This window comes from Kosakonia sp. N21 (genome assembly GCF_050587465.1).
In the GTDB taxonomy this organism is placed as follows: Bacteria; Pseudomonadota; Gammaproteobacteria; order Enterobacterales; family Enterobacteriaceae.
Genome location: NZ_JBOBHR010000008.1, coordinates 114,315 through 171,016, shown reverse-complemented (window position 1 = coordinate 171,016; position 56,702 = coordinate 114,315). Strand labels below are relative to the sequence as shown.

General features: G+C 55.2%; 55 protein-coding genes and 2 pseudogenes (2 of these 57 cut by a window edge). 20 read left to right on the top strand and 37 right to left on the bottom strand.

Annotation, left to right across the window (positions count from 1 at the left end; all coding sequences use genetic code 11):
* The 3 genes in view from ACQ3G7_RS19130 to glpE are tightly spaced (at most 44 nt apart) and all read right to left on the bottom strand, a layout consistent with a single transcriptional unit that may run on beyond the window.
* Positions 1-641: the 5' portion of a DeoR/GlpR family transcriptional regulator gene (locus ACQ3G7_RS19130; RefSeq protein WP_263099018.1), read on the bottom strand. Its footprint begins 118 nt before the window's first position; 641 of the gene's 759 nt are visible here — the first part of the coding sequence; it begins with the start codon at positions 639-641; its stop codon lies off the left edge, out of view.
* Between the two features lie 17 nt (positions 642-658).
* Positions 659-1,489 carry a rhomboid family intramembrane serine protease GlpG gene (gene glpG / locus ACQ3G7_RS19125; RefSeq protein WP_430891249.1) on the bottom strand — a complete coding sequence of 277 codons (831 nt, stop codon included), beginning with the start codon at positions 1,487-1,489 and terminating at the stop codon, positions 659-661.
* A 44-nt stretch (positions 1,490-1,533) separates the two neighbouring features.
* On the bottom strand, positions 1,534-1,863 hold the full coding sequence (gene glpE / locus ACQ3G7_RS19120) for a thiosulfate sulfurtransferase GlpE (protein ID WP_263099016.1): 330 nt from the start codon (positions 1,861-1,863) through the stop codon (positions 1,534-1,536).
* Positions 1,864-2,052: 189 nt separating this feature from the next.
* Here glpE and glpD point away from each other — a divergent pair, with 189 nt between their 5' ends.
* Positions 2,053-3,558: a glycerol-3-phosphate dehydrogenase gene (gene glpD / locus ACQ3G7_RS19115; protein WP_430891247.1), complete on the top strand. Its 1,506-nt coding sequence runs from the start codon at positions 2,053-2,055 to the stop codon at positions 3,556-3,558.
* Between the two features lie 76 nt (positions 3,559-3,634).
* Here glpD and glgP read toward each other — a convergent pair whose 3' ends face one another.
* The 6 genes from glgP to asd all read right to left on the bottom strand — a co-directional run bounded on the left by glgP (position 3,635) and on the right by asd (position 14,462).
* The gene (glgP, locus tag ACQ3G7_RS19110) at positions 3,635-6,082 is read right to left on the bottom strand and encodes a glycogen phosphorylase (RefSeq protein ID WP_263099014.1); all 2,448 of its coding nucleotides are present in this window, start codon (positions 6,080-6,082) and stop codon (positions 3,635-3,637) included.
* 19 nt (positions 6,083-6,101) lie between these two features.
* Positions 6,102-7,535, bottom strand: a complete 1,434-nt coding sequence (gene glgA, locus ACQ3G7_RS19105) for a glycogen synthase GlgA (RefSeq protein WP_263099013.1) — start codon at positions 7,533-7,535, stop codon at positions 6,102-6,104.
* A gap of 92 nt (positions 7,536-7,627) precedes the next feature.
* Positions 7,628-8,911 carry a glucose-1-phosphate adenylyltransferase gene (gene glgC / locus ACQ3G7_RS19100; protein WP_430891244.1) on the bottom strand — a complete coding sequence of 428 codons (1,284 nt, stop codon included), beginning with the start codon at positions 8,909-8,911 and terminating at the stop codon, positions 7,628-7,630.
* 14 nt (positions 8,912-8,925) lie between these two features.
* On the bottom strand, positions 8,926-10,902 hold the full coding sequence (glgX, locus tag ACQ3G7_RS19095) for a glycogen debranching protein GlgX (protein ID WP_430891242.1): 1,977 nt from the start codon (positions 10,900-10,902) through the stop codon (positions 8,926-8,928).
* On the bottom strand, positions 10,899-13,085 hold the full coding sequence (gene glgB / locus ACQ3G7_RS19090) for a 1,4-alpha-glucan branching enzyme (RefSeq protein ID WP_430891240.1): 2,187 nt from the start codon (positions 13,083-13,085) through the stop codon (positions 10,899-10,901). Before glgB ends, glgX begins: the two co-directional genes overlap by 4 nt.
* Before the next feature lie 270 nt (positions 13,086-13,355).
* A complete protein-coding gene (gene asd / locus ACQ3G7_RS19085; RefSeq protein WP_430891238.1) occupies positions 13,356-14,462 on the bottom strand; it encodes an aspartate-semialdehyde dehydrogenase in 1,107 nt (368 codons plus the stop codon).
* A 172-nt stretch (positions 14,463-14,634) separates the two neighbouring features.
* Here asd and ACQ3G7_RS19080 point away from each other — a divergent pair, with 172 nt between their 5' ends.
* Positions 14,635-15,228: a YhgN family NAAT transporter gene (locus tag ACQ3G7_RS19080; protein WP_061492841.1), complete on the top strand. Its 594-nt coding sequence runs from the start codon at positions 14,635-14,637 to the stop codon at positions 15,226-15,228.
* Positions 15,229-15,387: 159 nt separating this feature from the next.
* Here ACQ3G7_RS19080 and gntU read toward each other — a convergent pair whose 3' ends face one another.
* The 5 genes from gntU to ACQ3G7_RS19055 all read right to left on the bottom strand — a co-directional run bounded on the left by gntU (position 15,388) and on the right by ACQ3G7_RS19055 (position 20,349).
* Entirely contained in the window at positions 15,388-16,728 is a 1,341-nt protein-coding gene (gntU, locus tag ACQ3G7_RS19075; protein ID WP_263099005.1) for a gluconate transporter, read from the bottom strand.
* The gene (gene gntK / locus ACQ3G7_RS19070) at positions 16,725-17,258 is read right to left on the bottom strand and encodes a gluconokinase (protein WP_430891235.1); all 534 of its coding nucleotides are present in this window, start codon (positions 17,256-17,258) and stop codon (positions 16,725-16,727) included. Before gntK ends, gntU begins: the two co-directional genes overlap by 4 nt.
* Positions 17,259-17,395: 137 nt before the next feature.
* Positions 17,396-18,391 (bottom strand): gluconate operon transcriptional repressor GntR, encoded by a 996-nt coding sequence (gntR, locus tag ACQ3G7_RS19065; RefSeq protein ID WP_061492838.1) that lies wholly within the window; start codon positions 18,389-18,391, stop codon positions 17,396-17,398.
* A 102-nt stretch (positions 18,392-18,493) separates the two neighbouring features.
* The gene (locus tag ACQ3G7_RS19060) at positions 18,494-19,189 is read right to left on the bottom strand and encodes a pirin family protein (protein WP_430891233.1); all 696 of its coding nucleotides are present in this window, start codon (positions 19,187-19,189) and stop codon (positions 18,494-18,496) included.
* Positions 19,190-19,311: 122 nt separating this feature from the next.
* Positions 19,312-20,349 carry an oxidoreductase gene (locus ACQ3G7_RS19055; protein WP_430891231.1) on the bottom strand — a complete coding sequence of 346 codons (1,038 nt, stop codon included), beginning with the start codon at positions 20,347-20,349 and terminating at the stop codon, positions 19,312-19,314.
* Positions 20,350-20,659: 310 nt separating this feature from the next.
* On the opposite strand from ACQ3G7_RS19055, the gene yhhY reads away from it, so the two are divergent.
* Positions 20,660-21,151 carry an N-acetyltransferase gene (gene yhhY / locus ACQ3G7_RS19050; protein WP_430891229.1) on the top strand — a complete coding sequence of 164 codons (492 nt, stop codon included), beginning with the start codon at positions 20,660-20,662 and terminating at the stop codon, positions 21,149-21,151.
* A gap of 35 nt (positions 21,152-21,186) precedes the next feature.
* Here the strand turns inward: yhhY and ggt are convergent, their stop codons facing one another.
* On the bottom strand, positions 21,187-22,941 hold the full coding sequence (ggt, locus tag ACQ3G7_RS19045) for a gamma-glutamyltransferase (RefSeq protein WP_430891227.1): 1,755 nt from the start codon (positions 22,939-22,941) through the stop codon (positions 21,187-21,189).
* A gap of 121 nt (positions 22,942-23,062) precedes the next feature.
* Here ggt and ACQ3G7_RS19040 point away from each other — a divergent pair, with 121 nt between their 5' ends.
* A complete protein-coding gene (locus ACQ3G7_RS19040; RefSeq protein WP_430891225.1) occupies positions 23,063-23,560 on the top strand; it encodes a DUF2756 family protein in 498 nt (165 codons plus the stop codon).
* Here ACQ3G7_RS19040 and ugpQ read toward each other — a convergent pair.
* The 12 genes and pseudogenes from ugpQ to livK form a co-directional block, all read right to left on the bottom strand.
* Complete coding sequence (ugpQ, locus tag ACQ3G7_RS19035) at positions 23,557-24,297, bottom strand: glycerophosphodiester phosphodiesterase (protein ID WP_430891223.1); 741 nt, start codon at positions 24,295-24,297, stop codon at positions 23,557-23,559. The two genes, ACQ3G7_RS19040 and ugpQ, sit on opposite strands and share 4 nt — an antisense overlap.
* Positions 24,294-25,367 carry a sn-glycerol-3-phosphate import ATP-binding protein UgpC gene (locus ACQ3G7_RS19030; RefSeq protein WP_430891221.1) on the bottom strand — a complete coding sequence of 358 codons (1,074 nt, stop codon included), beginning with the start codon at positions 25,365-25,367 and terminating at the stop codon, positions 24,294-24,296. The genes ugpQ and ACQ3G7_RS19030 overlap by 4 nt, the downstream gene beginning before the upstream one ends.
* A 1-nt stretch (position 25,368) precedes the next feature.
* Positions 25,369-26,214: a sn-glycerol-3-phosphate ABC transporter permease UgpE gene (gene ugpE / locus ACQ3G7_RS19025; RefSeq protein ID WP_263098996.1), complete on the bottom strand. Its 846-nt coding sequence runs from the start codon at positions 26,212-26,214 to the stop codon at positions 25,369-25,371.
* Positions 26,211-27,098, bottom strand: coding sequence for a sn-glycerol-3-phosphate ABC transporter permease UgpA (gene ugpA / locus ACQ3G7_RS19020; protein WP_430891219.1), 888 nt, complete (start codon positions 27,096-27,098; stop codon positions 26,211-26,213). Before ugpA ends, ugpE begins: the two co-directional genes overlap by 4 nt.
* A gap of 107 nt (positions 27,099-27,205) precedes the next feature.
* Complete coding sequence (gene ugpB, locus ACQ3G7_RS19015) at positions 27,206-28,522, bottom strand: sn-glycerol-3-phosphate ABC transporter substrate-binding protein UgpB (RefSeq protein WP_263098994.1); 1,317 nt, start codon at positions 28,520-28,522, stop codon at positions 27,206-27,208.
* Positions 28,523-28,814: 292 nt separating this feature from the next.
* A complete protein-coding gene (locus tag ACQ3G7_RS19010; protein WP_061492827.1) occupies positions 28,815-28,973 on the bottom strand; it encodes a type I toxin-antitoxin system Hok/Gef family toxin in 159 nt (52 codons plus the stop codon).
* Positions 28,924-29,031: pseudogene (locus tag ACQ3G7_RS19005) on the bottom strand (DUF5431 family protein); the annotation flags it as partial. The pseudogene ACQ3G7_RS19005 and the gene ACQ3G7_RS19010, both read right to left, overlap by 50 nt.
* A gap of 210 nt (positions 29,032-29,241) precedes the next feature.
* Positions 29,242-29,955 (bottom strand): high-affinity branched-chain amino acid ABC transporter ATP-binding protein LivF, encoded by a 714-nt coding sequence (livF, locus tag ACQ3G7_RS19000; RefSeq protein WP_430891216.1) that lies wholly within the window; start codon positions 29,953-29,955, stop codon positions 29,242-29,244.
* Between the two features lie 16 nt (positions 29,956-29,971).
* The gene (livG, locus tag ACQ3G7_RS18995; protein ID WP_061492825.1) at positions 29,972-30,739 is read right to left on the bottom strand and encodes a high-affinity branched-chain amino acid ABC transporter ATP-binding protein LivG; all 768 of its coding nucleotides are present in this window, start codon (positions 30,737-30,739) and stop codon (positions 29,972-29,974) included.
* Positions 30,736-32,013 (bottom strand): high-affinity branched-chain amino acid ABC transporter permease LivM, encoded by a 1,278-nt coding sequence (locus ACQ3G7_RS18990; protein WP_263098992.1) that lies wholly within the window; start codon positions 32,011-32,013, stop codon positions 30,736-30,738. The genes livG and ACQ3G7_RS18990 overlap by 4 nt, the downstream gene beginning before the upstream one ends.
* Positions 32,010-32,936, bottom strand: coding sequence for a high-affinity branched-chain amino acid ABC transporter permease LivH (gene livH / locus ACQ3G7_RS18985; RefSeq protein ID WP_061492823.1), 927 nt, complete (start codon positions 32,934-32,936; stop codon positions 32,010-32,012). The genes ACQ3G7_RS18990 and livH overlap by 4 nt, the downstream gene beginning before the upstream one ends.
* A 54-nt stretch (positions 32,937-32,990) precedes the next feature.
* Positions 32,991-34,100: a high-affinity branched-chain amino acid ABC transporter substrate-binding protein LivK gene (gene livK, locus ACQ3G7_RS18980; RefSeq protein ID WP_430891213.1), complete on the bottom strand. Its 1,110-nt coding sequence runs from the start codon at positions 34,098-34,100 to the stop codon at positions 32,991-32,993.
* A gap of 430 nt (positions 34,101-34,530) precedes the next feature.
* On the opposite strand from livK, the gene panM reads away from it, so the two are divergent.
* Entirely contained in the window at positions 34,531-34,914 is a 384-nt protein-coding gene (panM, locus tag ACQ3G7_RS18975; protein ID WP_263098990.1) for an aspartate 1-decarboxylase autocleavage activator PanM, read from the top strand.
* A 169-nt stretch (positions 34,915-35,083) separates the two neighbouring features.
* On the opposite strand, the gene ACQ3G7_RS18970 is transcribed toward panM, so the two are convergent.
* The 6 genes from ACQ3G7_RS18970 to ftsY form a co-directional block, all read right to left on the bottom strand.
* Positions 35,084-36,187 carry a branched-chain amino acid ABC transporter substrate-binding protein gene (locus ACQ3G7_RS18970; RefSeq protein ID WP_263098989.1) on the bottom strand — a complete coding sequence of 368 codons (1,104 nt, stop codon included), beginning with the start codon at positions 36,185-36,187 and terminating at the stop codon, positions 35,084-35,086.
* Positions 36,188-36,429: 242 nt separating this feature from the next.
* A complete protein-coding gene (locus ACQ3G7_RS18965; protein WP_430891210.1) occupies positions 36,430-37,695 on the bottom strand; it encodes a 4-aminobutyrate--2-oxoglutarate transaminase in 1,266 nt (421 codons plus the stop codon).
* Positions 37,696-37,952: 257 nt separating this feature from the next.
* Positions 37,953-38,810, bottom strand: coding sequence for an RNA polymerase sigma factor RpoH (gene rpoH / locus ACQ3G7_RS18960; protein WP_430891208.1), 858 nt, complete (start codon positions 38,808-38,810; stop codon positions 37,953-37,955).
* A 264-nt stretch (positions 38,811-39,074) separates the two neighbouring features.
* The gene (ftsX, locus tag ACQ3G7_RS18955; RefSeq protein WP_263098986.1) at positions 39,075-40,133 is read right to left on the bottom strand and encodes a permease-like cell division protein FtsX; all 1,059 of its coding nucleotides are present in this window, start codon (positions 40,131-40,133) and stop codon (positions 39,075-39,077) included.
* Positions 40,126-40,794 (bottom strand): cell division ATP-binding protein FtsE, encoded by a 669-nt coding sequence (gene ftsE / locus ACQ3G7_RS18950; protein WP_430891206.1) that lies wholly within the window; start codon positions 40,792-40,794, stop codon positions 40,126-40,128. Before ftsE ends, ftsX begins: the two co-directional genes overlap by 8 nt.
* A gap of 2 nt (positions 40,795-40,796) precedes the next feature.
* Positions 40,797-42,182, bottom strand: coding sequence for a signal recognition particle-docking protein FtsY (ftsY, locus tag ACQ3G7_RS18945; RefSeq protein WP_430891204.1), 1,386 nt, complete (start codon positions 42,180-42,182; stop codon positions 40,797-40,799).
* A 189-nt stretch (positions 42,183-42,371) separates the two neighbouring features.
* On the opposite strand from ftsY, the gene rsmD reads away from it, so the two are divergent.
* The 4 genes from rsmD (at position 42,372) to zntA (ending at position 46,277) form a co-directional block, all read left to right on the top strand.
* Positions 42,372-42,974, top strand: coding sequence for a 16S rRNA (guanine(966)-N(2))-methyltransferase (gene rsmD / locus ACQ3G7_RS18940; RefSeq protein WP_430891202.1), 603 nt, complete (start codon positions 42,372-42,374; stop codon positions 42,972-42,974).
* The gene (locus ACQ3G7_RS18935; protein ID WP_170933847.1) at positions 42,964-43,233 is read left to right on the top strand and encodes a DUF1145 family protein; all 270 of its coding nucleotides are present in this window, start codon (positions 42,964-42,966) and stop codon (positions 43,231-43,233) included. Before rsmD ends, ACQ3G7_RS18935 begins: the two co-directional genes overlap by 11 nt.
* A gap of 122 nt (positions 43,234-43,355) precedes the next feature.
* Positions 43,356-43,982, top strand: a complete 627-nt coding sequence (locus ACQ3G7_RS18930; protein ID WP_263098983.1) for a lysoplasmalogenase — start codon at positions 43,356-43,358, stop codon at positions 43,980-43,982.
* A gap of 75 nt (positions 43,983-44,057) precedes the next feature.
* The gene (zntA, locus tag ACQ3G7_RS18925) at positions 44,058-46,277 is read left to right on the top strand and encodes a Zn(II)/Cd(II)/Pb(II) translocating P-type ATPase ZntA (RefSeq protein ID WP_430891199.1); all 2,220 of its coding nucleotides are present in this window, start codon (positions 44,058-44,060) and stop codon (positions 46,275-46,277) included.
* On the opposite strand, the gene tusA is transcribed toward zntA, so the two are convergent.
* Positions 46,274-46,519, bottom strand: coding sequence for a sulfurtransferase TusA (gene tusA / locus ACQ3G7_RS18920; RefSeq protein WP_061499722.1), 246 nt, complete (start codon positions 46,517-46,519; stop codon positions 46,274-46,276). The genes zntA and tusA overlap by 4 nt on opposite strands.
* A gap of 187 nt (positions 46,520-46,706) precedes the next feature.
* Here tusA and ACQ3G7_RS18915 point away from each other — a divergent pair, with 187 nt between their 5' ends.
* Together ACQ3G7_RS18915 and ACQ3G7_RS18910 are read left to right on the top strand one after the other, a co-directional pair.
* The gene (locus ACQ3G7_RS18915; protein ID WP_088238354.1) at positions 46,707-47,372 is read left to right on the top strand and encodes a 7-cyano-7-deazaguanine/7-aminomethyl-7-deazaguanine transporter; all 666 of its coding nucleotides are present in this window, start codon (positions 46,707-46,709) and stop codon (positions 47,370-47,372) included.
* Between the two features lie 72 nt (positions 47,373-47,444).
* On the top strand, positions 47,445-48,002 hold the full coding sequence (locus tag ACQ3G7_RS18910; protein WP_430891197.1) for a DcrB family lipoprotein: 558 nt from the start codon (positions 47,445-47,447) through the stop codon (positions 48,000-48,002).
* Between the two features lie 70 nt (positions 48,003-48,072).
* On the opposite strand, the gene ACQ3G7_RS18905 is transcribed toward ACQ3G7_RS18910, so the two are convergent.
* The 3 genes from ACQ3G7_RS18905 to ACQ3G7_RS18895 form a co-directional block, all read right to left on the bottom strand.
* Positions 48,073-48,390: a helix-turn-helix domain-containing protein gene (locus ACQ3G7_RS18905; RefSeq protein WP_430891195.1), complete on the bottom strand. Its 318-nt coding sequence runs from the start codon at positions 48,388-48,390 to the stop codon at positions 48,073-48,075.
* Entirely contained in the window at positions 48,383-48,772 is a 390-nt protein-coding gene (locus tag ACQ3G7_RS18900; protein WP_430891193.1) for a type II toxin-antitoxin system RelE/ParE family toxin, read from the bottom strand. The genes ACQ3G7_RS18905 and ACQ3G7_RS18900 overlap by 8 nt, the downstream gene beginning before the upstream one ends.
* An 88-nt stretch (positions 48,773-48,860) precedes the next feature.
* Entirely contained in the window at positions 48,861-50,096 is a 1,236-nt protein-coding gene (locus ACQ3G7_RS18895; RefSeq protein WP_430891191.1) for an MFS transporter, read from the bottom strand.
* A 112-nt stretch (positions 50,097-50,208) separates the two neighbouring features.
* On the opposite strand from ACQ3G7_RS18895, the gene ACQ3G7_RS18890 reads away from it, so the two are divergent.
* The 9 genes and pseudogenes from ACQ3G7_RS18890 to ACQ3G7_RS18850 form a co-directional block, all read left to right on the top strand.
* Positions 50,209-51,258: an AI-2E family transporter gene (locus tag ACQ3G7_RS18890; RefSeq protein WP_430891189.1), complete on the top strand. Its 1,050-nt coding sequence runs from the start codon at positions 50,209-50,211 to the stop codon at positions 51,256-51,258.
* A 498-nt stretch (positions 51,259-51,756) separates the two neighbouring features.
* Positions 51,757-52,146, top strand: coding sequence for a hypothetical protein (locus ACQ3G7_RS18885; protein ID WP_263098974.1), 390 nt, complete (start codon positions 51,757-51,759; stop codon positions 52,144-52,146).
* A 72-nt stretch (positions 52,147-52,218) separates the two neighbouring features.
* A complete protein-coding gene (locus ACQ3G7_RS18880; RefSeq protein WP_430891187.1) occupies positions 52,219-53,277 on the top strand; it encodes a methyltransferase in 1,059 nt (352 codons plus the stop codon).
* Between the two features lie 78 nt (positions 53,278-53,355).
* On the top strand, positions 53,356-54,078 hold the full coding sequence (locus tag ACQ3G7_RS18875) for a beta-ketoacyl synthase chain length factor (RefSeq protein WP_430891185.1): 723 nt from the start codon (positions 53,356-53,358) through the stop codon (positions 54,076-54,078).
* Positions 54,057-54,889: pseudogene (locus ACQ3G7_RS18870) on the top strand (lysophospholipid acyltransferase family protein). Before ACQ3G7_RS18875 ends, ACQ3G7_RS18870 begins: the two are co-directional and overlap by 22 nt.
* On the top strand, positions 54,870-55,127 hold the full coding sequence (locus tag ACQ3G7_RS18865; protein WP_061492806.1) for a phosphopantetheine-binding protein: 258 nt from the start codon (positions 54,870-54,872) through the stop codon (positions 55,125-55,127). Before ACQ3G7_RS18870 ends, ACQ3G7_RS18865 begins: the two are co-directional and overlap by 20 nt.
* A 13-nt stretch (positions 55,128-55,140) precedes the next feature.
* Complete coding sequence (locus tag ACQ3G7_RS18860) at positions 55,141-55,392, top strand: acyl carrier protein (RefSeq protein ID WP_061492805.1); 252 nt, start codon at positions 55,141-55,143, stop codon at positions 55,390-55,392.
* 6 nt (positions 55,393-55,398) lie between these two features.
* Complete coding sequence (locus tag ACQ3G7_RS18855; protein ID WP_430891183.1) at positions 55,399-55,980, top strand: COG4648 family protein; 582 nt, start codon at positions 55,399-55,401, stop codon at positions 55,978-55,980.
* Positions 55,977-56,702, top strand: partial view of a class I adenylate-forming enzyme family protein gene (locus ACQ3G7_RS18850; RefSeq protein WP_430891181.1) — the 5' portion only. It continues 633 nt past the right edge of the window; the window shows 726 of its 1,359 coding nt (coding positions 1-726); it begins with the start codon at positions 55,977-55,979; its stop codon lies beyond the right edge, outside the window. Before ACQ3G7_RS18855 ends, ACQ3G7_RS18850 begins: the two co-directional genes overlap by 4 nt.

Here is a 56,702-nt window from a genome sequence, read left to right as displayed (position 1 = left end):
TTGCGACCAAATTTCGAGTGATCGACCACCAGCATAACGTGGCGCGAGTTTTCGATAATCGCGCGTTTGGTGCGCACTTCATGGTAATCAAACTCCAGCAACGAACCGTCGGCATCAATGCCGCTGATGCCGAGGATGCCAAAGTCGAGACGGAACTGGGAGATAAAATCGAGAGTCGCTTCCCCGACAATTCCACCATCGCGGCTGCGCAGCTCTCCTCCCGCGAGAATCACGCGAAAGTCATCTTTCTTCATTAAGGTATTGGCGACGTTCAGGTTGTTGGTCACCACGCGCAAGTCGCTGTGATCGAGCAGCGCATGGGCTACCGCTTCCGGTGTGGTGCCGATATCAATAAACAGCGTTGCGCCGTTGGGGATCTGCTCCGCGACTTTACGGGCAATACGCTCTTTTTCCGCGGTCTGCGTCGATTTACGATCGTGCCAGGGGGTATTCACCGAACTGGACGGCAACGCCGCGCCGCCGTGATGGCGCAAAATCTTATTTTGATCGGCCAGGTCGTTCAGATCGCGACGAATAGTCTGCGGGCTAACGGAAAACTGTTCGACCAGCTCTTCGGTACTGACATATCCCTGTTGTTTAACCAGTTCAATAATCGCGTCATGACGCTGTGTTTGTTTCATGAATTGTCCCTGAAGAATTATGTTCGTTTTCGCACATTCTGTGAGTCGACCAGCGCCATTGCCAGCCCAATCAGCAGGCCGGCGGTATGCGCGCCGCTGGCGATGGCGAAGCCCGTCAGGCCAAACCATTCCGCCACCATCAATGCCACCGTAAAGATAAACAGCCCATTAGGCAGGGCGACCTGCGGTTGCGGATCGCGCACGCCGTGCAGCCAGACATAGCCAATCAGCGCATAGACCACGCCGGATAAACCGCCAAACCACGGTCCGGTTAGCTGATGCTGGACAAAACCGCTCAACAGCGCGCTGATCACGGTGATCACCAGCAGTTTTCCACTGCCCAGCCGCTTTTCCACCGCGCCGCCAAGATACCACCACCAGAAGAGGTTGAAGATGATGTGTACCAGGGAAAAATGCATTACCGCATGGGCGAAATAGCGCCATACCTCAAACTGCACGCTGGCATCCCACGGCCAGGCCAGCCACATCATCACCGTTTGGTCGCCAACGATGTTCATCAATACAAACACAAATATGCAAAGCGCGGAAATGATCAGCGTTAAGGGACCGCCCCGTTCACGTATTGCCGCCATCAACGGGAAACGGCGGTAATGCAGGCCGCTGCCGGTTTGCCCGGATTGCCAGCTCGCCGCGAGATACCGGGGATCGGTGGGATTTTCAATAAAACGCGCAAGCTCTGTTCGCACGCGCTCAAGCTGGCTCTCATCCGCCAGCCAGATGTCGCTTTGCGCATGGTGCTGAATGGTCAGGATCACACCCTGGGTCTGCATATAATCAACAAACGCCTGGGCGACGCGAGGGTTAGCAAAAGAGGTAATCATCAACATGACAGGCGTCGCTTAATCCGTACAAAGAGAGACAGTATAGTGGCCTAAAGCGTGCCGTGGGCCACTTCAGCCGGGAAATGGCGATGCCAGGCATCGAAACCACCGTCGACACTGTAAACCTGATCGTAACCCTGTTGCAGCAGATATTGCGCCGCGCCTTTACTGCTGTTGCCGTGGTAGCACATCACCATCACCGGCGTATCAAAGTCGTTTTCGCGCATAAACGCGCCCAGCGTGTCGTTGGTCAGGTGAAACGCACCCGGCGTATGGCCCATGGCAAAGCTTTGCGGATCGCGGATATCCACCAGCACCGCCTGTTGCTGATGCAGTTTTTGATGGGTTTCTTCTACGTTAATGCACTCAAAGTTTTCCATGGCTTTCTCTTAATTGACACAGGGAATGGCTATTCTCCTGCCAAGTGTACGTCGTGACGGCAGGTAAACGCCATTATGTTATGCATATCACTCTAAATTGTTTTTTTGATGTTACTAATGGCGCGTTCATTTGCTATCATGAGCGATATCGAACATTTTTGAGCTTTAACGAAAGTGCATGAGGGTAGCATGGAAACCAAAGATCTGATTGTGATAGGCGGGGGCATCAACGGTGCCGGTATCGCGGCAGACGCCGCAGGGCGGGGTTTGTCCGTGCTAATGCTGGAAGCTCAGGATTTAGCCTGCGCCACCTCCAGCGCCAGCTCCAAATTGATCCACGGCGGGCTGCGCTACCTTGAACACTATGAATTCCGCCTGGTGAGCGAAGCGCTCGCCGAACGCGAAGTGCTGTTGAAAATGGCGCCGCATATCGCGTTTCCGATGCGTTTCCGCCTGCCGCACCGCCCGCATTTGCGTCCGGCGTGGATGATCCGCATTGGTCTGTTTATGTACGATCACCTGGGCAAACGCACCAGTCTGCCATCATCCACGGGTTTGCGTTTTGGCGCAGAATCGGTACTCAAACCGGAAATCGTGCGCGGTTTCGAATATTCTGACTGCTGGGTTGACGATGCGCGACTGGTTCTTGCCAATGCGCAGATGGTTGAGCGTAAAGGCGGCGACGTGTTAACCCGCACCCGCGCCACCCGTGCGCGTCGCGAAAATGGAATGTGGATTGTCGAAGCGGAAGATATCGACACCGGGGAAAAATATAGCTGGCAGGCGCGCGGTCTGGTGAACGCGACAGGGCCGTGGGTGAAACAGTTCTTTGATGACGGGATGCACCTGCCGTCACCGTACGGTATTCGCCTGATCAAAGGCAGTCACATTGTGGTGCCGCGCGTGCACTCGCAGAAGCAGGCTTATATTCTGCAAAACGAAGACAAACGCATTGTGTTTGTTATTCCGTGGATGGATGAGTTCTCCATTATCGGCACCACCGACGTCGAATATAAAGGCGATCCGAAAAACGTGGAGATCGAAGAGAGCGAGATCAACTACTTGCTGAAAGTGTATAACGCACACTTCAGGAAACAGCTGAGCCGCGAAGATATCGCCTGGACATACTCCGGCGTACGCCCGCTGTGCGACGACGAATCCGACTCACCGCAGGCCATCACGCGCGACTACACGCTGGATATCCATGATGATAACGGCAAGGCGCCGTTGTTGTCGGTCTTTGGCGGTAAGCTCACGACCTACCGTAAGCTGGCCGAGCATGCGCTGGAAAAACTGACGCCCTATTACACTGGCATTGGCCCGGCCTGGACCAAAAACTGCGTTCTGCCAGGTGGGGAGATCGCTGGCGATCGTGATGATTTTGCGGCCAAATTGCGTCGCCGCTACCCCTTTATCAGCGAGTCGCTGGCGCGCCATTTCGCCCGTACATACGGCAGCAACAGCGATCTTATTCTCGCGAATGCCAGCACTCTTGAAGACCTGGGCGAGCATTTTGGTCACGAGTTATATGAGGCGGAACTGCGCTACCTGGTTGAACATGAATGGGTTAAGCGCCTGGATGACGCCATCTGGCGTCGTACCAAACTCGGGATGTGGTTAAATGCGGAAGAGCAATCCCGCGTTGCACAGTGGTTAGCCCATCATCAGAAAGACGAGCTGTCGTTAGCCTCGTAACCGTCATCATGCAGGATGGCAACTACGCGTATCCGGCCTGCGGGCCGGATTTGCGCAGCGCCATCCTGACGTTCGACTACAAACGCACCGGTTTGATATGCCAGATATTCTCCGCATATTCGAGGATGGTGCGATCAGACGAGAAATAGCCCATATTGGCGATGTTATGCATCGCTCGCATCGCCCACTCTTCCGGATGCTGATACAACGCATCCACTTTGTCCTGGCAGTCAACATAGCTACGGTAATCCGCCAGCACCTGATAGTGGTCGCCAAAGTTAATGAGCGAATCCACCAGATCGCGGTATCGACCCGGCTCCTGCGGGCTGAAAAGACCGGTGGCGATTTGCGTCAGCACCTGGTGCAACTCTTCATCTTTTTCGTAGTATTCACGCGGTTTGTAACCCTTACGACGCAGCGCTTCCACTTCATCTGCGGTGTTGCCGAAGATAAAGATATTTTCCTCGCCGACATGCTCGAGCATTTCCACGTTCGCCCCGTCCAGCGTCCCGATAGTCAGCGCCCCGTTCAGCGCAAACTTCATGTTGCTGGTGCCGGACGCTTCCGTACCCGCCAGCGAGATCTGCTCTGACAGATCCGCCGCCGGAATGATCATCTGCGCCAGACTCACGCTGTAGTTAGGGATAAACACCACTTTCAGCTTATCGCCAATCACCGGATCGTTATTGATCACCTGCGCAACATCATTGATCAGATGGATAATGTGCTTCGCCATGTAATACGCCGACGCCGCTTTACCGGCAAAGATATTCACCCTCGGCACCCACTCTGCCGTTGGGTCAGCCTTGATGCGGTTATAACGGGTGATCACGTGCAGCACATTCATCAACTGGCGCTTATATTCGTGAATACGCTTGATCTGCACATCGAATAACGCCTTCGGGTTCACCACCACATTCAACTGCTGGGCTATCACATTTGCCAGCCGCTTTTTATTCTCCAGCTTGGCCTGACGCACGGCCTGATTCACCGTCGGATAGTCAACATGCTGCTCCAGCTCACTCAACTGACTCAGGTCGGTACGCCAGGTGCGGCCGATATTTTCATCCAGCACGTCCGAGAGCGACGGGTTCGCCAGCGCCAGCCAGCGACGCGGCGTCACGCCGTTGGTGACGTTGAGAAAACGCATCGGGAATATTTCGGCAAAATCGGCAAACAGCGACTGCACCATCAGGTTAGAGTGCAGCTCAGAAACGCCATTCACTTTATGGCTGACCACCACTGCCAGCCAGGCCATACGCACACGACGCCCGCTGGCTTCATCGATAATCGATGTCCGGCCCAGCAGCTCAATATCGTCAGGATGCTGCTCCTGTACCGTTTTCAGGAAATAGTCATTAATTTCAAAGATGATTTGCAAATGGCGCGGCAAAATTTTACCGAGCATTTCCACCGGCCAGGTCTCCAGCGCCTCACTCATCAAGGTATGGTTGGTATAAGAGAACACCTGGCAGGTCACTTCAAACGCGTCGTCCCATTCAAACTTATGTTCGTCAATCAACAGGCGCATCAGTTCCGGGATAGACAACACCGGGTGCGTGTCATTGAGGTGAATGGCGATCTTATCCGCCAGATTGTCATACGTCTGATGCAACTGATAATGACGGCTCAGGATGTCCTGGACCGTTGCCGAGACAAGGAAATACTCCTGACGTAAACGCAATTCACGCCCGGAATAGGTCGAGTCATCCGGATAGAGCACGCGCGAAACGTTTTCGGAATGGTTTTTATCCTCTACCGCCGCGAAGTAATCCCCCTGGTTGAATTTACCCAGGTTGATCTCGCTACTGGCTTGCGCATTCCACAGGCGCAGCGTATTGGTCGCGTCGGTGTCATAGCCGGGGATGATCTGGTCATAGGCCACCGCGAGGATCTCTTCGGTTTCAACCCAGCGGCTCTTTCTTCCCTCCTGCTGAATACGGCCGCCAAAGCGCACTTTGTAGCGGGTATTGTGGCGCTTGAACTCCCACGGGTTACCGTATTCCAGCCAGTAATCGGGAGACTCTTTTTGCCGCCCGTCGACAATGTTCTGTTTAAACATGCCGTAGTCATAGCGGATGCCATAGCCGCGCCCCGGTAAGCCCAGCGTCGCCAGCGAATCGAGGAAGCAGGCCGCCAGTCGCCCGAGGCCGCCATTGCCGAGGCCCGGGTCGTTCTCTTCATCGATCAGCTCTTCGAGATCCAGCCCCATCTCCTCCAGCGCATTTTTCACGTCGTCATAAATGCCCAGCGAGAGCAGTGCGTTGGAGAGCGTGCGGCCAATCAGGAATTCCATCGATAAATAGTAAACCTGACGCACCTCCTGAGAGAGCTGTGCACGGGTGGAGCGCAGCCAGCGTTCCACCAGTCTGTCGCGCACGGCAAACAGCGTGGCGTTCAGCCATTCATGCTTGTTAGCGATAACCGGATCTTTACCGACGGTGAACATGAGTTTGTAGGCAATCGAGTGTTTTAATGCCTCAATACTTAATGTCGGTGCTGCATAAGTAAAAGGTGCATTCATAAGCGTGATTCCTGGAAAGCTATTTCAACCGAAAATAAAGATCGCGGTACGACTGCGCTGCGACCTGCCAGCTAAAATCCATGGCCATTGCCTGCCGCTGGACAAAGCGCCAGAGCGAAGGCCGGGACCACAACACGAAAGCCCGTCTGATGGCTCTTAACAACGCCCAGGCATTACTGTCTTCAAAAACAAAACCGCTGGCGATGCCATCGGCCAGGTTTTCCAGCGAACTGTCGGATACGGTATCCGCCAGCCCTCCGGTGCGACGCACCAGCGGTAACGTCCCATACTTCAGGCCATACAGTTGCGTTAAACCGCATGGCTCAAAACGACTCGGCACCAGAATCACATCTGCGCCACCCATAATGCGATGCGAGAAGGCCTCGTGATAACCAATCTGTACGCCGACCTGCCCGGAGTGTTCGGCAGCGGCGGCCAGGAACCCTTCCTGCAACACCGGATCGCCTGCGCCGAGCAGCGCCAGTTGCCCGCCCTGCTCAAGTAACCCCGGTAGCGCCTCCAGCACCAAATCGAGGCCTTTCTGGCTGGTCAACCGACTGACCACCGCAAACAGCGGGACTTTATCGTTAACCTTCAGCCCCATGGCGATTTGTAGCTGGCGTTTGTTCTCCGCCTTCTCTTCCAGCGTATCCCGCGTGTACCGCGCGCCAAGCAACAGATCGGTGGACGGGTCCCAAATTTTTTCATCCACGCCGTTGAGTATGCCGCTCAACCGCCCTTCAAGCTGCCGCTGACGCAGCAGGCCTTCCATGCCATACGCATATTGCGGTTCAGTGATCTCCCGGGCGTAGGTCGGGCTAACGGCAGTAATATGATCGGCATAATATAATCCCGCCTTTAGAAACGAGATCTGACCGTTAAATTCCAGACCATGCATGTTAAAGAACGACCATGGCAATTGGATGTCATTCATATGGTGTGCATAAAACATGCCTTGATAGGCGAGGTTATGCACGGTAAAGACCGATTTCGCCGGACGCCCGCTTGCAGCAAGGTACGCGGGAACCAGGCCTGCATGCCAGTCGTGAGCATGCACCACATCCGGGCGCCAGAATGGATCAAGCCCGGTGGCCATTTCGCTTCCCACCCAGCCCAGCAGGGCGAAACGCAGCACGTTGTCAGGGTAAGCAAACTGGTTCGTGTCGTGGTAAGGGCTACCGGGACGTTCGTAAAGATGCGGCGCGTCGATCAAGTATATTCCCACACCGTCGAAATGCCCGAACAGCAGCGTAATACGCCCGGCGAAGGTGTCCCGACGGGACACCACCTGTGCATCGGTCACACCCCGTCGAATATCGGGGAAAGCGGGCAGCAATACGCGGGTATCAACACCACCGGCAATCTGCGCCGCAGGCAATGCGCCAATCACGTCCGCCAGACCTCCGGTCTTCAGCAACGGAAACATCTCAGAACATACATGTAAAACCTGCATTATCGCTCCTGTTCAAAACCACCCGGTTAGCGAAGCCGTGAGTGGGAAAACAGCGCGCGGACCCCTTCCGCGCAAGGTTAAAATGAATGCTTTCAGGCTTTCAGTTTGCGTAACATTTCACGCGTAACCAGCACAATCCCTTCTTCTGAGCGGTAAAAGCGGCGGGCATCTTCCTCAGCGTTTTCGCCAATCACGGTGCCTTCCGGGATTTCACAAGCTCTATCGATAATGCAGCGGCGCAGCCGACAGGAGCGCCCAACCCAAACATCAGGCAGCAGCACAGCCGAGTCGATATTGCAGAACGAATTCACACGCACGCGATTGAACAACACCGACTGCACGACCACCGACCCGGAAATGACACAACCACCAGCCACCAACGAATTCAACGTCATGCCATGGCTACCCGAACGGTCCTGCACGAATTTCGCGGGGGGAAGAGATTCATTATAGGTACGGATTGGCCAGCTTTGATCGTACATGTCCAGTTCCGGTACCACCGAGGCCAAATCAAGGTTCGCTTTCCAGTAAGCCTCCAGCGTTCCCACATCCCGCCAGTAGGGCTCAGAATCCGGGTCAGACTGCACACAGGAGAGCGGAAACGGATGCGCATACGCCATGCCAGCCTTCACGATCTGCGGGAGGATATCTTTGCCAAAATCATGGCTTGAGTTTTCGTCTTTATCATCCAGTTCCAGCAAGCCGTACAGATACTCCGCATCGAAAATGTAGATGCCCATACTGGCCAGTGCTTTGCTGTCATCGCCAGGCATGCTGGGGGGGTGCGCGGGTTTCTCGACGAAGTCGACCACTTTGTCCTGCTCATCAACGGCCATCACGCCGAACGCGGTGGCTTCATGAACAGGCACCGGCAAACAGGCAACAGTGCAGCGCGCCCCTTTCTCGACATGGTCGATGAGCATGCGCGAATAGTCCTGCTTGTAGATATGGTCTCCCGCCAGAATGACGATGTATTCCGCACCGTAGCGGCGAATGATATCGAGGTTCTGCGTCACCGCATCCGCCGTGCCGCGGTACCAGTGTTCTCCGTGCACGCGCTGTTGAGCAGGCAGCAGATCGACAAACTCGTTCATCTCTTCGTTGAAAAAGGCCCAGCCGCGCTGGATGTGCTGCACCAGCGTGTGGGACTGATATTGCGTGATGACGCCAATGCGGCGAATACCGGAGTTAATGCAGTTAGACAGGGCGAAGTCGATAATGCGGAATTTACCGCCGAAGTGCACCGCGGGTTTGGCGCGCTTGTTGGTTAAATCTTTCAGGCGCGTCCCGCGCCCTCCTGCCAGGATCAGGGCGACAGACTTTAATGGCAGCTGACGGGCCAACATTGTAGGGTCGTTCTTTTCTAATCTCACCATGACTGACTCCATTTTTATGACCGCTGAAATACACACACTCCGTGTGCTGGCCCATGCCAGACAGCCATTACGACCGGGTTGTCCTCTCCGGCAAAGGGAGGAATGGCGCGCCACTCCCCTTCGGGCAATACGATTTCCGCGACTTCAGGCGTGGCGTTAATGGCGATCAGCACATTGCCTGACAGCAGAATTTGTAAACGCTGGATCCCCTGTTGCCACTCCTGCGTACTGAGCGGCGCTCCTTCGTTGTTTAACCAGACGACATGACCGTCGCCCTCCTCCCACCATGTATCGCGGGTCAATGCCGGGATTTGCTGACGCAGGTGGATCAACGCAGCGGTAAACGCAACCAGACCGCTATCGGCTTGCGTCCAGTCGAGCCATGTCAGCGCATTGTCCTGACAGTAAGCATTATTGTTGCCGTGCTGGCTGTGGCCCTGTTCGTCGCCTGCCAGCAGCATTGGCGTGCCTTGCGACAACAGCAGCGTCGTCAACAACGCATGCAAGCTGGCGCGTCGCCGTTCAATCACATCCAGAGTGCCGCCTAATCCCTCAACACCGTGGTTGTTGCTGTGGTTATTATTTGTGCCATCGCGATTGTCTTCACCGTTAGCTTCGTTGTGCTTATGGTTGAAACTGACGCAATCCCGCAGCGTAAAACCATCATGGGCGGTGATCAGGTTGACCGATGCTGAGGGCAAGCGGCCACCGCGTTTAAAGACGTCGCTGGAGGCAGCAAAACGCCCGGCAAACTCCCCGATGGAAAGGGATGCTTCAAGCCAGAAGCGGCGCATCGCATCGCGGAAATGGTCGTTCCACTCAGCAAAGGGCGCGGGATAGTTGCCAACCTGGTAGCCACCAGGACCAATATCCCAGGGTTCAGCGATCAATTTCAGGTCGCGTAATACAGGATCGTTATTGATCGCCGTAAATAGCGGTGCCTGCTGGCTGAACGCTGGCGTGCGTCCCATCACCGATGCGAGATCAAATCGAAAACCATCCACATGGAACGTCTCCACCCAGTAACGCAGGCAGGCGTGGGCATACTCCACCACGCCAGGGTTGCTCAGGTTCAGCGTATTGCCGCAGCCGGTCCAGTTGTGATAATCGCCATCCTCTCTGATCCAATAATAGCTACGGTTATCAATTCCGCGCAGGGAGAGGGTCGGTCCGTCGAGATCGATTTCAGCGGTGTGGTTAAGCACGATATCGAGGATCACTTCGATCCCGGCCTGATGCAGCGCTTTCACCGCCTCGCGAAATTCAGCAATGGCCAGCTCCGGCGCACTGGCATAACGCGGATTCAACGCAAACAACGCCAGCGGGTTATAGCCCCAGTAGTTACTTAATCCCAACCGCTGCAAACGCGGCTCGCTGGTGAAGTGGGCAACCGGCATCAGCTCCAGCGTGGTAATGCCAAGATGTTTAAACCAGTTGATCATCACCGGATGCCCCAGCGCCTTGTAGGTGCCGCGAATGGATTGCGGAATGTCGGGATGCAGCCAGGTCAGTCCCTTAACGTGCGCTTCATAAATAACGGTGTTACCCCAGGGAATACGCGGCGGGGCATCGTGCTCCCAGTCGAAGACCTCATGTACCACGACGCTGCGCGGGGCAATGGCGGCATTGTCGTGTGGGTCAGGCTGGTCATAACCGCCATGGAGTAGCGAGCTATCAGGCACGTCGCCTTCCACGCGCTGCGCGCAAGGATCGAGTAATAATTTCGCCGGGTTGAAACGGTGCCCCTGCGCAGGGTCCCAAGGGCCATGCACCCGGTAGCCGTAATGCAGGCCAGCCCGACCGCCTTCCAGAAAACCGTGCCAGACATCCCCGGTACGGCCAGGCAGATCAACGCGCTGCTCATTGCCTTCGTCGTCAAACAGGCACAGTTCGACGCGCTCAGCATGGGCGGAGAAGAGCGTAAAATTGACGCCATCATCCCGTAGATGCGCACCGGGCGGCGTGGCGTTACCGGCTGCCAGTTTCGTCATTCCCCCTCCCGGACCAGCCAGATGGTGCCCAGCGGCGGCAATGTCAGTAACAGCGAGTGTTCATGCCCACGATTGGCGATCGCATCGCTGTGCAACACGCCGCCGTTGCCGGTGTTGCTGCCGTGGTAGTGCATGGAGTCGCTGTTCAGCTCTTCACGCCAGCGCCCAGGTTGATTAATACCCACACGGTAATCGTAGCGCGGTACGGGCGTGAAATTGCTGGCAACAATGATTTCATTACCCTGCTTATCACGGCGCACAAAGACAAATACCGAGGCTTCATGATCGTCCACCACCAGCCACTCAAAACCGTAGGGATCAAAATCCAGCTCATGCAGCGCTTTATGATGGCGGTAGGCGTGGTTCATATCGCGCACCAGCCGCTGAACACCGTGGTGCCAGTTATCGCCGCCCTCCAGCAAATGCCAGTCAAGGCTACCATCGTGATTCCACTCGCGCCCCTGGGCGAACTCGTTCCCCATAAAAATCAGTTTCTTGCCGGGGAAGGCCCACATCCAGGCGTAGTAGGCGCGCAGGTTGGCGAACTTCTGCCAGGCATCGCCGGGCATCCTGTCGAGGATGGATTTCTTGCCATGCACCACTTCGTCATGCGAGAGCGGCAGAATAAAGTTTTCGGTGTAGTTATAGAGCATGCCGAAAGTGAGTTTGTCGTGGTGGTACTTGCGGTACACCGGATCAAGCTTCATATAATCCAGCGTGTCGTGCATCCAACCCAGATTCCACTTGAACCAAAAACCCAGCCCCCCCATCGAAGCCGGGCGTGACACGCCAGCAAAATCGGTCGACTCTTCCGCCATACTGACCGCCCCCGGAGTCTGCTCACCGAGGATGCGGTTGGTATTGCGTAAAAACTCGATTGCCTCGAGATTTTCGCGCCCGCCATATTCATTGGGGATCCACTCCCCTTCTTTGCGGCTGTAATCGCGGTAAATCATCGACGCCACCGCATCAACACGCAGCGCATCAATGCCAAAGCGTTCGATCCAGTACAGCGCATTACCGACCAGGTAGTTGCTGACTTCCCGGCGGCCGTAGTTGTAGATCAACGTGTTCCAGTCCTGGTGATAACCTTCACGCGGATCGTTATGTTCGTAAAGTTTGGTGCCGTCGAAATCCGCCAGGCCAAAATCATCAGAGGGGAAATGGCCCGGAACCCAGTCGAGAATGACGCTCAACCCGGCAGCATGTGCGGTATGGATAAAATGCAGGAAGTCATCGCGGGTGCCGAAACGGCGAGTCGGCGCATAAAGCCCGGTTGGCTGATAGCCCCAGCTCCCATCGAAGGGGTGTTCGTTAACCGGCATCAGCTCCAGATGAGTGAATCCCATCCATTTGGCGTAGGGCACCAGTTGATCCGCCAATTCCCGGTAACTCAGCCAGAAATTATTGTCGGTATGTCGGCGCCAGGAACCCAGGTGCACTTCATAGATAGAGATGGGGGCATCAAACTGATTCGCTTTTTTGCGCTCTTCACTCTGTGTTTTCTTGCCTGGCAGGCCGCAAATCAGCGATGCGCTGTCCGGGCGCATCTGGGATTCAAACGCGTAAGGATCGGCTTTGATCCGCAGTTTGCCGTGCGCATCAATCATCTCAAATTTATACAGCTGCCCGTTCAGCGCACCGGGGATAAACAGCTCCCAGATCCCGCTTTCACGACGCAGGCGCATGGGGTGGCGGCGACCATCCCAGTAGTTAAACTGCCCGACCACGGAGACACGCTGCGCATTCGGCGCCCAGACGGAAAACCGCGTTCCCACCACGCCATCCATCGTATCGGCATGCGCGCCAAGCGTTTCGTACGGTCGCATATGCGTGCCTTCACTCAACAGCCAGGCATCAACATCCTGCAACAGAGGCCCGAAACGATAGGGGTCATCAATCAGGTTCTCCTGTCCGTGCCAGACAACAGCAAACTGGTAATAGAAAGGATTTTTGCGGCGCTGCATCACACCGCAGAAAAAGCCACGGGAGTCGAGGCACTCCAGTTTGCCGACTTTGCGTCCGGTTTTCGGCTCGATAACCCAGACTTCGGTGGCATCGGGCAACAGGGCGCGAACCTCAAGGCCTGCGTCGGTGGAATGCATTCCCAATACGGAAAAAGGATCGGCAAAATGACCGGCAATTAGCGCGTCAATCACATCTTTATCAACATCAACGGACATGGTTCTCATCCTGTTGTAGTGGTATCGCACCTTCCACCGTGGTTACGTCCGGTTGCGATACTTTTGTGATCTGAACGGTGCAGCACCCCGCTGGAATCTGCTCTGCAACGTCCCATTTCAGGCAAAATGTTAAAACACCCATTCTTAAGCATAGCCAACGCTTTCAGACTCTTGCGAAAATAAACACATCACTTTTTCTTTGCGGGAAATTTGCGGAAAAAAAGCATAAAAAAAGGGATGCCGAAGCACCCCCTGATTCTCTTTTTATGCTTACGCCAGGTGGCGCAACATACGACGCAGCGGTTCGGCCGCGCCCCACAAAAGCTGGTCGCCCACAGTGAAGGCGGAGAGGAACTCCGGCCCCATATTCAGTTTACGCAGACGGCCCACCGGCGTGGTCAGCGTGCCTGTGACTGCGGCTGGCGTCAGTTCGCGCATGCTGATCTCACGATCGTTTGGCACCACTTTCGCCCACGGGTTGTGCGCCGCCAGCAGCTCTTCCACGGTCGGGATAGAGACGTCTTTTTTCAGTTTGATGGTGAAAGCCTGGCTGTGGCAACGCAGCGCACCGATACGTACGCAAAGCCCATCAACCGGAATGATGCTGGAGGTGTTGAGGATTTTGTTGGTTTCGGCCTGGCCTTTCCACTCTTCGCGGCTCTGGCCGTTATCGAGCTGTTTGTCGATCCACGGGATCAGGCTTCCCGCCAGCGGTACGCCAAAGTTATCTACCGGCAGCTCACCGCTGCGGGTCAACGCGGTGACTTTGCGTTCGATGTCGAGAATAGCAGAAGCTGGATCCGCCAGTTCCGCTGCAACGTGGTTGTGCAACTGACCCATTTGCGTCAGCAGTTCGCGCATATGGCGCGCGCCGCCACCGGAAGCCGCCTGATAGGTGGCGACAGAGACCCACTCCACCAGATCGTTGGCGAAGAGCCCACCGAGGGACATCAGCATCAGGCTGACGGTACAGTTACCGCCGACAAAGGTTTTCACGCCGTTGTTCAGCCCGTCGTTAATCACCGCCTGGTTAACCGGGTCGAGAATAATAATGGCGTCATCTTTCATGCGCAGTGAAGAAGCCGCGTCAATCCAGTAACCCTGCCAGCCGCTTTCACGAAGCTTTGGATAGATTTCGTTGGTATAATCGCCGCCCTGGCAGGTGACAATGATGTCGAGTGCCTTCAGCGCTTCCAGATCGAACGCATCCTGAAGCGTGCCCGCTGCCTGACCGCTGAAGGCGGGAGCAGCTTGCCCAAACTGGGAAGTGGAAAAGAAGACAGGGCGAATGGCGTCGAAATCGCGCTCTTCAACCATGCGTTGCATGAGTACAGAGCCGACCATTCCGCGCCAGCCGATAAAACCAACATTTTTCATAGCGAAGTTCCTGCAGAGGTGTGTGCTGTTGTGCGAGCCAGTGTCCAACTGGGGTATGACCACATTACAAAATGCTGCCAAAGTCGCAAGTGAAATTAATCAATGATCGCGAATGTATCAGAAACGCAGCTAATTACTGCAATTATGTGGCAAGTGTCAGGGATAATAATGAATGAGTGAGATCATCTCCGCAACGGTGTTGCTGATCCTGATTATGGATCCGTTGGGCAACCTGCCTATCTTTATGTCGGTATTAAAACATACCGAGCCAAAACGCCGCCGGGCCATCATGATCCGCGAACTGCTGATCGCCCTGCTGGTGATGTTTATCTTCTTGTTTGCTGGTGAAAAAATCCTCGCGCTGCTGAACTTACGCGCCGAGACGGTTTCCATTTCCGGCGGCATTATTCTGTTCCTGATCGCCATTAAGATGATTTTCCCCAGCGAGTCTGGCGGCAGCAGTGGTCTTCCCGCCGGTGAAGAACCCTTTATTGTCCCGCTGGCGATCCCGCTGGTTGCTGGCCCTACTTTGCTGGCAACACTGATGCTGTTGTCACACCAGTATCCTAATCAGATGGGCCATCTGGTGATTGCGCTGCTGATTGCCTGGGGCGGTACGGTGGCCATTCTGCTGCAATCATCGTTGTTTCTGCGCCTGCTCGGCGAGAAAGGGGTTAACGCGCTGGAACGCCTGATGGGGCTGATTTTAGTGATGCTCGCCACCCAAATGTTCCTCGACGGGATAAGAGTGTGGATGAAGGGATAACCTACTCCCCCCTCAATCTTTATTCGTGTGTATGTGTCTGTATCGGTCGCTGATGAACAGACTGAAATTCCGATGGAGTAAAAAAAACACCACGTTAAACAACGTGGTGTTTTTCAATGCCAGATGGCGGTTTCGCCTTATCAACCGGGCATACAAACCTTAGCTCAGCAGCGTAAACGCAATCATGCCGATAATCGCGCCGGTGGTGCCGAGGATGGTTTCCATCATCGTCCAGGTTTTCAGCGTTTGTGCTTCCGTCGCACCGGTAAAGCGGCCATACAGCCAGAAACCGGCGTCGTTCACGTGGCTCACCACGATGGAACCACCCGCGATGCAAATAGAGAGCGCCGCCATCTGCGCGCCGTTGAAGTGCAGTTGCTCAATCACCGGCATCACCAGACCGACCGCCGTCAGGCAGGCCACCGTGGCGGAACCCTGAATAATGCGCACCGCCGCCGCCAGCACAAAGCAAGTGATGGCGATAGGCAAGCCCATGCCGGTCAGCGCTTCGCCCAGCGCCGGGCCAACGCCGGAGTCAACCAGCACCTGCTTGAACACGCCGCCCGCGCCGATCACCAGCAAAATAATGCCTGCCGGCTGCAATGCGTGACCGCAAATTTCCATCACGCGATCTTTCGCCATGCCCTGACGTATTGCCAGACCGTAAATCGCCACCAGGCACGCCACGAGGATCGCGGTGAACGGGTGACCGATAAATTCCAGCCAGTCATACAGGTTGCTGCCTTCTGTCACGAAGCGCGCGGCGATGGTTTTCATCCCGACCAGCACCAGCGGCAGCAGGATCAGCGACAGACTGAAAGCGAATGACGGCATTTTGCCTTCGCCCAGATGCGGCTCGCTAACATCATCCGGAATATGCAGTTGCACATGGCGACTAATAAAGTTGCCCCACAGCGGACCGGCAATCAGCATGCCGGGGATTGCGGCACACAGGCCAATCAGGATCATCCAGCCAAAATCCGCATGCATCTGCGAAGCCAGCAGCATTGGCGCGGGCCCCGGCAGCAGGAACGCCGCCGCTGCCGCTACGCCGGCAAACAACGGTATGACCAGTTTGACCAGGTTAGTGCCTGTGTGGCGCGCCATCGAGAACGCAACGCTTATCAGCAGCACAATCGCCACTTCAAAGAACAGCGGCAATGCGCAAATCAGCCCCGCCAGACCAATCGCATAATGCGCGCGATTGTGACCAAACGATTTGAGCATCTTGACGGCGATTTGATCCACCGCGCCGGTCTCATGAAGAATTTTGCCGAACATCGCGCCGAGCGCCACCACAATGGCGAGGAAACCCAGCGTACCGCCCATGCCTTTTTCCATGGTCTGCGCGATCTTAATCAACGGCATTCCGGAAAAAAGCCCTGCACCAATAGAAACCACCATCAAAGCAATGAAAGCATGCATACGCGCTTTCATCACTAAAAACAGCAGCAGTAAAACCGACCCCACTGCTGTTAAAACAAGCGTTAATGTACTCACTGCGCACTGCCTTTATTAATCACTGCAATCGTGCTGGCGACCACGCCGTCCAGCGGTTGATCGATATCGACGATCAGCACGTCACGCTCATCTGCGCCCGGCTCTTCCAGCGTGTCAAACTGGGTGACCAGCATCTGCGTTTTGAAGAAGTGACCTTTACGCGCTTTCAGACGGCTTTCGATGACATCAAAATCGCCTTTCAGGTAGATAAAGGAGAGGTTTGGGTTTCCGTCGCGCAGCAGATCGCGGTAATGCTTTTTCAGCGCCGAGCAGACAATCAGCGACACTTTATTGGTGCGCTGCATGGCAAATGCGGCGTCGTTCAGCGCCTGTAGCCACGGTTTACGGTCATCGTCGTTCAGCGGTTCACCGGACGCCATTTTGGTGATGTTGCTGCGCGGATGGAGGAAGTCGCCGTCAAGAAACGCGGCATGCAGCTGATGCGCCACTTCGCTGGCAACAGCAGATTTACCACTGCCGGAAACGCCCATCAGGACATAAACGTGGTGATCAAGATTAGTCGTGCTCAAAGGGAAGCCCCCACAGGTGCAAGAGTGAATTGTTACGGGTAACTGTTATCGGTAACATTGTCCTGCCGGGGTAACGGAGAAGCAATATCCATTCGTGCCAGAGATAAATAAGTGTGAGCTACTTCAAATTTGTCAGACTAAATAGATCCACCCGGTGACAAAGTGAAACCTAAATCTAACATTTTCGGCGTAACTGCTTCACCACGAATGCGCGCCAGCAGACGTTCGGCTCCGATACGCCCCATACGTTCGCGCGGCGTGAGCACGCTCGCCAGACGCGGCTCCATTACCTGGCCAATGTCGTGACCGTGGAACCCGGCGATCGCCATATCATCAGGAATTCTCAGCCCCAGGCGCTGGCACTCAAACGCGGCGCCGACCGCCAGGTCATCGTTGGTACAGAAAATTCCGTCCAGTTGCGGGTACTCGCGGCGCGCCTGACGCATCAGTTCAATACCGGCCGTGTAAGAGGAGGATTGTTCCACCATCACACTGTACGGCGTAAGCCCGGCATCCAGCATCGCCTGCTCGTACCCCTTCTGTTTGATGATAGTACGTTCATCCAGACGCGCGCCGAGATAGGCAACGCCGCGATGACCGCGCTCAATAATCGCGGCGGTCATCTGCCGCGCCGCTTCGAAGTTATCGAAACCGACGGCGATATCCAGGCAGGGAGATTTGCTGTCCATCAGTTCCACGACCGGAATGCCCGCCACTTCAATCATTTTCAGCGTGCGTGGAGTATGCGTGCGTTCGGTGAGGATCAGGCCGTCAATGTTCCAGGAGAGCATCGATTCCAGACGCTCTTCTTCCATTTCGGCTTTGTAGCCGTAGTGCGCCAGCATGGTTTGATAGCCGTGGGCGTCCGTCACGCTTTCAATACCGCGCAACACTTCAGCAAACACCTGGTTGGTCAGCGACGGGAGCAATACGCCAATAGCGCGGCTGGTGGCGTTGGAGAGAATATCGGGAGCGCGATTGGGAATGTAACCCAGCTCATCAAGCGCAGCGGCGATTTTGCCACGTAACGCAACGGACACCTGTTCCGGGTTACGCAAAAAACGGCTGACCGTCATTTTGGTCACGCCAACGCGATCGGCCACATCCTGAAGTACGGGTCTTTTCTTTTTCATCGTCCTGACATTTTAAACAGAGAGAGATTTTCTCAGTTTATCACGGACAACGCGCAACCTTCCGGCCAAAACCAGAAGGTTGCGTCATTTATTTAAGCCACATCAAACTGGCGGCAGGTCAAACAGCAGAATTTCACTGTCGCTATCGGCATGAACCGAGATAGCCTGCTCATCCCAGATTGCCAGACCATCGCTGGTGGTGGCTTTGGTGCCGTTGATGGTGATATCCCCTTTCACCACCTGGATCCACACGCGGCGGTCAGCGGCGATCTGATGCACCGACTGCTCATCTTTCAACAGCGCCCAGCGGTAGAGTTCCATATCCTGGTGCACTTTCAGAGAGCCATTGCGTGCATCCGGCGACAGCACCAGTTGTTTGCCCTGCGCAGCGTCAAAGCGGCGCTGCTCGTAGCGCGGCGTGATGCCGTTCGTTTCCGGAATGATCCAGATTTGATACAGGCGCAGACGCTCGGTGTCGCTCGGGTTGTATTCAGAGTGACGCACCCCGGTTCCGGCGCTCATAATCTGGAATTCACCCGCAGGTACCTGCTCTTTGTTGCCCATGCTGTCCTGGTGCTCAACGGCCCCTTCCAGCACATAGGTCAGGATTTCCATGTCTTTGTGCGGATGGGTGCCGAAGCCCTGACCCGGGTCGATCACGTCGTCGTTAATGACGCGAAGCGCCGAGAAGCCCATAAAATTCGGGTCATAATAGTTGGCGAAAGAGAACGTGTGCCAGGAATCCAGCCAGCCATGATTTGCGTGACCACGGTCGTTTGCTTTGCGTAAGAAGATCATTTTTTTACCCCCGTATGTTTTCGATGGAGTAAGTGTGGACGCAATCGGTCGGGGATCATAGAGGGTGAAAATTGACTCCTCTGTTCAAAAAAAATGAACAAGTTGTGAGGAGTCTTTTCAGGCTATTTTGTGAGGGTTACCGTGGCGGGTGATGCCTGCTTAAAGGCGTGCTCCAGCAGTTCAAGGTTGGTGAGAACTTCAGATTCCTTGACGTAATTCGGCGTGCCATTCACCAGCGTTGCATACAGCGCATCGTAGACGCGGCCATAGTCGCCCTTTTCCGGCGCAATCTCTTCACGCACCGTTTCGCCCGCCGCATTCACATACTCGAGAATGCCGATACTGTTATCTGCGGCAAACCCCGCCTCCCCCGGCATAATATTGGCCTTCAGGCTGGTTTCCTGCTGATCGATACCGTATTTGATAAACGAACCTTTGGTGCCATGAACAATAAATTTGGGGTAGTCGATTTTCACCAGATGGCTGGTTTTAACAATCGCTTTCAAATCGCCATAGAAGAGCTGCGCCTCGAAGGTATCGTCCGGATTGGCTTTATTGCGCAGGCTACGGATGTCATACGCGGCATGATCCGGTCGGCCAAACAGAGAGATGATTTGGTCCATGGTATGAACGCCAAGGCCGTAAAACGATCCATCCTGCGGCAAGCCTGGATTGGTTTCCGCCACCGGGCGGTAATAATCAAAATGGCTTTCAATTTCAACGATATTGCCAAGCTTACCGCTTTCAATCGCCTTTTTGGTGGTCAGGAAACAGGCGTCGAAACGGCGATTCTGATACGGCGTGACCGTCAGACCTTTGCGTTTCGCCAGTTCAAACAGGGTGACAGCTTCCGCCATGGTCGGTGTAAACGGCTTTTCCACCAGCACATTTTTACCTGCTTCCAGCGCGCGTTTCGCATAATCGAAGTGGCTGTCGGCATGAGTACAGACGATCACCAGTTTGACCTGCGGATCGTTAAAAATATCGTCGAGATCGCTGGTGAAGTGAATATGTTGATAGTGCGGGTGCTGCTCTTCCGGCTTCGGGTGACGGCGGAAAATATGCGCCACATGCCAGCTTGCTTTACGGTTCAGAACATAAGGGAGGTGGTAGCGGGTAGTGCTTTTGCCAAACCCAATGAATGCGCAATGTAATGTCATGATCCAGTCCTTGTTAAGGTGACTGTCACTACCATAGCGCAACCTTGCGGAGGTTGTCCCTGCATGGCGTCTTAAAAGACCGACATGTTTGCGGCAAAAAAAAGCCAGCACCCGGCTGGCTAAGAAAATACTGGAAGCAATGTGAGCAATGTCGTGCTTTCAGGATTACCGCTACGGTTTCCCTGAACGCATGGCAATAATAATCATTATCATTCGCACTTGTCTACTTCTTTTTGCAAAAAATGGCAGTTGACGCTGCGCCACAAAGCCAGGAATGTGTAAGTCATCCCCACAAACAAGGAGAAGCAGGATGAGTGAGATAGTGATACGCCATGCCGAAGCGCGCGATGCAGAAGCCTTACGCCAGTTTTATGCGCAACCCGAGGTGTATCACAACCTGCTACAGCTACCTCATCCGCCTGCTGAGTTGTGGGAAGATCGCCTGAAACCGCAGCCAGGCCGTCGCCAGTTGGTCGCCTGTATTGATGAGCAGGTTGCCGGAAACCTGACGCTGATGGTGGAACAAAACCCGCGCCGCAGCCATGTAGCCGCCTTTGGCATGGCGGTTTCGTCAGCGTTTCACAATCGCGGCGTCGCCAGTGCACTGATGCATGAAATGGTCAACCTGTGTGATAACTGGCTGCGCATCGAACGCATTGAATTAACGGTGTTTGTCGATAATGCGCCCGCGCTGGCGGTGTACCGTAAGTTCGGTTTTGACGTCGAAGGCACCGGAAAACACTACGCGCTGCGCAACGGTGAGTATGTGGATGCTTATTTTATGGCGCGCGTGAAGGGTTAAACGGAAACCTCTCCCCGGTTGGGGAGAGGTTTAAATCAATAACCGGCCGTTAAATCATCCACCGAACGCGGGTCAGACGCACCATACAGCGTGCCATCTGGCCCGACCATAATGCTCTGCGTGCTTCCCATCGCCTCTTTCACCACCACTTTCTGCCCGCGTTGCTCGAGCAGTTTTAGCGTGTCCGGGCTAAAGCCTTTTTCCACGCGCAACTCATCCGGTAGCCACTGATGATGGAAGCGCGGCGCATTGCTCGCTTCGGCGACATTCATCCCAAAATCGATGCTGTTAACCACCATTTGCAGCACCGTTGTGATAATACGACTACCGCCAGGGCTGCCGGTGACCAGCCAGGTTTTACCGTCTTTCACCACAATGGTGGGCGACATGGACGAGAGCGGACGTTTGCCAGGGCCGACCGCATTGGCGTCACCGCCTACCAGTCCGTAGACATTCGGCACACCGGGTTTTGCAGAGAAGTCATCCATCTCATTATTCAGCAGAATGCCGCTATTCCCCGCGACAATCCCGGTCCCGAACGTGGTGTTCAGCGTATACGTCACCGAAACCGCATTGCCGTCTTTGTCGACAACGGAGAAGTGCGTGGTTTGGTTACTCTCATACGGCTCCAGCTTACCGGGGCGGATCTGGCTGGAAGGCCGGGCTTTGTTAACGTCAATTTTTTCCGCAATGGATTTGGCATACGCTTTATTGGTGAGCGCCTGCCACGGCACTTTCACGAAGTCCGGATCGCCAAGATACTCAGAGCGATCGGCATAGGCGTACTTTTCGGCTTCCGCCATCACCTGCATTGCGTCGGCGCTGCCAAAGCCATATTTCGCCATATCGAAGTTTTCAAGGATATTGAGGATTTGCACAATATGGATACCGCCAGACGACGGCGGTGGCATGGAGTAAACCTGGTAACCGCGATAATCACCGCTGATGGGCGTACGCTCGACGGCTTTATAATTGGCCAGATCCTCTTTGCTGATAAGCCCGCCGTTCTTGCTCATCTCTTGCACTATCTGACTGGCAATCTCGCCTTTATAGAAGGCATCCGGCCCTTTCTCTGCAATCAGTTCCAGGCTTTTGGCGAGATTGCTCTGCACCAGTTTGTCGCCCTTTTTCAGCGGTTCGTCGTTCTTCCAGAAAATCGCTTTACTGTTTTCATGGTTTGGCAGCACTTCACTGCCGTAGGTTTTCAGGTCGTCCGCCAGCGCGTCATTCACTGTGATCCCTTGTCTGGCCAGCTTGATCGCAGGCTGAATGACTTTATTCAATGGCAGGGTGCCGTACTTCTCCAGCGCCAGCGAGAACCCCGCAACCGTGCCGGGCGTACCGGAGGCCAGATGCGACGTCAGCGACTTTTTACTGTCCGGGTTGCCCTGATCGTCGAGAAACATATCGCGTGTGGCAGCGGCTGGCGCCATTTCGCGAAAGTCGATGGCGGTAACCTTGCCGTCTTTGGTACGGATCATCATAAACCCGCCGCCGCCCAGGTTTCCGGCTTGTGGATGGGTGACTGCCAGCGCATAGCCCACCGCGACGGCAGCATCCACGGCGTTACCGCCCTGTTTCAGGGTATCGACGCCAACACGGGTTGCGGTCTCATCCACGGATGCCACCATGCCCTGCTTCGCCCGCACAGGATGGAAAACATCGGCTTCAACGCCGTATGAGACGGGCGCAGGTGCTTGCGTCGGTGGCGGCGCAGCGCCAGCGCTAAAACATCCTCCCGCGGTCAGCGCGGCGATAGCCACCCAGCGCGCAAACTTCTGTTTCATCATCGTCGTTCTCCGAATAGAAGGGCTACAGTTCCCGATTAAGCCTGGTTCACAACTCCTAAAAAATCATCGTCATGAATGAAACGAGGTAAACTTAGGAGAAGCCTCAAAGGAGGAAAGGACGATGAAACGATTACTGTTTGTGGCGGCACTGCTACCTTTTGCCGCATGTGCACAGCCGCTGAATACCACCAATAACCCCAATCAGCCGGGGTATGTGATCCCCAGCCAGCAGCGCATGGAAACGCGGATGCTTAACCAGCAACAGCAACAGAAAGGAATGCTGAATCAACAGCTACAGACGCAAGCCCGTCAGCAGCAACAACGCCTGCAGACTCAGTTAAATAACGACGCGCAACGCGTAAGGCAGGCCCAGCCGGGGGAGCTCGATCCCAGCCGCCAGCAACTGCTCCCCAATACTAACGGCGGCATGCTCAGCCAGGGGATCGGTAATGGTGGCAGGGTGAACACGCAGCAACATATGTTGCCGCAGAATCAGAACGGCAGTCAGTTCAGCAGCGGAACAAACAGCAGTGCCGGAACAGGGACGCAGCAGCACATGCTGCCGCAGAATCAGAACGGCGGCCTGCTGCGTAGCACGCCGTCATCCACAACACCTTAAAACGTAAAATTAGGGCCGATATCGTCGATTTTATCGGTGCAGATACAATCCACGCCCCAGCGCAGCAACTCTCCCGCACGTTGGGGTTCATTAACGGTATAAACCAGAATGCGTAAACCTGCCGCACGCAGCATCCGCGTGCGGGCTTCGTCCAGCAGGCGATGATTCAGGTGAATAGAGACGCACCCTAACCGGGTGGTCAGTTCCTGCCAGTCATCACGCCATTCATCCAGCAATAGCCCGCGTGGCAGCTCCGGCGCAGCCTGTTGCGCCGCTTCCAGCGCATCAATCTCAAAAGAAGAGAGCAGCGGCGGTGTCATTCCTGCCCAGAGTTCTCGCGCCGCCAGCGCCACCACTTTACCCGTCAGCGGCCCGGTGCCGGTGGTGGGTTTGATTTCGATATTGGCCATCATTCCATGCAGACGGCAGCGCTCCGCGACCTGAGAAAGCAGCGGCAACGGTTCACCTTTAAATTCCCCGCTGTACCAGCCGCCCGCATCCACTTTCAGCAAATCATGCCATGCCAGCTCGCCCGCCACGCCCCAGCCATTGCTGGTGCGCTCGAGGTTGTCGTCATGCAGTAAAAAAATCTTCCCATCTTTTGATAGCTTGGCGTCGAACTCAATCATCGTGTGACCGTAGCGAGCGCCGACATCAATCGCCGCCAGCGTATTTTCCGGCGCCAGTTTACCGCCGCCGCGATGCGCGACAATGTGGGGATATGGCCAGTTACTCATACTCGTTGTCCTGTTTCACCATCAAATAAGTGGAGGTGATTTTCCGGCAGAGAGAGCCACAGCGTGCTGCCTGCCGCCGGGCGCTCCTGATGCGCAAGACGCACCACCAGCTTCTGCTCTCCCCAGCGCCCGTGCGCCAGGTTATCGGCGCCGAGCATCTCCAGCGTATCCATCACCAGCGGGATACCGCCAGCGGATTGTGAGCTTAACGCAATATGTTCCGGGCGGATACCCAGCGTCATTTTACGCCCGGCGTAACCGCGATAATACCAATTGATGGGCAGCGCCATACCGCTGTCCAGTTCAAAATGGGTGCCTGCGCTACTGATGCGACCATCAAGCAGGTTCATGGCCGGGCTACCAATAAAGCTGGCGACAAAACGGCTGGCGGGTTTCTCATACACCTCAACCGGCGTACCGATCTGTTCCGCCACGCCTTTGTTCATCACCATCACCCGTTGTGCCAGCGTCATCGCTTCCACCTGGTCGTGTGTCACGTACAACGAGGTGGTGTTCAGGCGACGGTGCAACTGTTGTAGCTCCAGCCGCATCTGCACACGCAGTTTGGCGTCGAGGTTCGAGAGAGGTTCATCAAACAGGAATACTGCCGGATCGCGCACAATCGCACGCCCCATCGCCACACGCTGGCGCTGACCACCAGAGAGCTCACGCGGACGGCGTTTTAACAGCCCATCCAGTTCGAGAATACGTGCAGCTTCCGCCACGCGCCCGGCGATATGCTCCTTGCCCATACCGCGGATCTTCAGCCCCCACGCCATGTTCTCCTCCACACTCATGTGCGGGTAGAGCGCATAGTTCTGAAATACCATCGCAATCCCGCGATCTTTGGGTTCCATTTCCGTAACACGCTGGGTATCGATCCAGATATCGCCGCTGGAGACGCGTTCCAGCCCGGCGACCATCCGCAGCAAGGTGGATTTCCCACAGCCGGATGGCCCAACCATGACAATAAATTCGCCGTCGGCGACATCCAGCGTCAGTGGCTGGATCACCTGGGTTTTACCACTGTCCCAACTCTTCGTAACCGCTTGTAATTTTAATCCTGCCATCTTATTTCTCACTGTCGACCAGGCCGCGCACAAAGGCGCGCTGCATGGCTAAAACGATAACGACCGGGGGGATCAGCGTCAGCAACATGGCTGCCATCACCTGGTTCCATTGCGTGGTGCCTTCGCCGCTGGCAATCATGCCTTTCACACCCGCTACGGCGGTGCCAAGGTTCACATCGCTGATAATCAGCAGCGGCCACAGATACTGGTTCCAGCCGTAGATAAAGGTGATAACAAACAACGCCGCAAGGTTGGTTTTAGAGAGCGGCAGTACGATGTCGCGGAAAAAGCGCATCGGTGAGGCACCGTCAATGCGTGCCGCTTCTATCAGTTCGTCCGGCAGCGTCATAAAGAATTGGCGGAACAGGAATGTTGCAGTAGCCGATGCCATCAACGGCAGCGTTAGGCCGGTGTAGCTGTCGAGCATTTTCAGGTTGGCTATCACTTCCACCGTCGGAAAAATGCGCACTTCCACGGGCAGCATCAGCGTACTGAAGATCATCCAGAAGAACAGGTTACGCAGCGGGAAGCGGAACCAGACGATGGCAAACGCCGACAGGATCGACACGGCGATTTTCCCGACGGTGATCACCAGCGCCATAATGAAACTGTTGGTCAGCATCAACCAGAAAGGCGCGCTGTTCACGCCGATGCCGTTTATCCAGATATTGCGCAGGTTTTCCCACAGGTGCGTCCCGGGGATTAGGGTCATCGGGGTGTCATAAACCGCATTAATATCCAGCGTTGCCGTCACAAAGGCGACATACAGCGGGAACAGCACCACCGCAATGCCGAGAATAAGCATGATATGGCTGAACAGCGTCAGGCCAGGGCGATTCTCAATCATTGGTAGCGCACCTTACTTTCAACATAGCGGAACTGAACGACCGTTAGCACAATCACCAGCACCATCAGCACGACCGACTGCGCCGCAGACGCGGAGAGATCCAGCCCGGCAAAACCTTCACGGTAGATCTTGTAGATAAGCGTGGTAGTCGCCTGTACCGGTCCTCCGGCAGTGGCAGCATCGATAACCGGGAACGTGTCGAAAAAGGCATACACCAGGTTCACTACCAGCAGGAAGAAACTGACCGGCGCGATTAACGGTAGCGACAATTTGAAGAACCGGCGGACAGGCCCTGCGCCATCAATGGCGGCCGCTTCCACCAGCGAACGGGGGATCGACTGTAACGCCGCAAAAAAGAACAGAAAGTTATAGCTTATCTGCTTCCACACCGAGGCGAACACCACAAGGAACATGGCCTGGCCGCTATGTTGCGCATGGTTCCAGTCATAGCCAAAGTGTTCCAAAAAGTGGGTGATCAGCCCGCGCCCGGGATTGAAGAGGAAGATCCACAACACCGCGGCAACGGCAGGAGCAACCGCATACGGCAGCAACATCAGCGTTTGGTAAATCCGACTGCCGCGCACCACGTTATCCACCAGAGCGGCAAAAAACAGCGACACGAACAGACCACTGAAGGTCACCAGCGCGCTAAAACGGATAGTCGTCCAGAAGGCGTCCAGATAATAGCTGTCGTGGAACAACGCCACGAAGTTATCCAGCCCAACAAACTGGCTGGAAAGCCCGAACGGATCGACGCTTTGCACCGAGTACCACAGCGCTTCGCCCGCAGGCCAGATAAAGAAAATAACCGTGATCGCCAGTTGCGGCGCAACCAGAAGATAAGGCAGCCAGCGCGAACGAAACACCGGACGGGATGAGGACATAAATTGGCTCTGCTTGTGTTTGCCTCTCCCCTGTCCCTCCCCGCACTGGGCAAAGGGAAAAACACCCTCTCTCTTGTCGAGAGAGGGCCGGAGAGAGGGGGAAAAGATTAAGACTTGGTGGACTGCTCGAAGCGGCGCAGCAGTTGGTTACCACGCTCTACGGCAGCATCCAGCGCCTGTTGCGGGGTTTTCTTGCCAGTCCATACGCTTTCCAGCTCTTCATCAACAATGGTGCGGATCTGCGGCATGTTGCCCAGACGCAGACCTTTGGTGAACGCCAAAGGCGGTTTGTTCAGCATCTGACGGGTGGCGATGTCCGCGCCGGGGTTTTTGTCATAGAACCCTTGCTGACGCGTCAGGTCGTAGGCGGCAGTCGTAATCGGCAGATAACCGGTTTTCTGGTGCCATTCGGCTGCGTTTTCCGGTTTCGTCAGGAAGTCGAGGAACTGAGCAACGCCTTTGTAGGTTGCCTCGTCTTTGCCCTGCATGACCCACAGGCTCGCTCCGCCGATAATGGCGTTCTGCGGCGCGCCTTTCACATTGGCATCGTAAGGCATCATGCCGACGCCATAGTTGAATTTGGCGTAATGACGGATATCCGCCAGCGAACCCGAAGAAGCGGTAGTGATGGCGCAATCGCCGTTATAGAACTTCTCGGTGGACTCGTCTTTACGTCCGAAGTAGCTGAAATCACCTTTCTTGTTCAGTGCTTCCAGCATGGCGATATGTTTCACCTGCTCCGGTTTGTTAAATTCCAGCACGGCGTCCGTACCGTCAAAACCGTTGTTTTTGGTCGCTACCGGCAAACCGTGCCAGGCGCTGAAGTTTTCGATCTGGATCCAGCCCTGCCAGCCGCTGGCGTAGCCGCACTTCATGCCTGCTGCTTTCAGCTTCGCGGTGTATTCGGCCAGGTCCTGCCAGGTTTTCGGCGGCTGGTCCGGGTTCAGACCGGCTTTTTTGAAGGCGTCTTTGTTGTAATAGAGCACCGGCGTGGAGCTGTTAAACGGCTGAGAGAGCAAATGGCCGGTTTTAGAGTCGGTGTAATAGCCGGAAACCGTCGGAACGAACTGGCTTTCATCAAACTTGATGCCTGCGTCCTGGAAGACCTGGTACACCGGTTTGATCGCTTTCGAAGCCATCATGGTCGCGGTGCCCACTTCGTATACCTGCAAAATCGCCGGCGCGTTGCCAGTACGGAATGCGGCGATACCTGCACTCAGGCTCTGTTCATAGTTGCCTTTGTACACCGGTACGATTTTGTAATCCGGGTGGGTGTCATTGAAACGTTGCGCCAGGGAGTCAACTTCTTTACCTAACTCCCCTTCCATCGAATGCCAGAACGGAATGGTGGTTGCGGCCAGGGCGTTGCCTGCAAAAACGAATCCCAGCGCCAGACCCAAAGCTGTATGTCGTAACGTTGTCATTGTGCTCTCTCTTGTTATACGGGATGCGCGATATCACGCGTTTTGTGCTCGCGAGGTAACATGACATGCTCGAATGACAGAAAAATAATCTTTTAATTACAAATAAATGACAGCCAGGCGTCAGGAAAATGTCGGTGGGATGATAGTAACGTGAAGGAAAAATGGCGGATTGCCAACGGATAAGGGAAAGGGCTTCCCTGCTGGCAAAGAAGCCCTTTATAAAGGCGCTCAGAGGCTATGCCGGCAACTGTCGCTCCTGAAAAGGCAGGGATTGCTCCCTGCCTCCAGGTTGCTACTTACCGGATTCGTAAGCCATGAAAGCCGCCACCTCCCTGTCACTATCCCTGTAGCGGATCTCGCACAGTGATTTTCGTGTCAGCCAGGTGAATATCACGAGTGTGAAACACACCATAAATACGCACCAGAGAAGAGTGTTTCGCGGAATTTTCATGGTTCACGCCTCCTTGCCTTGCGGCGGGTAAGAGGCTATCCTGATGTTGTTCAGGCATTCGGATGGCCTCGTGGTGGTTAATCAACATTAACTTACTACGGGGCTTTCTTCTTTCTGCCGCACAACTTTCTACCGTCATGAGGCAAAAAGCCTCAAGCGCCGCCCGCATCATATCCCATCAAATCCGCAGGCAGCATCCCGGCATGGCACTTTTCAGATAATAAAAAACCGGCCACTCGCGACCGGTTCAGATGTTTTACGCGAACGTTTAACCGCCCAGATACGCACTGCGCACCGCTTCATTCGCCAGCAGCGCTTCACCGGTATCTTCCAGCACCACATGACCATTCTCCAGCACATAGCCGCGATCGGCGAGCTTCAGTGCCTGGTTGGCATTCTGCTCCACCAGGAAGATGGTCATCCCTTCTTTACGCAGTTGCTCAATGGTGTCGAAGATTTGCTGAATAATGATCGGCGCTAACCCAAGAGACGGCTCGTCCAGCAGCAGCAAACGCGGCTGGCTCATCAATGCGCGGCCAATGGCCAGCATCTGCTGCTCACCGCCGGACATGGTGCCCGCACGTTGCAGACGGCGCTCATGCAGACGCGGGAACAGCTCATACACCCGTTTAATGCGGGTCTGAAACTGCTCGCTGTCGGCAAAGAAACCGCCCATCGCCAGATTCTCCTCAACAGTCATACGCGAGAAGACACGACGCCCTTCCGGGACAATCGCCACCGCTTCACGCATGATCTTCGCGGTTTGCCAGTCGGTGATGTCCTTACCATCAAACACAATGCGCCCACTGGTAGCGCGCGGATCGCCGCACAGCGTTCCGAGCAGCGTGGTTTTACCCGCACCGTTCGCGCCAATCAGGGTCACGATTTCGCCCTGATTAATATGCAGGCTGACATCGTGCAGTGCCTGGATTTTGCCGTAGTGGGCGCTTACTTTGTCAAACGACAACATGACTTTTTCCATCTTAGCCTCACCCACCTTATGCTTCGCCCAAATAGGCGCGGATCACGTCCGGATTGTTACGAATTTCTTCCGGTGTTCCGTTCGCCAGCGGCGTCCCCTGGTTCACCACATAAATCCGGTCTGAAATGCCCATCACCAGCTTCATATCATGCTCAATCAGCAGGATGGTGGTGTTGTGGTTATTACGCAGCTCGACAATCAGCTCATCCAGCTCTTTCGTCTCTTTCGGGTTCAGACCGGCGGCTGGTTCGTCGAGCATCAGGATCTCTGGCTGCGTCACCATGCAACGCACGATTTCCAGACGACGCTGGTCACCGTAGGCAAGGTTGCTCGCCTGACGGTTAGCGTGCGCTAACAAACCAATACGGTCCAGCCAGGTGGCGGCGCGATCCAGCGCTTCACTCTGCGCCCGGCGAAACGACGGGGTTTTCAGCAGGCCAGAAAATACCCCGGTCTTTAACTGCTGATGCTGCGCCACCAGCAGGTTTTCGATCACCGTCATTTCACGGAACAAGCGCACATGTTGGAAGGTGCGCACCACGCCCATCCGGGCGATTTCCTGCCCCGGCAGCCCTTCCAGGTGCTGGTCACGCAACATGATGGTGCCACCTGTCGGTTTATAGAAACCGGTGAGGCAGTTGAACACCGTGGTTTTACCCGCGCCGTTCGGACCAATCAGTGAAACGATCTCCTGCGCCTTCAGCTCCAGCGCCACGTTGTTAACGGCGAGCAGGCCGCCGAAGCGCATCATCAGACCGTTTACGGATAACAATGGCTGACTCATGCCTGCTCTCCTTTCACTTGCCCGTTTTTCAGTTTCAACTGCGGACGGGTCATCGGCAGCAAGCCTTGCGGACGCCAGATCATCATCAGTACCATCAAACCACCCAGCATCAACATGCTGTATTCATTAAAATCACGCATCAGCTCACGGGAAACCACCAGCAGGATAGCGGCGAGGATCACCGCAAATTGCGACCCCATGCCACCCAGCACCACGATCGCCAGTACAAAGGCGGACTCGGCGAAGGTGAAGGATTCCGGGCTGACAAACCCCTGGCGCGCAGCAAACAACGTCCCGGCAAAACCGGCAAACGCAGCACTGATGGTAAACGCCGTCAGTTTGATGCGGGTCGGGCTAAGACCCAGCGAACGGCAAGCGATCTCATCTTCACGCAGCGCTTCCCATGCCCGGCCCAGCGGCATACGCAGCAGACGGTTGATCACAAACAGCGTCAACACCACCAGCAACAACGCCACCAGATAGAGGAACACCACGCGATCGCCGGGATCGTATTGCACATTAAAGAAGTTGCTGAAGGTATCCCAGCCGCCTTCACGCGCCGTCCGGCTGAACTCCAGACCAAACAGCGTCGGTTTCGGGATCTGGCTAATGCCGTTCGGGCCACCGGTGATTTCGGTGTTGTTCAACAGCAGAATACGGACGATTTCCCCAAAACCCAGCGTCACAATCGCCAGATAGTCGCCGCGCAGACGCAACACCGGGAAGCCAAGCAGGAAACCCGCAGCGGCGGAGACCAGCCCCGCCAGCGGCAGGCAAGTCCAGAAACCGAGGCCGTAATAGTGGTTCAGCAAGGCAAAGGTATAAGCGCCAATCGCGTAGAAACCACCGTAGCCCAGCACCAGTAGACCAGACAACCCCACCACCACGTTCAGCCCCAGGCCGAGGATGATATAAATCATTGTCATGGTGGCGATATCCACCGTACCGCGCGACACGACAAACGGCCACGCCACGGCAATCACCAGCAGCGCCAACAGGAACAGCTTCTGTTTTACCGTTGAACCGTCAACAGCCGGCAGAATAAACTTCGGCCCGGAGACGCCCTTCAGCGATTTCTGGAACAGCGGGCGCAGCAACTGGAAGAAAAAGACCACCGCCGTGCCGATAAACACCCACTGCCAGCGAATATGCGCGGCGGTGTTCACCACCAGTTTGGTCCCGTCCAGCTCCAGTTGGACACCCATAAAGACGCTCGCCAGGATGAAGAACAGCGCAGCAGAAAGCAGCGCCATCGCAAAATGCATCGGTTTCATACTTTTTCAACCTCCGGGCGGCCAAGGATACCGGTCGGCATCACCAGCAACACCATGATCAACAGCGCAAACGACACCACATCTTTATATTCGGTACTCAGATACGCCGAAGAGAGGGATTCCGCCACACCGAGGATCAGACCGCCGATCATCGCGCCAGGAATACTGCCGATACCGCCCAGCACCGCCGCGGTAAACGCCTTCATGCCCGCCATAAAACCGATGTAAGGGTTGATAACACCATAGAACTGACCCAGCAGCACACCCGCCACCGCCGCCATTGCCGCGCCAATCACAAAGGTCAGCGCAATCACGCGGTCAGTATTGATGCCCAGCAGGCTTGCCATTTTTAAGTCTTCCGAACAGGCGCGGCAAGCGCGCCCCATGCGGGAATAGCGGATGAACAGCGTCAGCGCCAGCATGGAGATAAACGTCACAATCCAGATAACCAACTGCATGGTGGTGATGCTGGCGGAGAAGTTTTCACTGTGACCGACCACCCACTGGCCGTTAAACAGGCTCGGCAACGCCACGTCACGGGAACCTTCGGTCAGGCTGACGTAGTTTTGCAGGAATATCGACATACCGATGGCGGAGATGAGCGCAATCAGGCGCTTGGAGTTACGCACCGGGCGATAGGCCACCCGTTCGATGCTCCAGCCGTAGGCGCTGGCTATCACAATCGCCCCGACGAAACCGGCCGCCACCAGCAACCAACTGGAGTCGATGCCCATCATCATCAGTGCAGCGATAATCATAAAAGAGACATAGCTACCGATCATGTACACCTCGCCGTGGGCGAAGTTGATCATGCCGATAATGCCGTAAACCATGGTGTAACCAATGGCGATCAATGCATAGGTGCTTCCCAGCGTGACGCCGTTAAACATCTGCTGCAAGAAGTAGAGAAACTGCTCGGACATAACATAACCTTCTTAAATCTCTCCGGACGTTGCGCCCGGAGAGAGGGATGACAGTTATTTCGCCACGGACGACGAACCATCGGCGTGCCATTGGAAAACGCCAAAATCAAATCCCTTCAGATCGCCTTTTTCATCCCAGTTCAGCGGCCCAATAACGGTTTTAGCCCCGTTGGCTTTTAAATCTTTAATCAGCGCCAGCGGCTCGGCGCTGCTGCTCCGCTCAAGCGCGGTCGCCAGCGACTGTACGGCGGCATAGGTAATCCACACATACGGACCGCTCGGATCTTTTTTCTCTGCTTTCAGCGCCTCGACGATGCCCTGATTCGCAGGATCCTGGTCATAGCGTTTCGGCATGGTAACCAGCATGCCTTCCGCTGCATCTCCCGCGATATTGGACAGCGACGCGTTGCCCACGCCTTCCGGCCCCATAAACCGGGTTTTCAGGCCGTTAGCACGTGCCTGACGCAGCATCTGCCCCATCTCCGGGTAGTAACCACCGTAGTAGACAAAGTCGATATTTTCTTTTTTCAGACGTGCAACCAGCGCAGAAAAATCTTTTTCACCGGCAGTAATACCGTCGAAGAACACCACATTTGCACCGCCCGCTTTCAGCCCATCCTGAACGGAGCGTGCGAGGCCTTCGCCGTACTGCTGTTTATCATGGATGATGGCGATGCGCTGCGGCTTCACCGTATTCAGGATGTATTTTGCGGCAGTCGGCCCTTGCGAGGAGTCCAGCCCGGCGGTACGCATAATGTGCTGATAGCCGCGCTGAGTCAGTTCCGGGTTGGTCGCGCCAGGCGTGATCATCAGAATGCCTTCGTCTTCATAAATATCGGAAGCAGGCTGCGTTGATGAGGAGCAGAGGTGGCCAATCACATATTTCACACCGTCGTTAACGATTTTGTTAGCGACAGCAACTGCTTGTTTCGGGTCACAGGCATCGTCATATTCCATCGCGACCAGTTTGTCGCCTTTGATCCCGCCTTTGGCGTTGATGTCGTGGATTGCCTGACGCGCGCCGTTAAACTCCATGTCGCCCCACTGCGCAACAGGACCGGACATCGCACCTACAACCGCGACTTTAATCTCTGCCGCCATGGCCGCGTGAGACATCGCAAGTGCAACCATCCCCGCGATCGCTGTCTTCGCGTTCCTTCTCATTCTTTTAAATCCCCACTCGTCGTGATGTTGTGTAAATATTTTGTTTTTTTATGGTTAAAAAGCATTCTGTACTTTTAATGTACAACGCTATTTTTACCAGTGCCTTTAATGGTTTAGCGCAGTCTTTTGGCAAAAACCAGACTAAATCCTCTATTTTTCAGGCGATTAAGCAGAGATAATATTCTGTATTTGATCGGAGATAAACAAAAAAAGGCCAGGCTTCAGCATAAAATAATGGTACAAAGAGCGGAATAAATCACTACTGATTAGGTTAAAATCCTGCCTGTTTTTCGATCTCCAATGTTTCACGCTATCCCGAAGGCTGCGGCAAAATTATTCGCCTGTTGGACGAAAAATAAAAAACTAACAGACCCGACCAAACGAAATTGTTTACACTCACACTATCTTTTGCATTTTGGACAAGCTGTACATGAAATTGACTATCATCCGACTGGTGAACTTTACCGAGCAGGATCATATTGATTTAGCTAAAGTCTGGCCGGAATACTCCCCCGCGTCACTCGACGTGGACGACACGCACCGCATCTATGCAGCGCGGTTTAATGACAGATTGCTGGCTGCTGTTCGCGTGACCTTACGCGGTACCGAAGGCGCGCTGGATTCGCTTCGCGTGCGCGATATCACTCGCCGTCGCGGTATCGGGCAATATCTGGTGGAAGAAGTGATGCGCGATAACCCGGCGATAACCAGCTGGTGGATAGTGGACATCGGTGTGGAAGACAGAGCCGTGATGGCCGCCTTCACCCAAACGCTGGGCTTCGCCGCACAGGAAAATGGCTGGGAAAAACGGTAAAAAAGCCGGATGGGAAGATCTCCATCCGGCTTAGAAGAACGCCCTGTCCGGGAATGTCGCGTCTCAGGCAGACTGTTTGCTCCCCCCAAACACCTGCACAGACAAGTCACCGGGGTAAGCGAACGCAGCCAGTGCGCCTGCGGCGCAAAAGGCTGCGGTCAGTTCGGGCTTATTTCGCGTCGGTTGCCGTGCCGTTGGCATGCCAGGTGAAGACACCGAACTCAAAACCTTTCAGATCGCCCTTCTCATCCCAGGACAGCGGCCCCATAACGGTATCCACTGAGTGCCCTTTCAGCCAGGTCGCGATAGCCGCCGGATCGGCAGACTGATTCAGGCCAGCAGCCAGCGACTGCAGCGCCGCATAGGTCGTCCATACGAACGCACCACTCGGATCCTGTTTCTTGCCTTTGATAGCGTCAACAATCGGTTTGTTCGCCGGGATCTGATCGTAGTTCTTCGGCTTGGTCACCAACATGCCTTCCGCAGAGTCGCCTGCAATGTTAGACAGGGAAACGTTAGCGACACCTTCCGGGCCCATGAATTTGGTTTTCAGACCGGCTGCACGTGCCTGACGCAGAATCTGCCCCATTTCCGGGTGATAACCGCCGTAGTAGACGAAATCGATATTTTCTTTCTTGAGACGCGCCACCAGCGTAGAGAAGTCTTTCTCACCCGCGGTGATACCATCAAAGAACACCACGTTCGCGCCGCCTTTTTTCAGCCCGTCCTGCACAGCACGCGCCAGACCTTCGCCATATTGCTGTTTGTCATGAATCACTGCGATACGCTGCGGCTTCACGCTCTGCAGAATGTATTTCGCTGCGGTCGGCCCCTGATCGGAGTCCAGGCCGGTAGTGCGCAGTGTCAGTTTGTAACCACGGGCGGTCAGCTCTGGCGCAGTAGCCGCAGGCGTGATCATCAGAATACCTTCGTCTTCGTAGATGTCCGACGCAGGCTGAGTGGAGGAGGAGCACAGGTGACCGATAACGTATTTGATCCCGTCGTTAACCACTTTGTTGGCAACCGCAACCGCTTGTTTCGGGTCGCAGGCATCGTCATATTTCACCGCAACCAGTTTGTCGCCCTTGATCCCACCCTTCGCGTTGATATCGGCAATTGCCTGCTCAGCGCCGGTAAATTCCTGGTCACCGTACTGCGCAACCGGACCGGACATTGCACCCACAACGGCAACTTTAATATCTTTGGCGAATGCCACGTTGCTCATTGCTAACGCAATACATCCCGCCAGTAACGCTTTGCCCTTCATTTTCATCCTGAGATTCCCCATTGTTATGGTGATTGCTATTTGTTGTGATGTTGTTGTTTGACACATTATTTTGCTTACACACATAAGCAAAGAATATGATAGTAGTTATTAGCGATTCTGCCCGTGCATTAGCAGCATACTCTGCTAAAACATACCCCAATTTTCAGAATATGGAATAACAATTTTGAAGGTTGTGCGACAGCGTGATGACAGTGTGTGGAAAAGCCGCCCATAAGGCGGCTGAATAATTAGTGCGTCAGCGACTGATGGAGAATGTCCAGCGCTTTACGGAACTGGACTTCCGGAATGGTCAATGGGTAGAGGAAACGGATCACGTTGCCGTAAACGCCGCAGGTCAGCAACAACAACCCCGCCGCCAGCGCCTTATCCTGCACCTGTTTCGTAAATTCCGCTGACGGTGCGCCTGTGTTCGGGTCGTTAAACTCCACCGCCACCATCGAACCCTGCGCACGAATCTCTGCGATATACGGGCACTGCGCTTTGGCGTTGTTCAACACTTCCACCAGATGTTTACCCAGGTGATTAGCGCGTTCGCACAAATCTTCTTCGTCGATAACATCCAGCACCGCATGCGCTGCCGCCACCGCCAATGGGTTACCCGCATAAGTGCCGCCCAGCCCGCCCGGCGCAGGAGCGTCCATGACCTCCGCACGGCCAGCAACCGCCGACAGTGGCAAACCGCCCGCCAGACTCTTCGCCATGGTGATCAGGTCAGGCTTAACGTCGTAATACTCCGAGGCAAAGAGTTTGCCGGTACGGGCAAAGCCGCTCTGCACTTCATCGACAATCAGTAAAATACCGTGGCTGTCGCACAGCTTACGCAGCGCTTGCATAAAGTCCGCTGGCGCGACATTAAAGCCCCCTTCGCCCTGTACCGGTTCCAGCAGGATAGCGGCGACCTGATCCGGTGCGATATCAGCTTTAAAAATGCGTTCGAGACTTTTCAGCGCATCGTCCGTGCTCACCCCGTGCAAGGCATTTGGATACTGGGCGTGGTAAATCGAACCCGGGAACGGGCCAAAGCCGATTTTATAAGGGGCGACTTTGCCAGTCAGGGCCATGGTCATAAAGGTTCGTCCATGGAAACCGCCGCCAAAGGTGATAACACCCGGGCGTCGGGTATAAGCACGGGCGATTTTCACCGCGTTTTCTACCGCTTCCGCACCCGTTGAAAAGAACGCTGTTTTGGCCGGGCCAGTGACCGGCACGCGTGCATTAATGCGCTCCGCCAGCGACACATAGCTTTCGTAAGGTACGATTTGGTAGGCAGTATGTGTAAATGCCTGTAGCTGTTTTTCCACCGCCGCCATCACTTTCGGATGACGATGCCCGGTATTCAGCACCGCAATGCCGGCGGCAAAATCGATCACTTCATTGCCTTCCACATCCCACAGCGTGGCGTTCTCCGCTTTTTCAGCGTAAAACCCGCACATCACTCCAATCCCACGCGGCGTCGCCTGTAAACGGCGCTGATGTAATTCGTTATTTTTCACCTTGATGTCCCCTGTCTGTGTATGCCCGCTTACAAAGTATATAGCGCCTTTAGCAATGCGATATTTCACTCAGTTTCGCGCAAGCGATGGGACTCCGACAGGACAGCTCTTATGTTGCGATGTGACAGAAACAAGAAGGGGGAGAATAACGGGACGAAACAGCGAGGCAACATGGGATGACGGTGACGGCGGGGGAAATCAGGCAACAAAAAGCCGGGAGAGCTGACGCCGTCCCGGCTTGTTTCACTGCAATTCGCTTACGCTTCGATAGCGGCGCGCAGTTTTTTCATCGCGTTCTTTTCCAACTGACGCACACGCTCGGCGGACACGCCATAACGGTCGGCCAGCTCCTGCAGCGTGGACTTGTTCTCTTCGTCCAGCCAGCGGGCGCGAATGATCTGCTGGCTACGTTCGTCCAGCCCCTGCATGGCATCGATCAGCTTGTTGGCGGCCTGCTCTTCCCAGTTATCGTCTTCAATGCCGTCGGCAAAGTTAGAAGATTTATCCTGCAGATAAAGCACCGGCGCCATCGGCTGACCGTCTTGCGCATCGTCGTCAGGAGACATATCAAAGGTCATGTCCTGGGCGGCCATACGCGATTCCATTTCACGCACGTCTTTGCTGGTTACGCCCAGCTCGCGGGCAACCATTTCCACTTCATCCTGGTTAAACCAGCCCAGACGCTGCTTGGTTTTACGCAGGTTAAAGAACAGCTTACGCTGTGCTTTTGTGGTGGCGACCTTCACGATACGCCAGTTGCGCAATACGTACTCGTGGATCTCAGCTTTAATCCAGTGTACGGCGAAGGAGACCAGGCGCACACCCACTTCCGGGTTGAAACGGCGCACGGCTTTCATCAGGCCGATATTCCCTTCCTGGATCAGATCCGCCTGCGGCAGACCATAGCCCGAGTAGTTACGAGCAATATGAACAACAAAGCGCAGGTGAGACAGAATCAGCTTTTTCGCTGCTTCCAGATCGCCCTGGTAATGCAGCTTTTCAGCCAGTGCCCGTTCTTCATCAGCCGTCAACATCGGCCATGCGTTAGCGGCCCGGATATACGACTCCAGGTTACCAACAGGGGCTAAAGCTAAAGTTTGCATTTCTTTGGTCATTCAAATCCTCTCAATTCACTTTCAACTGGCGGCGGTCTGTCCCCATCAGGCAACAAACATGCCAGCGTTTTTGAGCAACGAGAATAGCATTCACAGTTTTATCAGACAGTGATTTTATCCACAAGTTCCCTGTAGGGTTGTGAATAAATTACGCACAAATTGTGACATCCGGATGAAAAACCGCGGCAGGGAAGGTCAAACGAATCCGTATCCTTCCCGGCAACGGAATTCTGCATTGCAGGGAAGGAGTATACCAAAAATTTTTTAATCCGGAGTAAAGTGACGTAAATGTTGCACTGTCGCCAGCCAGGCCGCAACCCAGCCAATCATAGAGCACACCAGCAGCAACAGCAGGCACTCATCAAACGACAAACCGCTCAATTCAAACTGGGTGCCAAACACCTTCGCCACTTCGGTCACCGCCGATGACAAACGCATCACCAGGATTTCCGACAGGATCAGCGACAAGAATGCGCCGGAGAAGCCGAGCAGCGCGCCACCATACAGGAACGGGCGCAAAATAAAGCCATCCGTTGCGCCAATCAGTTTCTGCACGTTAATGGTGTCACGGCGGGCGAAAATACTCAGCCGCACGCTGTTGCCAATCACCAGGAAGACAGCCGCCACCATCAATACGCCAATCATCGCCGACACGCGCCCCACCAGTCCGGTGAGCGAAGCCAGGCGCGCAAACCAGCTATCGTCCATGCGCACTTCATCAATGCCGTGGATACGGGAAATGCGGTCACGCAAGGTATTCAGCGAATCGGGCGTCTGGAAATCCAGTTTCGGTACCACGACCGCCACCGCAGGCAATGGATTCTCTTCCAGCATATCCAGCGCACCGCCGAAACCAGACCAGTTGCGGAACTCGCCAAGCGCATCCTCGCGGGAGAGATAGTTAACCTTTTCAACCCCCTGCTCCGACTGTAGTTGCCCCACCACCTGCTGTGCGGCGTTATCATCCAGCGCTTTGTCGAAGTAAACGGTGATCTGCGGAGACGGGTAGTACTGCGAGGCCGCCTGGTTGACGTTTTTGTACACCATGTAGCAAACGCTGGGCAGCGTCAGTGAGATGGCGATAACCATTACTGTCAGGAAGGTCGCCAGCGGTTTACTTTTCAGATCCTGCAGAGCGCCATGCCAGGCGTAGCGCACCTGCTCGTTAAACACATTGGTTTTACGCGATGGCGCTTTGTTCGCCGCTTTGCCGCGACGCGGCGCATTGCGGTTGTTGTCACCGGCAGAACCCGAGGCTTTACGGAAACGGTCAAGCTTGCTGCCAAACTGCCGAATCTGGTTTAGTGCATCACGCTTATTCACCCGCATGGCCTCCGTGCAAATGGCCGTCGCTCAGGTTCAGCATGCGGTACGAACGCCGGGAAATAAGCCCCAGATCGTGTGTCGCCATCAACACTGTCACCCCAACGCGGTTAAATTCCTCGAACAGACGCAAGATCCCTTCCGACAGCGCGTCATCCAGGTTGCCGGTCGGTTCATCCGCCAGCAGCACTGCAGGCTTATTCACCACCGCACGGGCAATACCCACGCGCTGTTGTTCACCGCCGGAGAGCTGGATCGGAAAGCTTTTCGCTTTGTCGAGCAGACCGACTTTATCCAGCGCCGCAGAGACGCGACGGCGAATGTCATCGCCGCTGGCGCCAGCAATGATCAGCGGGATCGCCACATTGTCGAACACCGTACGGTCCATCAACAGATGGTGATCCTGAAAAATCATGCCGATTTGGCGGCGCAAAAACGGCACTTCGCGGTTCTTCAGACGGCTAATATCGTGGCCGCCGAACAGGATTTTCCCGGCGCTGGGCCGCTCAATCCCACAGATAAGCTTCAGCAGGGTGCTTTTCCCCGCACCGGAATGCCCGGTCAGAAAGGCCATCTCGCCCGGCTGCAGGTGAAAGGTCACCCCCTGCAGCGCTTGTCTCCCACCGAGATAGGCTTTGCTGACGTGTTCAAAGCGAATCATTGTTAATCCTCTCGGGCAAAAAGTGCCTCTATAAAATCGCCCGCATTAAACGGACGCAGATCCTCAATACGCTCGCCGACGCCAATGTAACGGATAGGAATGCCAAACTGATCCGCCACCGAGAAAATCACGCCGCCCTTGGCCGTACCGTCGAGTTTGGTCAGTGTGATCCCCGTTAACCCTACCGCTTCGTGGAACAGTTTGGCCTGGCTGATGGCATTTTGCCCGGTGCTGGCATCGATCGTCAGCATCACTTCGTGCGGCGCCTCTTCGTCCAGTTTTTTCATCACGCGGACGATTTTCTTCAGCTCTTCCATCAGGTGCGATTTGTTCTGCAAACGCCCTGCGGTATCGGCAATCAGCACATCCACGTTACGCGCTTTCGCCGCCTGGATAGCGTCAAAAATCACCGAGGCGGAATCCGCGCCAGTATGTTGGGCAATCACCGGAATGTTATTGCGCTGACCCCACACCTGGAGCTGCTCCACCGCTGCCGCACGGAAGGTATCCCCCGCCGCCAGCATGACCGATTTGCCCTGTTGCTCAAACTGACGCGCCAGTTTGCCGATGGTGGTGGTTTTCCCCACGCCATTCACGCCAACCATCAGGATAACAAACGGCGTTTTACCTTCTACGTTGAGCGGCTCATCCACTTTGGCAAGGATCCCGCTCATCTCATCTTTCAGCAAACCATACAGTGCTTCGGCGTCGCGCAGTTGTTTGCGACTGGCGCCTTCCGTCAGATTGGTGATGATTTTACGCGTGGTTTCCACGCCCACATCCGCAATCAGCAGTTGCTCTTCCAGCTCTTCAAACAGATCATCGTCGATCTTTTTCCCGCGGAACAGACTGATAAATCCGGATCCGAGATTTTCTTTTGTTTTCAGAAGGCTGCGTTTAAGACGCGCAAAGAAACCCTCTTTCGTCGGTTTCTCCTGTTCAATTACCGTCTCGTCCACCGGCACCACCACAACCGCTTCTTCAGCCGCCTGCGCCGCCAGCGCCTGGGTTTCCAGCTCTTCGTCGCTCAGCGGCGCGTCGTCTTCAGCATCAACGTGCGCTTCCGCCTGTTGTTCGGTTTCCGACAGCCACTCTTCAGCCCCGATCTCCTGCTCAACCACTTCTTCCGGCAGCGGCAGTTCTTCGTGTTTAACCTGCGCGCGCGTCTCTTCCGCGACCGGTTCCGGCGACGGTGCTTCGTGGCTGAGCGTTTCGCTTACCGCCACCACCTCTTCGGCGAATTTTTCACTGTCGGCAGGCTCAACCACCGGCGTCTCTTCAACCGGCTGCTCGGTGACAGGCTGCTGTTCGGTTTGCGCCTCATCGGCCTGTTCTTTCTGTCCAAAGCCCAGCCAGGAAAAAAAGCCACGTTTCTTCTCATTTGCCATTGGCGACCACACTCCTCGCGATTGATTCATGGCGCAGCCCGTCTGCACGACCAGGACTGAAAACATTTGTTAATTAGTCGGATAGTCTACCACTTTCCTGAACTCGCATCACGACCTGAGGATTAGGGTTTAACGTCCTTCTCTGGACCGCTAGAATAGCAGGCCGAAATGATGAGCAAAGCGAAAACCATGAAGAAACCCAACCGTGCCGCCAGCGGCCAGATACGCATTATCGGCGGGCAGTGGCGAGGCCGTAAACTTCCGGTACCCGACAGTCCCGGACTGCGCCCGACTACCGACCGCGTGCGTGAAACATTGTTCAACTGGCTGGCGCCATCAATGGTAGACGCCCACTGTCTCGACTGCTTCGCCGGTAGCGGCGCGCTGGGGCTCGAGGCGCTGTCGCGCTATGCGGCCAGCGCCACCTTGCTGGAAATGGAGCGCAGCGTCGCCGGGCAACTGCAGCAAAATCTGGCCACGCTCAAAGCCAGCAACGCCAAAGTGGTCAACACCAACACGCTGACTTTTTTAGCCGCGCCGGGCACGCCGCACAATATTGTGTTTATCGATCCGCCCTTTCGCAAAGGCATGCTGGAAGAGACGTTGCGTTTGCTGGAAAACAACGGTTGGCTCGCCAATGAAGCGTTAATCTATATAGAAAGCGAAGTGGAAAATGGGCAGCCGCCGGTGCCTGCGCACTGGCAACTGCATCGGGAAAAAGTCGCGGGTCAGGTGGCTTACCGTCTCTATCACCGCGCAGCACAAGGAGAGAAGCATGCCGTTGCTGATTAATCTGGGCCGTCTGTTGATGCTGTGCATCTGGGCCTTTTTGCTCTGGAACTTAATTAAACCCTTTCCGCGCCCGCTGAATATTTTTGTCAACGTCGCGCTGGTATTCACCGTGTTTATGCACGCGTTGCAGGCTACCATGCTGAAAAGCGCGCTGCCGAAAGACGGTCCGCAGATGAGCAAAGCAGAACAGATCCGTATCTTCCTGTTCGGCGTTTTTGAGCTGTTGATCTGGCAAGAAAGGCTCAAAGCAAAGAAATAAACCGGTCAGAAAAAGCGGAATTACGCCCATAGTGGGGGAGTCAGCATTGTCATCCCCCTTTCCCCGCCACTACACTGAGTAAGAGAGATTCACGCAACACTAAAAGATACAGGGACTTAATTATGCTGTGGTCATTTATTGCTGTCTGTTTATCCGCCTGGTTGTATGTCGACGCCTCCTATCGCGGTCCGGCCTGGCAGCGTTGGGTTTTCAAACCCGTTACCTTACTTCTCCTGCTGCTGCTGGCCTGGCAAGCCCCGATGTTCGATGCCATCAGCTACCTTGTGCTGGCGGGTCTGTGCGCTTCCCTGGTCGGGGATGCGCTGACGCTTCTGCCGCGGCAAAAAATGCTCTACGCCATTGGGGCATTTTTCCTTGCGCATCTGCTCTATACCATCTACTTCGCCAGCCAAATGACGCTCTCCTTCTTCTGGCCATTGCCGCTGGCGTTGCTGGTGATTGGCGCGCTGCTGGTGGCAGTGATCTGGACGCGGCTGGAAGAGCTGCGCCTGCCGGTGCTCACCTTTATTGCCATGACGCTGGTGATGGTCTGGCTGGCGGGCGAACTGTGGTTCTTCCGTCCGACAAGCCCTGCGCTGTCTGCGTTTGTCGGTGCCGCGCTGCTACTGCTCGGCAATGTGGTCTGGCTGGGCAGCCACTACCGTAAGCGCTTTAGCGCCGATAACGCGATTGCGTCCGCTTGCTACTTCGCCGGGCATTTTCTGATCGTTCGTTCTCTGTATATTTAAAAAGCTTGACTCTGGAGTCGACTCCAGAGTGCATACTCCGGTTAATGAGAAAATTATCATTAACCGGAGGATGCAATGCCCACCCCCACACCGCAGCCTGAACAGAAAAAAGCCCCGCAGTTCGCAGCGGTCAAACTCCGCCCGATGCCGGAAAAACCGCAACCGTGCTGCGCCGACGAAACCTGTGAAAACAGCGTTGCTGCCCCGGTTAGTGCCGAAGGCGAGCGTTATAGCTGGCAGGTCTCCGGCATGGATTGCGCCGCCTGTGCCCGTAAAGTGGAAAACGCCGTACGCCAGCTTGAGGGCATTGGCCTGGTGCAGGTTGCTTTCGCCACAGAAAAACTCACCGTCGTGGCTAACCGCGATGTGCGTACACAGGTCGAACAGGCAGTACAGCAAGCGGGTTATCAGTTGCGAGGCGAACACAGCGCGCCGGAAGTTGCCCCTTCTCGTCTGCGTGAAAACCTGCCGTTGATCCTGCTGGTCGTCATGATGGCAATCAGTTGGTCGCTGGAGCAGTTCAACCATCCGTTCGGTCAGGCGGCGTTTATCGCCACCACGCTTGTCGGTCTGTGGCCTATCGCCCGCCAGGCACTGCGGTTGATGAAGAGCGGCTCCTGGTTCGCCATCGAAACGTTAATGAGCGTCGCCGCCATCGGTGCGTTGTTTATTGGTGCCACGGCTGAAGCCGCCATGGTGCTGATGCTGTTTTTAATTGGCGAACGCCTTGAAGGCTGGGCTGCCAGCCGCGCGCGCCGAGGTGTCAGCGCATTGATGGCGCTGAAACCGGACACCGCCACCCGCCTGCGCAACGGTGACCGTCAGACGGTGGCAGCCAGCGAACTGCAACCCGGTGACACGATTGAAGTCCCGGCCGGTGGGCGTTTACCGGCGGATGGTCGTCTGCTGTCTTCATTCGCCAGTTTTGATGAAAGCGCGCTCACCGGCGAATCCGTACCGGTTGAACGCGCCAGCGGCGAGGCGGTTCCTGCCGGGGCGACCAGCGTTGATCGGCTGGTCACGCTGGAAGTGGTTTCCCGACCGGGCGAAAGCGCCATCGACCGCATCCTGAAATTGATTGAAGAAGCGGAAGAGCGCCGCGCGCCGATTGAACGCTTTATCGATCGTTTTAGTCGCATCTACACGCCGGCGATCATGGCGGTGGCATTGCTGGTCGCCCTCCTGCCTCCGCTGCTGTTTTCCGCGCCATGGCTGGAGTGGATCTACAAAAGTCTGGCGCTGTTGCTGATTGGCTGCCCCTGCGCGCTGGTGATCTCCACCCCGGCAGCTATCACTTCCGGCCTCGCAGCAGCGGCGCGGCGCGGTGCGCTGATCAAAGGCGGCGCAGCGCTGGAGCAACTGGGCAGTATCCGCCAGGTCGCTTTTGATAAGACCGGTACGCTGACCATCGGGAAACCGCAGGTCGCCGCGTTAAACCCGCTGAGCGGGTGCAGCGAAGAGGAACTGTTAACACTGAGCGCCGCCGTTGAACAAGGCTCCACCCACCCGCTGGCGCAGGCCATCGTGCAGGAGGCTCAACGTCGCCAGCTCGCCATTCCCGATGCGCAGGCGCAGCGCGCCCTGGCCGGGAAAGGCATTGAGGCCGAAGTCAACGGGCGCGTCATCCGCATCAGCGCGCCGGATAAACTTGCCGCAGGCATGCTGGACAGCGCATTACTGGCACAGATTAACAACCAGGAAAGCCACGGTCAGACGGTGGTTGTGGTACAGCGTGACGAAGAAGTGATGGGGACGCTGGCGTTGCAGGATACGTTGCGTGAAGACGCCAAAGAAGCAGTAGCCGCGCTCCATGCGTTAGGGGTACAAGGCGTGATCCTCACCGGCGATAACCCGCGTGCAGCCGCGGCGATTGCCGGGGAACTGGGACTGGATTTCCGCGCCGGGTTGCTGCCAGAAGATAAAGTCAGTGCCGTACAGGCATTAAACCAGCATGCGCCGCTGGCGATGGTGGGTGATGGCATTAACGACGCCCCGGCAATGAAAGCCGCCACCATTGGCATTGCGATGGGCAGCGGTACAGACGTCGCACTGGAAACCGCCGATGCAGCATTAACCCATAACCGGTTGACCGGTCTGGGTCAGATGATCCGCCTGGCCCGCGCCACACACAGCAATATCCGGCAGAACATCGCCATGGCGCTGGGACTGAAGGCCATATTCCTGGTGACAACGCTGCTGGGAATAACGGGATTGTGGCTGGCGGTGCTGGCGGATACGGGCGCGACGGTGCTGGTGACCGCCAACGCCCTGCGCCTGTTGCGCCGCAAAGATTAGTGGCTTTTACGCACTACATAGCGGTACGGCAGCGTCTCGGTTTGCCCGGCGACCAGCTCATGTTCCATAAAACGGCAAAAGCCGGGAATATCGCGGGTGGTTGCCGGATCGTCGGCAATAATCAGTAATGTTTCGCCAACCTGCATGTTGCGTACGGTTTTGCGCACCATCATTACCGGCTCCGGACAGCGCAGGCCCTGAGCGTCCAGCGTATGGTCGGCAGTGGTAAACGGATCGGTCATTTTCATCTCACAACGGAAAAAACCGCATTAGTTTACGCTGCCTTTTTTGTGACGCAAGCAAGGTTAACGATTGCGTTAAAAATAGCCATTGCATCCGGTGATGATTGCAGTATCATGCGGCGGCTCTGTTTAACAGAGCATAAAAAGTACTGGGTTCCCTCACCCCATTTACCAAAAAGGTCACAATATGACGCAATTTTCGCACTCGCAGCGCATGAAGGCGCTGTTCTGGCTTTCGCTTTTTCACCTGCTGGTGATCATCTCCAGTAACTATCTGGTCCAGTTGCCGGTCGCCATTTTTGGTTTCCACACCACCTGGGGCGCATTCAGCTTCCCGTTTATCTTCCTGGCGACGGATTTAACCGTACGCATTTTCGGCGCGCCCCTCGCCCGGCGGATTATCTTCGCGGTGATGGTTCCGGCACTGCTGGCTTCGTATGTGATCTCCTCCCTGTTCTATATGGGTTCCTGGCAGGGCTTTGGCGCACTCGCCCACTTCAATCTGTTCGTGGCACGTATCGCCACCGCCAGTTTTATGGCCTATGCGCTGGGGCAGATTCTTGATGTACACGTGTTTAACCGCCTGCGTCAGAACCGTCGCTGGTGGCTGGCGCCTGCGGCATCAACCGTTTTTGGCAACGCCAGCGACACCGTTGCGTTCTTCTTTATTGCCTTCTGGCACAGCCCGGATGCATTTATGGCGCAGCACTGGATGGAAATCGCGCTGGTGGACTACGGCTTTAAGGTGATTATCAGCATCGCTTTCTTCCTGCCGATGTACGGTGTGCTTTTGAATATGTTGCTGAAAAGGCTGGCAGACAAATCTGAAATTCCCGCATTACAGGCCAGCTAAAGGTACGGCTTATCAGTTATGATAAGATGCACTGATGAGCCGTTATGGCTGTTTATTGAAAGGATGAAGTCAATGCGCAATCTGGTGAAATATGTCGGTATTGGCCTGCTGGTAATGGGGCTGGCGGCCTGTGATAACAGCGACAGCAAAAAGCCTGCTCAGGGTACTGCTGCTGAAAGCAACGCCAACGGCCAGCCCGTCACGCTGCTCGACGGCAAACTCAGCTTCTCGCTTCCGGCAGATATGACCGATCAGAGCGGCAAACTGGGTACTCAGGCTAACAATATGCACGTTTATTCCGACGCTACCGGCCAGAAAGCAGTGATTGTGATTGTCGGCGACAACACCCAGGAAGATCTCGCCGCACTGGCGAAACGCCTGGAAGATCAGCAGCGCAGCCGTGACCCGCAACTGCAAGTGGTAACCAACAAATCCATTGAGCTGAAAGGCCAGACCCTGCAACAGCTCGACAGCATTATCTCCGCCAAAGGCCAGACTGCATGGTCTTCTGTGGTACTGGGTAAGGTAGATAATAAACTGCTGACCCTGCAGGTGACGCTGCCAGCGGACAACCAACAGCAAGCGCAAACCGCAGCAGAAAACATTATCAATACCATCGTGGTGAATTAACACCGCGCCGGAATGAAAAAAGGAACCTTCGGGTTCCTTTTTTATTGCCAGAGGGTGACTATCATCAGCCTTAACTGAGGAAAATAGCCGGTCCTTTATCTTCAATGGTATTGAGAATACGTAATGCCGCATTATTGGGTTTGCTTTCGTTGCGCTCCCACTTCGACACACTTTCAACCGACATGCCAACGGTGCGTGCCAGCGCCGCCTGTGACATTTTCCAGTGCGTGCGGACTTGTTTAATTTGCATACCCGTCATTGGACGCACTTCAGGAATATTGCGCGCCTCTATCGCTTCATTAATGCTGGCGACCGTTTCATCCTGTACCACGCCCAGTTTGTTGTAGCGTTTTGCCATAGCCTGAATGCGTTTCAGATGGTCACTCATGACATTTCACCTCAATTAAATCGTCGCTTTTTAACAGACGCGCCAGCGTCTCTTCGGGCATAACCATAAAATCCTTCGCGACAGCGCAATAAGCATCGATCTCATCGTCTTCAAGTTCTTTTCCCTTCTTCTTTGAGAGTTCACTTTTCACATACATGTCAAAGAAAAAAAGATTGTCGCCTTCGTGAAAAAAGACAATTGCGCGAGCGCCATCACGAGAACTCACAGCAGGTAAAGCAATGCGCTTTTTATAAGTAAACTTACCAAGCCTGTCGCCATGAAGCCCGGCAATAATGGCAGCGGCTGTTTTACATAACGTTTTATCACTGATACGCACCCTTCTGCGCTCCTGGTCAAACTCCATTGTCAGGTAGATACCCATAGCTTCCTTGCTCTCATCTTGCACCCGTAAGGAAGACTATAGTCTTCCTTACGGGTTAGAACAAGATTTGAGCATCCAGGTGCTGCCCTTATTCACCCCCACCCAACGGCCTGTGCTTCAATCGCCACGCCAGCAGTAGCGCTATCGCCACCAGTCCCGCCGCCGCCAGATAAATCATCGAGACCCCGGACCAGGCCATCAACAGCCCTGCCAGCGGCCCGGTAATGCCGAGCGACAAATCCATAAACACCGTATAAGTTGCCAGCGCAGAACCCTGGTTATGCTGCGGTACGGCTTTCACCGCCACCACGCCAAGCGCAGGGAAAACCAGCGAAAAACCCGCGCCGGCAAGGAAAACGCCGAGTTTCGCCATCCACGGATCCGCCGCCAGCCCTACCAGCACCAGGCCGAGGGTTTCCACCGCAAAGCAGATCATCGCCACATTCAACCCGCCAAAGCGGTTAATGCCGTTCGGAAACAGCAGCCGCGTCCCCACGAACGCCATACTGAACAGCGTCAGAGCGAAGGCCGCGCCCTCCCAGCCCTGAGCATCGTAGTAAAGGGTAATAAAGGTGGCGATAACACCGAAGCCCGCGGAACCCAGCGCCAGTGCCAGGCCATACACCCACACGCGACCCAATACGGCACGAAACGGCAGCGGTTTACCTTTACTGGCTTTCACTGCCGGGCGCGGCAGCGCCAGCAGAATCGCCAACAGCGCCACCCCCATGATCGTGAGCGACAGCCCTTCTAAACCACCGTAGTGATAACAGAGCACCCCAAGCGGCGCGCCAAGCGCCATCGCGCCATACGTCGCAATGCCATTCCACGAAATAACGCGACCAATATGTATGGAACCGACCACGCCGACACCCCACAAAGTGGCTCCGGTTCCGGCAAAGCTCTGACCAATCCCTAAAATGACACGCCCGAGGCACAGCAACACCAGGCTAAGGGTACCGGCATGGCCGCCCATTCCCGCCAGCATGTAGCTCAGGCCGCTAAGAAACGCGCCGCACAGGCCAAATACCACCACCTTTTTCGGCCCCAGCGCATCGGCATAACGCCCGGCATGCGGTCGGCTAAGCAGCGTAGCGAAGTATTGCAAACTGATGACCAGCCCGGCCCAGAAGGCGCTATATCCCATTACATCATGGACATAGCCAGGCAGCACGGCCAGCGGCAGGCCGATAGTGAGGTAGCTTGCGAAGTTAAAAATAACGACGGACAAAATCCGCAGATTAAGACGCCATCCGCTAAGCGCCGATTCGGCGGCGTTTTCAGGCATGAGAGTTAAACCCAGATATTTACAACAGTGTTTCACTATTACCACGTCAGCGCACAGAAATCAGCATCCACTTTAAGAATATCGTCGTCAGGCGAAGGGCTTACGAGGCACTACACTTGAACAGGCAAAATGACATAAGGACGTACACATGACACATCCTCAGCCTGATCAGGCGGGTTTACACATTCTCTTAAAACTGGCTGCACTGGTGGTGATCCTCGCCGGTATCCACGCTGCCGCCGATATTATTGTGCAACTCTTACTGGCGCTCTTTTTCGCCATCGTACTCAACCCGTTAGTCAGCTGGTTTATCCGCCGGAAACTGTCGCGCCCGGTCGCCATCGCCATCGTCGTGCTGGTTATGCTGATCGTCCTTACTGCGCTGGTTGGTGTGCTGGCCGCGTCGATAAACGACTTTATGACCCTGTTGCCAAAATACAACCGCGAATTTACGCGCAAATTCCTCGACCTGCAGCAAATGGTGCCGTTCCTCAACCTGCATATGTCGCCGGAACGCATGCTGCAACGGATGGACTCCGAGCGAGTGATGACCTTTGCCACCACGATGATGACCCAACTCTCCAACGCCATGGCCAGCATCCTCCTGCTGGTGATGACCGTCGTATTTATGCTGTTTGAAGTCCGCCACGTGCCTTATAAACTGCGTTTCGCGCTGCGTAACCCGCAGATCCACATTGCCGGGTTGCACCGTGCGCTAAAAGGTGTGTCGCACTATCTGGCGCTGAAAACCTTGCTCAGTTTATGGACCGGCGTCATTGTCTGGCTGGGTTTGGTGCTGCTGGATGTGCAATTCGCCCTGATGTGGGGGGTACTGGCGTTTTTGCTCAACTATGTTCCCAATATTGGTTCCGTGATCTCCGCCATTCCGCCGATGCTCCAGGCGTTACTGTTTAACGGACTTTATGAATGCCTGCTGGTGGGTGCGCTCTTTCTGGTGGTGCATATGATCATCGGCAATATTCTGGAGCCCCGTATGATGGGCCACCGTCTCGGCATGTCGACGCTGGTGGTATTTTTATCCTTATTAATCTGGGGCTGGTTGCTCGGCCCGGTGGGTATGCTGTTGTCGGTTCCCCTCACCAGCGTATGTAAAATCTGGATGGAGACCACCACCGGGGGGAGCAAGCTGGCTATTTTACTCGGACCAGGCCGCCCCAAAAGCCGGTTGCCAGGATAAATGACCTACCAACGAGGGTAGTTTTATATTTATCTTATTAACGTTAGAGTGAAGAAAATAATTGCGCCTGCTTTATTGCAGGCGTTTTTACGATAAAAATGACAGTGCTAAAACCGCCTGAAATTTGCCTTAAGCGAACTTTATAAATATAACACGTCTATAACCTGAATAATTACGCCCTTCAGAATCAGTCTAACAGACTGTAATGCATACGATTAGTGATATATAACCACCGTTATCGCCTTATCATCATGGTTGCACTGTACACAATGATATTTTATTATCCGCCCACTCAGGCTTACTCCGCAAAATGCGGCAATATGCTTATAAAAAGCCGGGCAGCAGTATCACTCACTTTAAAAACACCCAATATTCGCAAACAAAAATGGCAATCTGCACCGTTTTTATTGGCAGAATTTCCCATTTTCATCATGACGTTGGATTAATTCCAGAAAGTAAGTGTGTCTTCAATCTTAAATTATTTGATACGGAGTTCTCATGAAGAAGATTGTTAAATTCCTGGCGGTGATTGCCGTAGCCGGAGCACTGGCAGGTTGTGCGCGTACCGCTATTGTGCAAAATATCGACGCCCCGGTCAGCGCAGGTCACACTCAGTCACAGGTGCGCGCCGCCATTCTGAAAGCGGGTCAACAACGTCAGTGGGTAATGAACGATGCCGGTCCTGGCGTTATCACGGGTCGTCTGGATAACCGCGGCCACGTTGCCGAAATTCGTATTACTTACGCCGCAGACAGTTACTCCATCAACTACGCAAACAGCCTGAACCTGAAAGCGTCTGATGGTCGAATCCATAAAAAATACAACGCCTGGGTGAACACCCTCGATAAACAAATTCAGCAGAATTTGGCTTCAGGCGCCGCGCTTTAATTGCCATCCTGTCTAAAGTCGGGCCGGTAACGGTCCGATAATCCTGATGCATTTAATAAGGTTGTACACGCCATGTATGAACAGGATCCGTTCAGCGCGCTCGAAGCAATAGCGGAAGCGCAGCGTATTGCTTTCGCCCCGATGCTATTCCAGACGGCAGTTTGTCTGCGTAAGTTTGGGCTGCTGGATTTTCTCGATAAGCAAGGAAATCAGGGCGCAACCCTGGATGAAATTGTGCTCGGGAGTGAAGCCGATGAATATGCCGCGAGTGTATTACTCGACATGGCGCTCAGTGGACGAATTATCACGCGCAGTGCAGATCGTTTTTATCTTGCCAAAGTCGGACACTTCCTGCTCCATGATACAATGACGCGTGTGAATATGGATTTTTCGCAGGATGTTTGTTACCAGGGACTCTATTTCCTTGACGAGGCGCTAAAACAGGGAAAACCCGCAGGGCTGCGCGTGTTTGGCGAATGGCCGACCATTTACCCGGCATTATCGCAATTACCGAACCCGGCGCGGGAAAGTTGGTTTGCTTTTGACCATTACTATTCCGATGCGGCGTTTAATGCAGCGTTACCGCATATATTCGCCAGCCAGCCGGCAAGTCTGTACGATATAGGCGGAAATACCGGTAAGTGGGCAATAAGCTGCTGCAAATATGACGAAAACGTCGCGGTAACCTTGCTGGATCTGCCTGAGCAAATCGCCCTGGCGCAGGAAAACGTCAACGCAGCGGGACTCGCTTCGCGGATCGGCTTCCATGCGATTGATATGCTGGGTGATGCGCCGCTGCCCAACGCAGCGGACATCTGGTGGATGAGCCAGTTCCTGGACTGCTTCTCACCGGAACAGATTGTTGGCATCTTAAGTAAGATAGCCCAGGTCATGAAACCGGATGCCAGACTGTGCGTGATGGAACTGTTCTGGGATGCGCAAAAATTTGATGCTGCGGCATTCAGTTTGAACGCAACGTCGTTGTACTTTACCTGTATGGCGAATGGCAACAGCCGTTTTTACAGCGCGGAGAATTTCCTGCGCTATCTCGACATGGCGGGCTTCGGCGTTGAAAAGCGCCTCGATAACCTCGGGGTGGGACATACCTTATTGATATGTCATAAAAAATAAGAAAGGGCGGCGCCCGCGCCGCCATGATGCCCGAAACGGCATCACTGGATATCACGTTTTTTCGCGGACGCGCGTTTGATGAAATTTGCACTCAAGATTACCGACTGGCAGGCTCGTGCGCCGGGATTAAGTGAAGCGGCGCAGTGGCGCGAATGGTCACAGAACCGCGACGCTATCGATCCGGCGTTACCCCAGGCAAAATTGACCGCACTGCCCATGATGACCGCGCGTCGTCTCAGCTCCGGCAGTCGGCTGGCCGTTGAATGCGGCATCACGCTGCTGCGCCAGCATCAGGTTGAGGCCGTGGTCTTTACCAGCCGCCACGGTGAGCTGGAGCGTAACTTCCGCATTCTGCAAGCGCTGGCGACGGGTCAGGATCTCTCGCCGACCGATTTCGCGATGTCGGTGCACAACTCGGCGGTGGGGAACCTCACTATTGCCGCCCAGCAACCTATCGTCTCCTCTTCGCTTTCCGCCGGGCTGGATACCTTCCAGCAGGGGCTATGCGAAGTGATCTGCTTTTTGCAGGCGGGCTATCAGCGCGTACTGATGGTGGATTTCGATGGCGCGCTCCCGGCGTTTTATCACCCCGGATTGCACCCGGATATGCCAACCTGGGCCTATGCCGTTGCGCTGGTGTTTGAAGCCGGTGAAGATCTGCAATGCACCAGTGAAGCGGCAATCTGTGAAGGTGAGCCACGGTTACCGCAGAGCGTGCAGTTTTTACAGCACTATCTGCGCGACGCGCGTGAATTCACCATTCCCGGTGAGCGCCTGAACTGGCGCTGGAGCCGCACATGAAACGTCTCGCCTCTCGCCTGAATTGGGTCTGGCGTTTGCTGATGACCGGCCTGTGCTTTGCCCTGTTTGGCATCGGCGGGCTGCTGTTGTCGCTGGTGTGGTTTAACCTGCTGCTGATTGCCGTGCGCGACAAAGCGACGCGCCGCCGCCTCGCGCGCCGCAGCATTGCTGCCAGTTTCCGTCTGTTTTTAAACACCGCGAAAGCGATCGGCGCACTGGATTACCGCATCCACGGCGTTGAAACTCTGCGTCATGAGCGCGGTTGCCTGGTGGTGGCCAACCACCCCACGCTGATTGACTATGTGCTGCTGGCATCGGTGATGCCGGAAACCGACTGTCTGGTTAAAAGCGCGCTGCTGCGCAACCCCTTTCTCGGCGGCGTGGTGAAAGCCGCGGACTACCTGATTAACAGTCAGGCGGATGCGCTGCTTCCCGCCTGTGAACAGCGCCTGCAACAGGGCGATACGATTTTAATCTTCCCCGAAGGCACGCGTACACGCCCGGGAGAGGCAATGACACTGCAACGCGGCGCGGCAAATATTGCTGTGCGCTGCGGTTGTGATTTACGCATCGTGGTCATCCACTGTAGTGAACATCTGCTGGATAAACACAGCCGATGGTATGACGTCCCACCCCGTAAGCCCATGTTTACCGTGGAAGTACGCGAACGGGTGGCAATAAAACAATTTTTTGATGCGGAATCGCAAGAACCGGCGCTGGCGGCAAGACAGTTGAACCGGCATCTTCTGCATCAATTAACACCGGGTTTTGCACCTTTTTAGGAATGAATGATGCAACAGCTTTATCTTGAAATTAAAAATCTCATCATCAACACACTGAATCTGGATGAACTGAGCGCCGATGACATCGACACCGATGTGGCGCTGTTTGGGGATGGTCTGGGACTGGATTCTATTGACGCGCTGGAATTAGGTCTGGCGATTAAAAACCAGTACGCCGTGGTTTTGTCAGCAGAAAGCGAAGAGATGCGTCAGCACTTCTACTCTGTCGCCACGCTGGCGTCATTTATCCAGGCTCAACGCGCATAAGAGTGGGTTCGCTATGATCGAGAAAAATGAAATTTACCAGGAAGTCTCTACCCTTCTTACCAAACTGTTTGAAATCGACCCGCAGGATATCTCCCCGGAATCCCGCCTGTACGAAGATCTGGAGCTGGACAGCATCGACGCCGTCGACATGATTGTGCACCTGCAGAAAAAAACCGGTAAGAAAATCAAGCCGGAAGAGTTCAAAGCCGTGCGCACCGTACAGGATGTTGTCGACGCGGTAGAACGTTTACTGCAAGAAGAGTAAACCACGATGCGCGGATCCCGCCTCCAATCGGGACTCAGGCTGGTCGCTGCCCTGTTGATGCTCAGTTGGCCATTTGTGGTCTGGTTTGGCCTGACGCATAACAGCCTGCACTGGCTGCTGCCTCTGATGGCGCTGATGCTGCTTTTCCGCTTACAGCAAGCCCGGCAGGCGATAGCGCCGCTGCGCGCTGTCAGCGGCGGCGTGGCGGTTGTGGGCATCGCGTTGTGCGCGGCAAGCTGGCTGCTAAAAACCCACCAGTTGCTGCTGTTCTACCCGGTGGCGGTCAATCTCATCATGCTGGTGGTGTTTGGCGGGTCACTCAAAACGGCGATGCCGCTGGTTGAGCGACTGGCGCGCCTGCGTGAACCGCAGTTACCCGCCGCCGCCGTACGGTATACCCGCCGCGTAACGCAGATCTGGTGCATCTTTTTTGTGCTGAACGGCGGCATTGCGCTGTTTACCGCCCTGTACGGCGATATGCGCCTGTGGACAGCCTGGAACGGGATGATCGCCTATCTGCTGATGGGTGCGCTCATGGCGGGAGAGTGGCTGGTGCGCCGCCAGGTGATAAAACGAGAGACAACATGAAGACCCTTCCTTTCGCCGCCTGGCTAAACAGCCCGCGCGCTGCCGAAACGCCCATCGCCTGGCTTGGCGATCAAACATGGACGCTGGGACATCTGCGTCATGACGTTTCACAATGCGTCGCGCAATTAACGCAGCAACCCGGCGAACGCTGGGCGCTCTGTTTCGAAAACAGCTACCTGTTTATTGTGGCGCTGTTAGCCTCGCTGCACGCGGGTAAAACCCCGGTCATCCCTGGTCATAGCCGGGTATCGCTGCTGGCAGAGCAGCAATCCCTGTTCGACGGGGTGTTAAGCGATCGTCCGCTGAACTGGGAAGGGCCACACTATGTGGTGGCATCCGACAATATGCAGACCACAGATGCGCCTGCGTTTCCCGCACTGCGCGAAGATGCCTATGTTGAGCTTTTTACCTCCGGCTCCACCGGGCAGCCGCGCCGGGTTATCAAACCCATCGCCTGTCTGGACAAAGAAGCCGCATTACTGGCCGCGCGCTTTGCCGATCGCCTGGCCGGGTGCCGTGTTGTTGCCTCCGTGGTGCCGCAACATCTGTACGGCCTGACGTTCCGCATCTTTCTGCCGATGTCGCTCGGGTTGCCGCTGCATGCCGCCATGCTCTATTACGCAGAGCAACTGGCTGCGCTCGACGGGCTGCACCGTTACGCCTTTATCAGCAGCCCGGCATTTTTAAAACGCCTCGATCCCCGGCTCTCGCCTCCGCCAGTG

Bases quoted from the DNA above. Each gene is read 5' to 3' on its own strand.
- glpG (WP_430891249.1), bottom strand. From the start codon at position 1,489: ATGTTGATGATTACCTCTTTTGCTAACCCTCGCGTCGCCCAGGCGTTT.
- glpE (WP_263099016.1), bottom strand. From the start codon at position 1,863: ATGGAAAACTTTGAGTGCATTAACGTAGAAGAAACCCATCAAAAACTG.
- glpD (WP_430891247.1), top strand. From the start codon at position 2,053: ATGGAAACCAAAGATCTGATTGTGATAGGCGGGGGCATCAACGGTGCC.
- glgP (WP_263099014.1), bottom strand. From the start codon at position 6,082: ATGAATGCACCTTTTACTTATGCAGCACCGACATTAAGTATTGAGGCA.
- glgA (WP_263099013.1), bottom strand. From the start codon at position 7,535: ATGCAGGTTTTACATGTATGTTCTGAGATGTTTCCGTTGCTGAAGACC.
- glgC (WP_430891244.1), bottom strand. From the start codon at position 8,911: ATGGTGAGATTAGAAAAGAACGACCCTACAATGTTGGCCCGTCAGCTG.
- glgX (WP_430891242.1), bottom strand. From the start codon at position 10,902: ATGACGAAACTGGCAGCCGGTAACGCCACGCCGCCCGGTGCGCATCTA.
- glgB (WP_430891240.1), bottom strand. From the start codon at position 13,085: ATGTCCGTTGATGTTGATAAAGATGTGATTGACGCGCTAATTGCCGGT.
- asd (WP_430891238.1), bottom strand. From the start codon at position 14,462: ATGAAAAATGTTGGTTTTATCGGCTGGCGCGGAATGGTCGGCTCTGTA.
- ACQ3G7_RS19080 (WP_061492841.1), top strand. From the start codon at position 14,635: ATGAGTGAGATCATCTCCGCAACGGTGTTGCTGATCCTGATTATGGAT.
- gntR (WP_061492838.1), bottom strand. From the start codon at position 18,391: ATGAAAAAGAAAAGACCCGTACTTCAGGATGTGGCCGATCGCGTTGGC.
- ACQ3G7_RS19060 (WP_430891233.1), bottom strand. From the start codon at position 19,189: ATGATCTTCTTACGCAAAGCAAACGACCGTGGTCACGCAAATCATGGC.
- ACQ3G7_RS19055 (WP_430891231.1), bottom strand. From the start codon at position 20,349: ATGACATTACATTGCGCATTCATTGGGTTTGGCAAAAGCACTACCCGC.
- yhhY (WP_430891229.1), top strand. From the start codon at position 20,660: ATGAGTGAGATAGTGATACGCCATGCCGAAGCGCGCGATGCAGAAGCC.
- ggt (WP_430891227.1), bottom strand. From the start codon at position 22,941: ATGATGAAACAGAAGTTTGCGCGCTGGGTGGCTATCGCCGCGCTGACC.
- ACQ3G7_RS19040 (WP_430891225.1), top strand. From the start codon at position 23,063: ATGAAACGATTACTGTTTGTGGCGGCACTGCTACCTTTTGCCGCATGT.
- ugpQ (WP_430891223.1), bottom strand. From the start codon at position 24,297: ATGAGTAACTGGCCATATCCCCACATTGTCGCGCATCGCGGCGGCGGT.
- ACQ3G7_RS19030 (WP_430891221.1), bottom strand. From the start codon at position 25,367: ATGGCAGGATTAAAATTACAAGCGGTTACGAAGAGTTGGGACAGTGGT.
- ugpE (WP_263098996.1), bottom strand. From the start codon at position 26,214: ATGATTGAGAATCGCCCTGGCCTGACGCTGTTCAGCCATATCATGCTT.
- ugpA (WP_430891219.1), bottom strand. From the start codon at position 27,098: ATGTCCTCATCCCGTCCGGTGTTTCGTTCGCGCTGGCTGCCTTATCTT.
- ugpB (WP_263098994.1), bottom strand. From the start codon at position 28,522: ATGACAACGTTACGACATACAGCTTTGGGTCTGGCGCTGGGATTCGTT.
- ACQ3G7_RS19010 (WP_061492827.1), bottom strand. From the start codon at position 28,973: ATGAAAATTCCGCGAAACACTCTTCTCTGGTGCGTATTTATGGTGTGT.
- livF (WP_430891216.1), bottom strand. From the start codon at position 29,955: ATGGAAAAAGTCATGTTGTCGTTTGACAAAGTAAGCGCCCACTACGGC.
- livG (WP_061492825.1), bottom strand. From the start codon at position 30,739: ATGAGTCAGCCATTGTTATCCGTAAACGGTCTGATGATGCGCTTCGGC.
- ACQ3G7_RS18990 (WP_263098992.1), bottom strand. From the start codon at position 32,013: ATGAAACCGATGCATTTTGCGATGGCGCTGCTTTCTGCTGCGCTGTTC.
- livH (WP_061492823.1), bottom strand. From the start codon at position 32,936: ATGTCCGAGCAGTTTCTCTACTTCTTGCAGCAGATGTTTAACGGCGTC.
- livK (WP_430891213.1), bottom strand. From the start codon at position 34,100: ATGAGAAGGAACGCGAAGACAGCGATCGCGGGGATGGTTGCACTTGCG.
- panM (WP_263098990.1), top strand. From the start codon at position 34,531: ATGAAATTGACTATCATCCGACTGGTGAACTTTACCGAGCAGGATCAT.
- ACQ3G7_RS18970 (WP_263098989.1), bottom strand. From the start codon at position 36,187: ATGAAAATGAAGGGCAAAGCGTTACTGGCGGGATGTATTGCGTTAGCA.
- rpoH (WP_430891208.1), bottom strand. From the start codon at position 38,810: ATGACCAAAGAAATGCAAACTTTAGCTTTAGCCCCTGTTGGTAACCTG.
- ftsE (WP_430891206.1), bottom strand. From the start codon at position 40,794: ATGATTCGCTTTGAACACGTCAGCAAAGCCTATCTCGGTGGGAGACAA.
- ftsY (WP_430891204.1), bottom strand. From the start codon at position 42,182: ATGGCAAATGAGAAGAAACGTGGCTTTTTTTCCTGGCTGGGCTTTGGA.
- rsmD (WP_430891202.1), top strand. From the start codon at position 42,372: ATGAAGAAACCCAACCGTGCCGCCAGCGGCCAGATACGCATTATCGGC.
- ACQ3G7_RS18930 (WP_263098983.1), top strand. From the start codon at position 43,356: ATGCTGTGGTCATTTATTGCTGTCTGTTTATCCGCCTGGTTGTATGTC.
- zntA (WP_430891199.1), top strand. From the start codon at position 44,058: ATGCCCACCCCCACACCGCAGCCTGAACAGAAAAAAGCCCCGCAGTTC.
- tusA (WP_061499722.1), bottom strand. From the start codon at position 46,519: ATGACCGATCCGTTTACCACTGCCGACCATACGCTGGACGCTCAGGGC.
- ACQ3G7_RS18915 (WP_088238354.1), top strand. From the start codon at position 46,707: ATGACGCAATTTTCGCACTCGCAGCGCATGAAGGCGCTGTTCTGGCTT.
- ACQ3G7_RS18910 (WP_430891197.1), top strand. From the start codon at position 47,445: ATGCGCAATCTGGTGAAATATGTCGGTATTGGCCTGCTGGTAATGGGG.
- ACQ3G7_RS18905 (WP_430891195.1), bottom strand. From the start codon at position 48,390: ATGAGTGACCATCTGAAACGCATTCAGGCTATGGCAAAACGCTACAAC.
- ACQ3G7_RS18900 (WP_430891193.1), bottom strand. From the start codon at position 48,772: ATGGGTATCTACCTGACAATGGAGTTTGACCAGGAGCGCAGAAGGGTG.
- ACQ3G7_RS18890 (WP_430891189.1), top strand. From the start codon at position 50,209: ATGACACATCCTCAGCCTGATCAGGCGGGTTTACACATTCTCTTAAAA.
- ACQ3G7_RS18885 (WP_263098974.1), top strand. From the start codon at position 51,757: ATGAAGAAGATTGTTAAATTCCTGGCGGTGATTGCCGTAGCCGGAGCA.
- ACQ3G7_RS18880 (WP_430891187.1), top strand. From the start codon at position 52,219: ATGTATGAACAGGATCCGTTCAGCGCGCTCGAAGCAATAGCGGAAGCG.
- ACQ3G7_RS18875 (WP_430891185.1), top strand. From the start codon at position 53,356: ATGAAATTTGCACTCAAGATTACCGACTGGCAGGCTCGTGCGCCGGGA.
- ACQ3G7_RS18865 (WP_061492806.1), top strand. From the start codon at position 54,870: ATGCAACAGCTTTATCTTGAAATTAAAAATCTCATCATCAACACACTG.
- ACQ3G7_RS18860 (WP_061492805.1), top strand. From the start codon at position 55,141: ATGATCGAGAAAAATGAAATTTACCAGGAAGTCTCTACCCTTCTTACC.
- ACQ3G7_RS18855 (WP_430891183.1), top strand. From the start codon at position 55,399: ATGCGCGGATCCCGCCTCCAATCGGGACTCAGGCTGGTCGCTGCCCTG.